Annotated in this window: 50 protein-coding genes; 12 read left to right on the forward strand and 38 right to left on the reverse strand. The window is 62.9% G+C overall.

What is annotated here, in order from left to right:
- The 23 genes from K206_RS0114370 to K206_RS0114470 all read right to left on the reverse strand — a co-directional run.
- Window positions 1-237: DUF2274 domain-containing protein (locus K206_RS0114370; RefSeq protein ID WP_020203102.1), on the reverse strand; the 237-nt coding region annotated here is incomplete at its 3' end.
- Window positions 234-1514: a TrbI/VirB10 family protein gene (locus tag K206_RS0114375; RefSeq protein ID WP_020203103.1), complete on the reverse strand. Its 1281-nt coding sequence runs from the start codon at window positions 1512-1514 to the stop codon at window positions 234-236. The genes K206_RS0114370 and K206_RS0114375, both read right to left, overlap by 4 nt.
- A 2-nt stretch (window positions 1515-1516) precedes the next feature.
- A complete protein-coding gene (gene trbG / locus K206_RS0114380; RefSeq protein ID WP_029043628.1) occupies window positions 1517-2521 on the reverse strand; it encodes a P-type conjugative transfer protein TrbG in 1005 nt (334 codons plus the stop codon).
- Entirely contained in the window at window positions 2518-3222 is a 705-nt protein-coding gene (trbF, locus tag K206_RS0114385; RefSeq protein WP_019439181.1) for a conjugal transfer protein TrbF, read from the reverse strand. The genes trbG and trbF overlap by 4 nt, the downstream gene beginning before the upstream one ends.
- 29 nt (window positions 3223-3251) lie before the next feature.
- Window positions 3252-4631, reverse strand: a complete 1380-nt coding sequence (gene trbL, locus K206_RS0114390; protein WP_020203105.1) for a P-type conjugative transfer protein TrbL — start codon at window positions 4629-4631, stop codon at window positions 3252-3254.
- On the reverse strand, window positions 4628-4942 hold the full coding sequence (locus tag K206_RS0114395) for a hypothetical protein (RefSeq protein WP_020203106.1): 315 nt from the start codon (window positions 4940-4942) through the stop codon (window positions 4628-4630). The genes trbL and K206_RS0114395 overlap by 4 nt, the downstream gene beginning before the upstream one ends.
- Window positions 4943-4954: 12 nt before the next feature.
- Complete coding sequence (gene trbJ, locus K206_RS0114400) at window positions 4955-5698, reverse strand: P-type conjugative transfer protein TrbJ (protein WP_029043629.1); 744 nt, start codon at window positions 5696-5698, stop codon at window positions 4955-4957.
- Entirely contained in the window at window positions 5695-8145 is a 2451-nt protein-coding gene (trbE, locus tag K206_RS0114405) for a conjugal transfer protein TrbE (protein WP_020203108.1), read from the reverse strand. Before trbE ends, trbJ begins: the two co-directional genes overlap by 4 nt.
- A gap of 12 nt (window positions 8146-8157) precedes the next feature.
- A complete protein-coding gene (locus tag K206_RS0114410) occupies window positions 8158-8427 on the reverse strand; it encodes a VirB3 family type IV secretion system protein (RefSeq protein ID WP_010280369.1) in 270 nt (89 codons plus the stop codon).
- Complete coding sequence (locus K206_RS0114415) at window positions 8424-8810, reverse strand: TrbC/VirB2 family protein (RefSeq protein WP_020203109.1); 387 nt, start codon at window positions 8808-8810, stop codon at window positions 8424-8426. Before K206_RS0114415 ends, K206_RS0114410 begins: the two co-directional genes overlap by 4 nt.
- Complete coding sequence (gene trbB / locus K206_RS0114420) at window positions 8807-9856, reverse strand: P-type conjugative transfer ATPase TrbB (protein WP_020203110.1); 1050 nt, start codon at window positions 9854-9856, stop codon at window positions 8807-8809. Before trbB ends, K206_RS0114415 begins: the two co-directional genes overlap by 4 nt.
- Complete coding sequence (locus K206_RS0114425) at window positions 9853-10329, reverse strand: ribbon-helix-helix protein, CopG family (RefSeq protein WP_029043630.1); 477 nt, start codon at window positions 10327-10329, stop codon at window positions 9853-9855. The genes trbB and K206_RS0114425 overlap by 4 nt, the downstream gene beginning before the upstream one ends.
- Complete coding sequence (locus K206_RS0114430) at window positions 10326-12332, reverse strand: conjugal transfer protein TraG (protein WP_020203112.1); 2007 nt, start codon at window positions 12330-12332, stop codon at window positions 10326-10328. The genes K206_RS0114425 and K206_RS0114430 overlap by 4 nt, the downstream gene beginning before the upstream one ends.
- A 235-nt stretch (window positions 12333-12567) precedes the next feature.
- Complete coding sequence (locus tag K206_RS0114435) at window positions 12568-12834, reverse strand: EexN family lipoprotein (RefSeq protein ID WP_029043631.1); 267 nt, start codon at window positions 12832-12834, stop codon at window positions 12568-12570.
- A gap of 2 nt (window positions 12835-12836) precedes the next feature.
- The gene (locus tag K206_RS41560; RefSeq protein ID WP_081651395.1) at window positions 12837-13781 is read right to left on the reverse strand and encodes a LysR family transcriptional regulator; all 945 of its coding nucleotides are present in this window, start codon (window positions 13779-13781) and stop codon (window positions 12837-12839) included.
- 62 nt (window positions 13782-13843) lie between these two features.
- Entirely contained in the window at window positions 13844-14755 is a 912-nt protein-coding gene (locus tag K206_RS41565) for a DMT family transporter (protein WP_208630369.1), read from the reverse strand.
- 24 nt (window positions 14756-14779) lie between these two features.
- A complete protein-coding gene (locus K206_RS0114440) occupies window positions 14780-16033 on the reverse strand; it encodes an MFS transporter (RefSeq protein WP_052165877.1) in 1254 nt (417 codons plus the stop codon).
- A complete protein-coding gene (locus K206_RS0114445; RefSeq protein ID WP_029043633.1) occupies window positions 16030-17073 on the reverse strand; it encodes an alcohol dehydrogenase in 1044 nt (347 codons plus the stop codon). The genes K206_RS0114440 and K206_RS0114445 overlap by 4 nt, the downstream gene beginning before the upstream one ends.
- A gap of 155 nt (window positions 17074-17228) precedes the next feature.
- Window positions 17229-17981, reverse strand: coding sequence for an SDR family oxidoreductase (locus K206_RS0114450; RefSeq protein WP_020203117.1), 753 nt, complete (start codon window positions 17979-17981; stop codon window positions 17229-17231).
- On the reverse strand, window positions 17978-19141 hold the full coding sequence (locus K206_RS0114455) for an FAD-dependent oxidoreductase (protein ID WP_020203118.1): 1164 nt from the start codon (window positions 19139-19141) through the stop codon (window positions 17978-17980). Before K206_RS0114455 ends, K206_RS0114450 begins: the two co-directional genes overlap by 4 nt.
- Window positions 19138-19806, reverse strand: coding sequence for a cupin domain-containing protein (locus K206_RS0114460; RefSeq protein ID WP_029043634.1), 669 nt, complete (start codon window positions 19804-19806; stop codon window positions 19138-19140). The genes K206_RS0114455 and K206_RS0114460 overlap by 4 nt, the downstream gene beginning before the upstream one ends.
- 71 nt (window positions 19807-19877) lie before the next feature.
- Window positions 19878-20222, reverse strand: coding sequence for a carboxymuconolactone decarboxylase family protein (locus K206_RS0114465; RefSeq protein ID WP_020203120.1), 345 nt, complete (start codon window positions 20220-20222; stop codon window positions 19878-19880).
- Window positions 20223-20320: 98 nt separating this feature from the next.
- Complete coding sequence (locus K206_RS0114470; RefSeq protein ID WP_020203121.1) at window positions 20321-21094, reverse strand: SDR family NAD(P)-dependent oxidoreductase; 774 nt, start codon at window positions 21092-21094, stop codon at window positions 20321-20323.
- A 197-nt stretch (window positions 21095-21291) separates the two neighbouring features.
- On the opposite strand from K206_RS0114470, the gene gcvA reads away from it, so the two are divergent.
- A complete protein-coding gene (gcvA, locus tag K206_RS0114475) occupies window positions 21292-22227 on the forward strand; it encodes a transcriptional regulator GcvA (protein WP_020203122.1) in 936 nt (311 codons plus the stop codon).
- On the opposite strand, the gene K206_RS0114480 is transcribed toward gcvA, so the two are convergent.
- The 9 genes from K206_RS0114480 to K206_RS0114525 all read right to left on the reverse strand — a co-directional run bounded on the left by K206_RS0114480 (window position 22224) and on the right by K206_RS0114525 (window position 29722).
- Window positions 22224-24215, reverse strand: a complete 1992-nt coding sequence (locus K206_RS0114480) for a relaxase/mobilization nuclease and DUF3363 domain-containing protein (protein WP_020203123.1) — start codon at window positions 24213-24215, stop codon at window positions 22224-22226. The two genes, gcvA and K206_RS0114480, sit on opposite strands and share 4 nt — an antisense overlap.
- 448 nt (window positions 24216-24663) lie before the next feature.
- Complete coding sequence (locus K206_RS0114485; protein ID WP_020423782.1) at window positions 24664-25263, reverse strand: S26 family signal peptidase; 600 nt, start codon at window positions 25261-25263, stop codon at window positions 24664-24666.
- Window positions 25260-25805 carry a DUF2840 domain-containing protein gene (locus K206_RS0114490; protein ID WP_029043635.1) on the reverse strand — a complete coding sequence of 182 codons (546 nt, stop codon included), beginning with the start codon at window positions 25803-25805 and terminating at the stop codon, window positions 25260-25262. The genes K206_RS0114485 and K206_RS0114490 overlap by 4 nt, the downstream gene beginning before the upstream one ends.
- The gene (locus K206_RS0114495; protein WP_029043636.1) at window positions 25802-26089 is read right to left on the reverse strand and encodes a hypothetical protein; all 288 of its coding nucleotides are present in this window, start codon (window positions 26087-26089) and stop codon (window positions 25802-25804) included. Before K206_RS0114495 ends, K206_RS0114490 begins: the two co-directional genes overlap by 4 nt.
- Window positions 26086-26724: a ParA family partition ATPase gene (gene parA, locus K206_RS0114500; RefSeq protein WP_020203127.1), complete on the reverse strand. Its 639-nt coding sequence runs from the start codon at window positions 26722-26724 to the stop codon at window positions 26086-26088. The genes K206_RS0114495 and parA overlap by 4 nt, the downstream gene beginning before the upstream one ends.
- A gap of 289 nt (window positions 26725-27013) precedes the next feature.
- Entirely contained in the window at window positions 27014-27874 is an 861-nt protein-coding gene (locus K206_RS0114510; protein WP_020423783.1) for a replication initiator protein A, read from the reverse strand.
- 14 nt (window positions 27875-27888) lie between these two features.
- A complete protein-coding gene (locus tag K206_RS0114515) occupies window positions 27889-28170 on the reverse strand; it encodes a helix-turn-helix domain-containing protein (protein WP_020203130.1) in 282 nt (93 codons plus the stop codon).
- 75 nt (window positions 28171-28245) lie between these two features.
- Window positions 28246-29052, reverse strand: coding sequence for a DUF2285 domain-containing protein (locus tag K206_RS0114520; RefSeq protein WP_020203131.1), 807 nt, complete (start codon window positions 29050-29052; stop codon window positions 28246-28248).
- 322 nt (window positions 29053-29374) lie between these two features.
- Window positions 29375-29722, reverse strand: a complete 348-nt coding sequence (locus K206_RS0114525) for a DUF2958 domain-containing protein (protein WP_020203132.1) — start codon at window positions 29720-29722, stop codon at window positions 29375-29377.
- 271 nt (window positions 29723-29993) lie between these two features.
- On the opposite strand from K206_RS0114525, the gene K206_RS41580 reads away from it, so the two are divergent.
- Together K206_RS41580 and K206_RS42825 are read left to right on the forward strand one after the other, a co-directional pair.
- Window positions 29994-30296: a helix-turn-helix domain-containing protein gene (locus tag K206_RS41580; protein WP_081651398.1), complete on the forward strand. Its 303-nt coding sequence runs from the start codon at window positions 29994-29996 to the stop codon at window positions 30294-30296.
- 30 nt (window positions 30297-30326) lie between these two features.
- A complete protein-coding gene (locus tag K206_RS42825; protein WP_155888074.1) occupies window positions 30327-31019 on the forward strand; it encodes a hypothetical protein in 693 nt (230 codons plus the stop codon).
- A 38-nt stretch (window positions 31020-31057) separates the two neighbouring features.
- Here K206_RS42825 and K206_RS0114530 read toward each other — a convergent pair whose 3' ends face one another.
- A complete protein-coding gene (locus K206_RS0114530; RefSeq protein ID WP_020203133.1) occupies window positions 31058-31366 on the reverse strand; it encodes a DUF736 domain-containing protein in 309 nt (102 codons plus the stop codon).
- Here K206_RS0114530 and K206_RS43700 point away from each other — a divergent pair.
- Entirely contained in the window at window positions 31356-32975 is a 1620-nt protein-coding gene (locus K206_RS43700; protein WP_196812880.1) for a hypothetical protein, read from the forward strand. The genes K206_RS0114530 and K206_RS43700 overlap by 11 nt on opposite strands.
- Window positions 32976-33084: 109 nt before the next feature.
- Here the strand turns inward: K206_RS43700 and K206_RS0114535 are convergent, their stop codons facing one another.
- The 4 genes from K206_RS0114535 to K206_RS0114545 form a co-directional block, all read right to left on the reverse strand.
- Window positions 33085-35142 carry a ParB/RepB/Spo0J family partition protein gene (locus K206_RS0114535; protein ID WP_020203134.1) on the reverse strand — a complete coding sequence of 686 codons (2058 nt, stop codon included), beginning with the start codon at window positions 35140-35142 and terminating at the stop codon, window positions 33085-33087.
- 81 nt (window positions 35143-35223) lie between these two features.
- Window positions 35224-36051 carry a DUF932 domain-containing protein gene (locus K206_RS0114540; protein WP_029043638.1) on the reverse strand — a complete coding sequence of 276 codons (828 nt, stop codon included), beginning with the start codon at window positions 36049-36051 and terminating at the stop codon, window positions 35224-35226.
- 700 nt (window positions 36052-36751) lie between these two features.
- Window positions 36752-37009, reverse strand: a complete 258-nt coding sequence (locus K206_RS41595; RefSeq protein ID WP_225525367.1) for a hypothetical protein — start codon at window positions 37007-37009, stop codon at window positions 36752-36754.
- An 86-nt stretch (window positions 37010-37095) separates the two neighbouring features.
- A complete protein-coding gene (locus K206_RS0114545) occupies window positions 37096-37446 on the reverse strand; it encodes a DUF2958 domain-containing protein (RefSeq protein WP_020203136.1) in 351 nt (116 codons plus the stop codon).
- A gap of 369 nt (window positions 37447-37815) precedes the next feature.
- Here K206_RS0114545 and K206_RS0114550 point away from each other — a divergent pair, with 369 nt between their 5' ends.
- From K206_RS0114550 to arsH, 8 genes are read left to right on the forward strand one after another with little or no spacing between them, the layout of a single operon-like run.
- Entirely contained in the window at window positions 37816-38145 is a 330-nt protein-coding gene (locus K206_RS0114550) for a helix-turn-helix transcriptional regulator (protein ID WP_008643211.1), read from the forward strand.
- A gap of 12 nt (window positions 38146-38157) precedes the next feature.
- Window positions 38158-38604: an ArsI/CadI family heavy metal resistance metalloenzyme gene (locus tag K206_RS0114555; protein ID WP_020203138.1), complete on the forward strand. Its 447-nt coding sequence runs from the start codon at window positions 38158-38160 to the stop codon at window positions 38602-38604.
- Window positions 38605-38615: 11 nt separating this feature from the next.
- Window positions 38616-39113 carry an arsenate reductase ArsC gene (locus K206_RS0114560; RefSeq protein ID WP_008643209.1) on the forward strand — a complete coding sequence of 166 codons (498 nt, stop codon included), beginning with the start codon at window positions 38616-38618 and terminating at the stop codon, window positions 39111-39113.
- Between the two features lie 41 nt (window positions 39114-39154).
- Window positions 39155-39514, forward strand: coding sequence for an arsenite efflux transporter metallochaperone ArsD (gene arsD / locus K206_RS41600; protein WP_008643208.1), 360 nt, complete (start codon window positions 39155-39157; stop codon window positions 39512-39514).
- A 13-nt stretch (window positions 39515-39527) separates the two neighbouring features.
- The gene (gene arsA / locus K206_RS0114565; protein ID WP_008643205.1) at window positions 39528-41294 is read left to right on the forward strand and encodes an arsenical pump-driving ATPase; all 1767 of its coding nucleotides are present in this window, start codon (window positions 39528-39530) and stop codon (window positions 41292-41294) included.
- Between the two features lie 29 nt (window positions 41295-41323).
- Window positions 41324-42403 (forward strand): ACR3 family arsenite efflux transporter, encoded by a 1080-nt coding sequence (gene arsB / locus K206_RS0114570; protein ID WP_021204056.1) that lies wholly within the window; start codon window positions 41324-41326, stop codon window positions 42401-42403.
- 14 nt (window positions 42404-42417) lie between these two features.
- Window positions 42418-42840 (forward strand): arsenate reductase (glutaredoxin), encoded by a 423-nt coding sequence (arsC, locus tag K206_RS0114575; RefSeq protein WP_020203139.1) that lies wholly within the window; start codon window positions 42418-42420, stop codon window positions 42838-42840.
- Window positions 42833-43555, forward strand: a complete 723-nt coding sequence (gene arsH, locus K206_RS0114580; RefSeq protein WP_008643201.1) for an arsenical resistance protein ArsH — start codon at window positions 42833-42835, stop codon at window positions 43553-43555. Before arsC ends, arsH begins: the two co-directional genes overlap by 8 nt.
- A 41-nt stretch (window positions 43556-43596) precedes the next feature.
- Here the strand turns inward: arsH and radC are convergent, their stop codons facing one another.
- Window positions 43597-44106 carry a DNA repair protein RadC gene (radC, locus tag K206_RS0114585; RefSeq protein ID WP_008643200.1) on the reverse strand — a complete coding sequence of 170 codons (510 nt, stop codon included), beginning with the start codon at window positions 44104-44106 and terminating at the stop codon, window positions 43597-43599.
- Between the last annotated feature and the right edge of the window lie 356 nt (window positions 44107-44462).

A 44462-nucleotide genomic window follows, 5' to 3' on the forward strand; every position in this document is an offset into this window, starting at 1 on the left:
CTTCGGCGGGGCGGCCTTGCCTGCCCCTCCTTTTCTGAATCCCCGATCCCCCGCCATGAACGCTTCCAGCATGTGCGGGATCAGCGTCGCCGCATCGACTGCCTCGCCATACGCCTGCGCGTGCAGCGCGGCGTAGCGGTCGAGGTCGGTTTTAAGACTGGCCGGGCAGGCAAAGGTGAGCTTGACGCTTTCGGTCTTGGGCAGCGGCCCCAGCCGCAGCTTCTTGGTTGTGCTCATCGTGAAGTCCCCCGATTGAAGAACAGCGGCTGGTACGGCCGCAACACCAAGTCGCGGTTGACGATGATCCGCACCGGCAGGCCGGGCCGTTGGGTCAAGGTGGGCTGGATGTTGAGGTTGCGCCGGGTCACTTCCTGGCCGATTTGATTCACCGTGTCCTGCAAACTGTCACGCCCGGCGATGATGACGCGATCGCCATCTTGTCGATTCTCCGGCGCGGCCAGTTCGGCGCCGACGCCCAGCAGGGTCGTCAGCGCCGCACCGGCAAAGATGCGGCCCCAGTGGTAGTCCACATCGTCTTCCAGGCCGGCATAGCCGGCCGGATCTGCGCCGGCCAGATTGTCGAGCGTCAACGAAGACGTGTCCGGCAGAATGATCCGATTCCAGACGACTTGAACGCGGCTCTGCCCGTAACTGACCTGGCTGTTGTATTTGCCCAGGATGCGCGAACCCTGCGGGATCAGCAGGAAACGCCCGGTGGCCGTGTCATAGACCGGCTCTGTCACAGTGGCGATCACGTCGCCGGGCAAGTCCGACTTGATGCCCGTCACCAGCGCTCCGGCAACCACCGTTCCGGCCATGACCTGATACGGCGAAGCCGGCAGGGTCAGGTTGCCGGAATTGCGGGTTTCCGTAGAGCCGCCTTTCAGGAAAGCCTCCTTCTGGTCTTGCCGGTTCTGCACGGCGGTCGGATCGGCAGGCTGGGCCGCCGTCGAGGCCGGCCCGGCGGCCATCGGGTCGAACGCCGCATTGGCGGCGAAGCCCGGCGCGGTGGCGGCCTGCGACTGCGCGACCGGCGCGGCCGCCTGCGCACCCGAGCGGAAGAACACGGACGATGCTGCGGCAGCTTCGGCTTCCTTGCGCAGCGCATCGTTCGGGTCGTGGCCGGGAGCCGCGTAGGCGGCTGTCACCGGCTGCTGCGACTTCACGATGACCGGGCCGAGGTCGCCCGGCAGCGGCGGCCCCAGCTCGGGTACATCGTGCGGCAAGGCTGGCGGCAGCTTCGAGTAGTCCGTCGGTAGCGCATCCAGCCCTTCGGACTTCGAGACGCGATCGACGTTGTAAAGCTCGGTTTGCTCGCCCGTACCGCGCCGATGCGGTTGCAGCGACCAGATCGTGGCCCCAAGCACGGCGACCGACAGGCCGCCCGCGAGGATGGCCAGCGTGCGCCGGTTCAGGCGCGTGACCGGACGCGGCTGGGCACGCAGCGCCACAGCCTCGGGCGCCACCTTGCCCGCCGGCGGAGCGGCGAGGTCGGGAGTGTCATCCTGGCTCATGGTCAGTTCCTCCGCGCCACGCCATCGGTGCGCTCGATACGCACCACGTCGCCGCCATCGCCGCCCAGGCGCAGTTCTGCTGCACCGAACAGGCGATCCACGATGTAGTACGGCGAGCGGAAGCGATAGTTCACCAGTTGCCCGTCGCCCTGTGTGCCGATGACGAACAGCGGCGGCAGCTCGCCCTGGGCGATGCCTGCCGGGAACTGGATATAGACCTTCTCGCCATCGTCGAAGGCGCGCAGCGGCTTCCACGGCGGATTGCCGCCCGACACCGCGTAGCGGAAACGGATCTTCTCCAGCGACAGGCCAGTATCGACCGGCGCGGCGGCGCTGGCCGCCTGTGCCTGGCGTTGCAAGGCCAGCATCCGGTCTTTCGGATAGTCCCAGGACACCGACGCCATCCATGCCTTGTCGGTCGAAGTCAGTTCCAGCAGGTACGTCCTGCGGCTGGTGGTAATGACCAGATTGGTCTTCAAGCTGGAACGGATGGGTTTGACCAGCACATTGACGCGCAGATCGGCCCCGCTGCCGCTGGAGGTGTCTCCGACGATCCAGCGCACGGTATCGCCCGCAGCGACCGTCACCAGTTCCTCGCCGGGCTGGAGCGCAATCACCGTCACGCGACCCACGGACGCATAGACCTGGTACAGCGCGCCATCGGTGAAGGGCCAGACCTGGATCGCATTGACGTAGCCCTCGCGGGTCGGTGCGATGCGTGCCTCGGCGTTGGCACGAGAAACGCGCACCTTCTCGTCGGCAGGCTCCGGTGCCGCCGGGGCCACATCGACGTCCGGCAGCGGCTTCAACTGCGCTGGCAGCGCCAAGGGTTCGGGCACTGCCACCACTTCGATGGGCTTGGGCGGCTCGGGCAATGGCTGAGCCTGCACCGGCTCATCGAGCGAGATCATCGGCGGCGGTTTGCCCTGCGTGGCACAGCCCGCAAACAGGACAGTCGATGCCAGCAGGATCACCGGCAATGCAGTTTTACGGAAATGTGCATTCATGGTTTGGCTCCTTCAGAAGAATCCAGTTCACGGCTCCACGACAAGCCATTGACGTAGATGCCCAGCGGGTTGCGGCGCAGGCGTTCTTCGGTGCGCGGGGTCTGCTGCACGATGGACACCACCGCCGTCCATCGCTCCAGCCCGGCCGCCGCGCCATTGACGTAGCGGCGTTCCGTCCAGCGCACGTTGAACGACGCATCACTGGCGCGAACCACGCTGGTGATCTGCACCGTCACCGACTCCTTGCCAATACGGGCGAACGGGTCATTCACCCGCGCATAGTCGTTGAGCACCGCCGCGCCCCGGTCGGTGGTGTAGTCGTAGGCATCGAGCCAGTTCTGGCGCACAACGATCGGGTCGATGGACAGCGAGCGCACCAGCGTCACGAAGCGCGCGATGTGGTGTGCCGTCTGCGCATCGGTGGGCCGATACGGCGTGGCCGCTTCGCCCACGGTGCGCACCTGGCCGGACTGATCGACCTCGATGACATAGGGCGTGACGATGGATTGGGCCGAGCGCCACACCAGGCCGCCGGCCATCAGCAATGCGAGCACCAGGCAGCCGAAGGCCATCAGCCGCCAATTCTTGGCCTGCACGCGGGCCGAGCCGATGCGCTCGTCCCAGACCTGGGCAGCAGCTTGATACGGGGTGGCAGGCTGCGGCGTATCGGCATAGCGCACCTGCGGTCGTTTGAATCGCATGGAGTTCTCCTTGAAAGTCAGCTATCGGGTTATTCATCGGGGCGCAGGCTCGGGCCTTGGCCCGAACCGCCACCGTCGCCACCGCGCAGCGTGTGCGCGGCCGTGGTGGTGGCCTGGGTGAGTCGTTGGCGGCGTTGCAGGCGCTTGGCCCAGCCCGGTTGTTCCTGCTTCTGCGCATTGGCCGTGTCGCCTGTGCTGGCCTGCCCGGAGCTGGCAGCGCCACCGCCAGAACTACTATCGGTGCCGGAGCCTTGCCAGCCTGCTTTGAATGGCGCGGCCGCCTTGGCTGCCGCCGCTTTGATGCCTGCACCGGCGCGTTGGCCTGCCGCCTGTGCGCCGCCCTTGGCGACACTGCCTAGCCCTGCCATCGCACCCTTGGCCCCGCCGCCCGCAGCGGCAGAACCGGCCTGGAAAGCCGACTTCGCGCTGCCAGCCGCCGAGGTCGCGGCCCGCGCGCCAGCCCCGGCGAGCTTGGCGGCAGCCGGTGCCATCCGCGCCCCGGCCATCACGGCACCGCCCACGCCGGTGGCCGCAGCACCCACGGCAACCGCCGCGCCTGCGGCACCCACAGCAGCACCGGCCATCGCCCCGGCACCCAACTGCGGTGCGCCGGATACGAGCCCGGTGGCAATGCCAGGGCCGAAGATCCCCAAGGCCAGCAGCGTGAGCGAGGCCAGCATGATGACCACCGCATGGTCGATGGACGGCTCGGCGGGATGTACCTGGAACTCGGCGAACAGGCCCGAGCCGATGCCGACGATGACGGCCAGCACCAATACCTTGATGCCCGACGACACCACGTTGCCCAGCACCTTTTCGGCAAGAAAGCTGGTCTTGTTCCACAGCGCGAACGGCACCAACACGAAGCCCGCGAGCGTGGTCAGCTTGAACTCGATCAGCGTGATGAAAAGCTGGATCGCCAGCACAAAGAAGCACAGGATCACCACCGCCCAAGCCAGGAACATGACCACGATGGGCGTCATGTTCACGAACACCTCGGGGAAGCCCGCCATGTCGCTGATCTGCTCAAGAATGGGGGCCGCTGCGTCGATGCCGGTCTTGGCCAGGCGTCCCGGTTGTAGGAATTCGCCCATGCTCATCGTCGAGCCGCTGGCTGTCAGGCCCAGGCCCGCGAACGAGCGGAAGACGATGCTGGCCAGCCAGTTGAAGTTGTTGATGATGTACGCGAAGGCACCGACGTAGAGCACCTTGCGCAGCAACTTGGCGATCACGTCATCGCCCTGGCCGGTGGCGTGGCTCATCGCCCAGTACAACCCGGCAATCGTCATGTCGATGACGATCAGCGTGGCGGTCAGGAATGCCACTTCGCCCTGCAGCAGCCCGAAGCCCGAGTCGATGTAGCGCGAGAAGGTAGCGAGAAAGCGGTCGATCACTGTCACGTCGTTCATGGCACGTCCCTATCGAAGGGCATGGCGTCCTGGTTACTGGAGGGCGTGTCGAAGCTCGGCGGGATCGGCGGCAGATCGGCCAGCGTGCGGAACTCGTCAGGCCCGGTTTCACCGGCGAAGAAGCGCCGCCGGAAGGCTTCAGCCGCGGCTAGGCAGGCGTCTTCGCCTGCCGTCGTCCGGTCGGCTGCACACTGCGCACGCAAAGCCTTGAGCCGCACGGGATCGGCGGCCAGGGCAGCGGCCAGGTCTTCGGTCGGCTGCTGGCTGCAAGCGACCAGCAGCACGGGCAGCAGGAGGGCAAGGCATCGCATGGCCGTCTCCCGTCAGTTGCCGTAGAAATCCACGCGCTGCGGCGTGTAGGGCGTGCCATCGCCCAGGAACCGGCGCGTCACTTCACGGCCACGTTCGACAGCCGCTGCTTGGCGTGCCAGTTCCAGCGCGGCGGCGCGTTCCTGCGTGATCTGGAGTTGCTGCGCTTGGATGGACTGCTTGGCCTGCAAGGCCAGAAGCTGGTTGGTCGCCTGCATGGCTTGCAGCGCGCCGGTGGCGGACTGACTCTGGCTGACCAGATCGGACAGTGCGCTTTCGTCTTGCGCCAGGCTCTGCGACACCTGCGCCTGCATCCGCATCGCGGTGTGCAGGCCGTTCAGCGTGTTCTTCCAGCGCTCCTGCGCGTCGCGCAGCATCTGGTCGCCGCTGACGGTCGCGGCGTACTGCTCCGGGTACAGCCGGGCGAAGGTGGCATCCATGCTCTGCACGTCGTAGGCCAGGCCGCGAGCCTCGGCGATCAGCCGCTCGGTGGTCGCCAGCGTCGAGCGCAGGCGATTGACGATGTTGAAGTCCAGCTTCGCCAGATTGCGCGCCTGGTTCATCAGCATCTGCGCTTCGTTCTGAAGCTGCTTGATCTGGTTGTTGATCTGCTCCAGCGTGCGCACGGCGGTCAGCGTGTTCTGCACGAAGTTCGACGGATCGAACACCGTCAGCGCGGACGCAGGCTGTAAGGCCAGCAGCGATACCGACAGCACAGCAGCGAGCGAGACAGACAGCAAACGGGGTTGGGTTTTCATGGTGAAACCTCCAGGGGTTGAGAAGCGAGGAAGGACGCTGCTGCCGGTGAGGACGGCAGCAGGTCAGCGGCCCAATCGAGACCGCGATGGCGCAGCCAGGCACCGGAAAAGCCCGGAGTGCCTGCGTCCAGAAGCACGCGATCCATGTCGCGCTGGTCTTGCGGCGTGGATGCCCCGGCGAAAGCCAGCGTGGCTGGCCCCAGATCAAGGTCGAACAGGCGATTGCCCAGGCGCGATTGGTAGTAATAGTCACGCTTGGGCTGCGCGGTCGCCACGATCTCGATCTGGCGGCTGTTGAGGCCGAAGCCTTCGTAGATCGTGCGGATCTGCGGCTCGGTCGCCTGCGGGTTGGGCAGGAAGATGCGGCTGGCACAGCTTTCGATCACTGCCGGGGCAATGCTCGAATCCTTGATGTCGGCCAGCGACTGCGTGGCGAAGATGACGCTGACGTTCTTCTTGCGCAGTGTCTTGAGCCATTGCCGGATGCGCGCGGCGAACACCGGGTCATCAAGGAACAGCCAGGCTTCATCGAGGATCAGCAGCGTGGGCGCGCCGTCGAAGCGTTCATCGAAGCGGGCGAACAGGTAACCCAGCACGGCCAGCACCGCCGCCTTGCTGTGCATTAGCTCTTCCATTTCGAAGCACTGCACGCTGCTGTAACCCAGCCGGTCGGCATCGGCGTCTAGCAGCTTGCCGTGGGCACCGCCCAGCACATAGGGCGCGAGAGCCTGGCGCAGTGCGTTGGATTGCAGCAGCACCGATAGGCCCGTTATCGTGCGCTGCTCCACTGGCGCACCCGAAAGGCTGCCGAGTGCCGACCAGATCGCTGCCTTCTCGTCCGGGCCGATGGCCACACCTTCATGCAGCAGGCGGCCTTCCACCCATTCGGCGGCCCAGGTGCGGTAGCCCTCCTGGTCGATGCGGGCCAATGGCTGGAACGCAATCGCCCCGTCGTTGCCTAGGTCGTAATGCTCGCCGCCCAGGCCCAGGATGGTGGCGCGCATGGAGCGGCCCATATCGAAGGCAAAGATGCGCGAGCCGGGATAGCGGCGAAACTGCATCGCCAGCGTAGCCAGGAGCACCGACTTGCCCATGCCGGTCGGCCCGGCGACCAGCGTGTGGCCCACGTCGCCAATGTGCGTCACCAGCCGGAACGGTGTCGCGCCATCGGTGCGGGTGACGATCAGCGGTGGGTCATCCAGATGCGCGTTCTTCTCCGGCCCGGCCCACACAGCAGACAACGGCATCATGTGTGCCAGGTTCAGCGTCGAGACGATGGGCTGGCGCACGTTGGCGTAGGCATTGCCGGGAATGGATGACAGCCAGGCATCCACCGCATTCAAGGTCTCGGGGATAGTGACGAAGCCCCGGCCCTGGATGACGCGCTCGACCATGCGCAGTTTCTCGTCGGCCACGGCGGCATCGGCATCCATGACGGTGACGGTGGCCGTCAGGTAGCCGAAAGACACCTGATCGCTGCCCAGCTCCTGCAGGGCGGCATCGGCATCGGCGGCCTTGTTGTTGGCGTCGGTATCGACCAGCGGGCTTTCCTGTTGGAAGATCGTTTCACGCAACAGCGCGACGACATTCTTGCGCTTGGCGAACCATTGACGGCGCAGTCGGCCCAGCTCTCTTTCCGCCTCGGCTTTGTCCAGGCACAGAAAGCGCGTGCTCCAGCGATAGCCGAAGCCCAGACGGTTGAGATCGTCCAGAATCCCCGGCCAGGTTGAGGTCGGAAAACCCCGCACCGATACCACGCGCAGGTGCTGGTCGCCCAGCATGGGTGCCAGGCCACCGACCAGCGCGGAATCGGTCAGCAGCGCGTCGATATGGAACGGCACGTCGGGCACACCGACGAGATAGCGCCGCGTGGACACCGTGGTGTGCAGGTAAGTCAGTGTCTGGCTGTCATCGAGCCAGGCAATCTCCGGCATCACGCCGTCGAGCAAGTCGAAGACGCGATCCGTTTCAGCCACGAAGGCTTCCAGCCGACCCTGCCAGTCCACGCCATCGCCCGGCGCGTTCTCATAGAGCATCTTGGCGGCGCGGGCGCGGGATTCTTCTGGTGGCAGATAAGCCAGCGTGAGGTGATAGGCGCTCTCGTAGTGATGGCCGGATTCCTCGAAGGCTGCGCGGCGTTCTTCCTCCACCAGCCAGGACAGCGGCTCGGGGAAGTCGGAACGCGGATAGCCCGCCGCAGCGCGGCGCTCGGCTTCAATGAACAAGGCCCAGCCCGATCCCAGGCGGCGCAGTGCGTTGTTCAGGCGCGCCGACGTGGCGATCAGCTCGCCTTGCGTGGCGCTGTCCAGATCCGGCCCACGAAAACGCGCCGTGCGCTGGAACGAGCCATCCTTGTTCAAGACGACGCCCGGCCCGATCAGCCCGGCCCAGGGCAGCCAGTCGGCCAGCAGCGCGGGCCGCTGGCGGTATTCGGCAAGGTTCAGCATGTCGGCTTCTCCCTATGCGTCCAGCAGCGGCTTGTGCTTGATGTGCCGGGCGAAGACCTGCATGAACTGCGGATCGACGCGCGCACCCCACACCGCCAGCGAATGGCCGACAATCCACAGCACCACGCCGGGAATCCACAGTTGCAGGCCCAGCCCGACGGCGGCGGCCAGCGTGCCGTTGGCAATCGCCACGGTGCGCGGCGCACCGCCCAGCAGGATCGGCTCGGTCAGCGAGCGATGCAGCGGCACTTCAAAGCCCGGAAGATCGGTGGCCGTGCTCATACGACGGCCCCGCCGGAGAAACTGAAGAACGACAGGAAGAAGCTCGAAGCCGCAAAGGCAATGCTCAACCCGAAGACGATCTGGATCAGCTTGCGAAAGCCGCCACTGGTATCGCCGAAGGCCAGCGCCAAGCCCGTCGCAATAATGATGATGACCGCGACGATACGGGCCACCGGCCCCTGGATGGATTCGAGGATGGATTGCAGCGGGCCTTCCCACGGCATCGAGGAACCGGCGGCCTGTGCGGTTCCGGCCAGGAACAACAACAGCGCGGCCAGCAGCAGCCCTTGCCCCGCAGGGCGGGCCAGGCTGCGCAGCCGTGCCAGGCTGGACAGGCGAGAAAGCGGATTTACAGAAAGATGGAAAGCATCAACGTGCGTCATGGCAGTTCTCCAGAGGATTGGTCGAGGGACTGGGAAGGAACAGGCGGCAGCTCGGGAAACGACGTTTCCAGCGCATCCGCCAGGCGGTAGCCCGCGCCGTCGAAACCGACGACACGGGAAATGGTTTCGACGTGGCGCTTGCGGCCACGGCCTGCGATGTGGATGACGACGTTGACCGCCTCGGCGATCAGGGCGCGGGGCGGATTCACCGCCACTTCGAGGATCAGTTGCTCCAGGCGCAGCAGCGCGCCCAACGCGGAGCCGGCATGGATGGTGGCGATGCCACCGGGGTGGCCGGTGCCCCAGACCTTCACCAGATCCAGCGCTTCGCCGCCGCGCACTTCGCCGACGATCACGCGATCCGGGCGCAGCCGCATCGTTGCGCGCACCAGTTCCTGCATCGACACCACGCCTGCGCGGGTGCGCAATGGCACATGGTCACGGGCCGCGCATTGCAGTTCGATGGTGTCTTCGAGCACCAGCACGCGGTCGCCGGTGGCGGCGATCTCGGCCAGCAAGGCATTGGCCAGCGTGGTCTTGCCGGTGCTGGTGCCTCCGGCGATCAGGATGTTGTGCCGCTCGCGCACGGCATGACGCAGAAACTCGGCCTGCCCAGCGGTCAGGATGCCATCGGCCACATAGCGATCTAGACCGATGATGCTCACGGCCCGCTTGCGCAGCGCAAAGGCCGGGCCGGGTGCGGCGGGCGGCAGGATGCCCTCGAAGCGCTCGCCGGTCTCCGGCAGTTCGGCGGTCAAGAGCGGTTGGCCGCGATGTACCTCCGCACCAACGTGAGCGGCGACCAGACGGATGATGCGTTCGCCATCGGCTTCGGGCAGTTCGATGCCCAGCGGCGCACGGCCAGACGACAGCCGATCCACCCACAGCGTCCGGTCGGGGTTAAGCATCACTTCCACCACGTCCGGGTCTTCCAGCGCTGCGGCGATCACCGGCCCCATCGCCGTGCGCAGCATCTGGATGCGGCGATCCAGCGAAGTCGCGGCCGACGAACGCGGTTCGGGCGGCATCTGCTGAACGGCGCTCATGAGGCACGCTCCGCAGCACGTTCATGGGCTTCGGTCAGCACCGCCGCGTCGTCCATCCGCATGGGGTCTGGATGCAGTTCTTCCACCACGTCCCGCACCAGGCTGCGGCCACGCAGCAGGTGGCGGCCCAACTGTTCGACGAACTGCTCGAAGCGCGCCTTGCCCTGGGCGCGAGCTGCATCCTGATGGGCTTCGGGCACCGGCGTGCTGACGGTCAGGTAGTAGCGGATAAACAGCGCCAGCGTTTCGATCTGGATGTTCTGGTCACGCTCCAGACGCTCGGCTTGCCGCGACAGGCGATCCAGACGCTTGGCAATGGCGGCCTCGCGCTGGTCGCCGGCATCGAGCGACAGCCAGGACGCCAAGGCAGCGGCGACGATGCTGGACTTGGATACGCCTTTCTTGGCGGCCAGTTCGTCCAGACGCTTGGCGTGCTCGTGCTGGATGAACAGGTTCAATCGGTATTGGCTCATAGGTCGATTCCGTCGTTAGGGTCGAGGGATGCCAGCCGCGCCGTGCGCTGCATGGCGGGGTCGAGCTGGCCGGGAAGCACCGGGGGCATGTCGTCGTCATCGAGCAGCGACAGGTCACTGGTCGGGGTATCCATCTCGGGGGCATAGGCAATGGCTTCGGACAGTTCGGGCTGGCGGCGTGGGCCGCCGTCGTCGGTCGAACCCAAGGCCTCCAGGTCATCGGCGGACGCCGTAGCCGGTGCCGCAGGAACCACAGGTATGGCCAGGCCGCTCCAGTCGTCAGGTCGTGCAGGCGGCACATCGGCATAGCGGCCAACCGTCACCGCAGGCGGCGGCAACACCCGTTGCTTGAAATTGGCGTCGGCGAAGTAGCGCAGCTTCTTCGCCTTGATCGGCGCGACGCTGGACACCATCACCACCGCTTCATCAGTCGGCAACTGCATTACTTCGCCTGGCGTCAGCAGCGGACGTGCGGTTTCTTGGCGCGACACCATCAGATGGCCGAGCCACGGTGCAAGCCGGTGGCCTGCGTAGTTGCGCTGGGCGCGCAACTCAGTGGCCGTGCCCAATGTTTCGGAAATGCGTTTGGCCGTGCGTTCGTCGTTGGTGGCGAAGGTCACGCGCACATGGCAGTTGTCCAGAATCGAATGGTTCTGCCCATACGCCTTGTCGATCTGGTTGAGCGACTGGGCGATCAGGAAGCTGCGGATGCCATAGCCCGCCATGAAGGCCAGCGCCGTCTCGAAGAAGTCCAGCCGCCCCAGCGCCGGGAACTCGTCCAGCATCAACAACAGCTTGTGGCGGCGTTGGATGCCGTCACTGCCATCCAGCGATTCGGTGAGCCGTCGCCCGATCTGGTTGAGGATCAGCCGGATCAGCGGCTTGGTGCGCGAGATGTCGGAAGGCGGCACTACCAGATACAGCGATACCGGATGCTCTGCTGCGATCAGGTCAGCGATGCGCCAGTCGCAGCGCGACGTGACTGCGGCCACCGTGGGATCTCGGTACAGGCCGAGGAACGACATGGCGGTGGAGAGCACGCCCGAGCGCTCGTTGTCCGACTTGTTGAGCACTTCGCGGGCAGCGGATGCAACGACGGGATGCTGGGCATCACCCAGGTGCTTGGTCGTCATCATCCGATGCAAGGTCAGCTCGAACGGGCTGGCCGGGTCGCTGAGGAAGTTGGCAACGCCCCGTAGCGTCTTGTCTTCGCCCGCGTAGAGCACATGCAGGATCGCGCCGACCAGCAGCGCGTGACTGGTCTTCTCCCAATGGTTGCGCTTCTCCAGCGCGCCTTCTGGATCGACCAGGATGTCGGCGATGTTCTGCACGTCGCGCACCTCATGCGCGCCGCGCCGCACTTCCAGCAGCGGGTTGTAGGCCGCTGAACTGGCATCAGTGGGGTTGAACAGCAGGCAGTGCGAGAAGCGCGAACGCCAGCCAGCGGTGATCTGCCAGTTCTCGCCCTTGATGTCGTGGATGACAGCGGACGCGGGCCAACTCAACAATGTCGGCACCACCAGGCCCACACCCTTGCCTGAGCGCGTCGGCGCAAAGGTCAGGACGTGTTCCGGCCCTTCGTGCCGCAGGTAGTGGCCGTCATGTTGGCCGAGAAAGACACCAGCAGGCTGCGTCAGCCCAGCCTTGCGAATGTCGGCGGCATCGGCCCAGCGAGCCGAGCCATAGGTCGTCACCTTGCGCGCCTGGCGCGAGCGCCACACCGACATGGCGATGGCGACCGCCACGGCCAACAGGCCACTGCTTGCCGCGATCATGCCGCCGGTGTCGAACACCTGCGGCGCGTAGGCGTCGAAGAAGAACCACCACTCGAACAGTTTCCACGGGTAATAGACCGGCGTGCCGTGGAAGTCGAACCAGGGCGAGCCCAGGCGTAGCTGGTAGCCCAATGCGGCGGCTGTCCATTGCGTGGCACCCCACACGCCGGCGATCACGATGCCGAACACGGCGGCGATCTGACCGAACAACACGCCCTGAGCTTGCATACCCTGGCCTCCGATTTCTCCTGCGCTGATTCCCCGTGGAAAACGCGGCACAAAGGCGTGCCGCAGGCGTCAGGATCGGTGCCGGTTCAGTGCCAGTCAAAGACCGTTATCGGCAGCAAGGTGATGCAAAAAGCATGGTTTCATGCAGGGACGAAACCAGTAAAAACGCCGCAGGCGTGAGCGCGCTGCGGCGTGTTGAGAAACAAAAACAGGATATGCGGAAATCCGCCAACGGTCAGAACTTCGGCGACGTTTCCGATGGCGTGTAAGGCACTTTCCCATCGCCAAAGAAGCGCTTGTTCGTCGCTTCGGCCACGCGGTTGCACAGCACGTCGCCCATCGTGGGGCGCTCGGTCTTGCACTGGCGGCGCATCTCCTTCAAACGTTCGGGATCGGCGGCCAGTTCTTCCACGGTCGGGAGATTAGATTCCTGCTTGGGCGACTCCGAAGGACCGCAGGCCGTGAGTGCAGCAACCAGCAAGAACGGGGCAAGCAGCTTCATGGTCATGGCTCGGTTTCCTCCTGTGAGTCGGGTTCAACGGGTGGTGAGGCTCTGCTGCCTTCGGGGGATTCGATGGCTTGCACTCGCTCGATAAAACGCGCCACGACATCTGACGAGTCACCTTCCCGGTGCAGCAAATAAGTCTTCAACAAAAGAGGGCGACCTGCCAATGGCCGCGCAACTACACCAGGTTCTCGACTTGCGGCAACGTGAGGAGCTCCTGCCAACCCTATTGCAAACCCTGCTGATACCAGTGCCATCATTAAATCAATGGAGGCCACGTACTCAGCGATCAGTGGCTCAATATTTGCTCGACGCAATGCTCGCTCAACTTGGCGGGCATGGCCTTCGCAGACTTGAGGGTCACACAACACCACCGGGTAACGCAGTAACTCTTCTAATGGGATGCGCTTGTACTTCAGTAACGGATGCCTCGCGGGTACCGCCACCATCAGTGCATCGCTCCACACTGCTTCAGCAGTGATTCCTTCGCCCACGTCATTCGATTGCGCAAAGCCTAAGTCGTACAAATCATCGTGAAGCCCCTTGATTTGATGCGACAGCGGCACCTCAAACAGGCGAATCTCGATTTCTGGCTCTTCTTGCCGACATAGCGCCAGCAGCGATGGAAGGCGAGATGGAGTCAAACCATCGGATAGCGAAACGCGCAATTGACCATGAAAACCGTTGGCCGCCGCCTTTACACTGTCGCGCGCTTGCTGCAATGCAGTAAAGACGCGTGGCACATGATCCATGAATAGTTTTCCTGCACGCGTCAGTCTCGTGCTTCGGCTAGTGCGAACAAATAGTTGCTCGCCCAGTTCCTCTTCCAGCTCTTTTATCGTCCGAGACAGTGGCGACTGCTCGATATGTAAGCGCTCTGCCGCTCGGGCGAAATGAAGTTCCTCCGCTACAGCAAGGAAGCAGCGCAAATGCCGAAGTTCCATATTCTCCTCTCCGCTGATCCCATTTTTAAAGCCTTTGTTAAATCAACTAAAAAAGATGTTTCTTAATCCTGTGTGACGACGTTACTCTGCTGCCCAGCCGTCGCTTTCATCGTGACCCAAGCCACGCCAATCAATGTGATGGATGCCGAAATCCCACTCATCCATGAGATGTTTTCACTCAGAATCAATACACCAAGGATGGCACTCAGAACGGGTACTGAAAGTTGTACTGCGCCAGCGCTGATGGCCGTCATACGCACACGCACCCAGTACCAGACTGCGTACCCGATGGCCGATGCAAGGGTGCCGGACAGCAAGGCGTAAACGGCTCCTTTGGTATCGAAGCTCAGGTGCTCATGTTGAAGCCACATCAACCCGAAGGCTAACGGCACTGCCCACAGAAAACTGCTCGCGGTACTAGCTACAGGCGAGTCCGCTGACCGCCCGATCAGCGAAAACCCTCCCCAAGCAAAACCTGCCACTGCCATCAACGCCGTAGCAGAGAGTGACGGCGCAGAGGCCGAGGGGGTAAGAAAAGCTGCTAGACCGACCAAAGCTAGAAGCACCCCAAAAATACTGGTTCGTTCTCCCTTGTAATATCCATACCCGATCATCAATAACTGTGCTGATGCAAACAATACCAACGCACCGGCACCGGTACTTATATCTCGATATGCAAAGGAGAATGAAGCTGCATAAGTAAACAGTAGAATGGCTGGCCACCATCCCGATCTGGCAAGCCTCAATGGCGCTCTCTGCAATATTAAGATTGCCAGCAGCGTGATCGCACCTGAAACGATCCTTATCACGGTGAAAGAGGTTGCGTCGATGGCTGTCGTTTGGAAAGCCAGCCGAGTTAGTAGAGAGTTAGCAGCGAAAGCCACCATTGCAAAGCAAGTTAGCAGGACAATGGGGATCAAAGATATCCTTCCCCCTGCCGAGTTCATTTCGCTCTTAGTTTGCCTTGTCTCCATATCTGTCCCCTTCCTGTTTTTAGGTTATTGCAGAGCGCGAATATTTCTTCTTTGCTTGTGCATTGCCACCGTTAGCGAAACGACTGCAATTACAAGCGGCACAAAAGACACCCAGAGCACCATATTCCAGCCGTAGGCGGACAGTAGGCCGCCGGACGAAAAGGAGCCGATGGCCATCACACCGAAGACGATGAAATCATTGAGCGATTGCACTCGTGTTTTTTCTTCTGGGCGGTGGCACTCCAGTACCAGTGCCGACGCGCCGAGAAATCCGAAATTCCACCCCAACCCCAACAAGATCAGAGAGCTAAGGAAATGGGCCTCTTCCATCCCGCCCAACCCGACAGCCGCCGACAGCCCTGTCAGCACGAGGCCTACCGCTGCTATACGCACCGCACCAAAGCGCGCAATGAGATGACCGGTAAAGAAGCTGGGGGCATACATGGCAATAACGTGCCATTGCAAACCCAGGTTGGCTGACGCCTGAGAATGCCCGCACAGATGCATTGCCAGCGGCGCTGCGGTCATCAGGAAGTTCATGAGCATGTAAGTGACCGCGCCGCATATGACCGCGGCGATGAAACGGGGCTGCAATGCGATCATTGTCAATGGCCGCCCACCCGAGACTTCTGCCGCATCTGGCTTCGGCAGTTTCACGCCAAGCAGGATCAACGCCGAAAGCGCCGCGACAGCGGCCTGCACAACAAACGTGGCAGCAAAAAGATGTGGTGGCCACCAATCCATCGTCCAGGTCACCAATTGCGGCCCGACGACGCCGGCAGCGACTCCTCCGGCCATGACGAGCGATAAGGCTCGCGCACGGCGAGACGGTGCAACGCCGTCGGCAGCAGCAAAGCGAAACGACAGCACCACCGCAGCGTAGCTCCCGCCCAGGAAAGTGCTGAGGCAAAACAACCAGAACGATCCCAGGATGACAGCGAATACCGCCAGCACGCCTGCAAGTACGCCAGCCGCTGTGCCAGCCAGGAATGCTGAGCGCCTCCCATGGTGACGTGCCAGTGCACCGACTGGAAAGATGCACGCCGCCATACCTACAACGAAGATGGAAATGGGTAATGTGGCGAGCGCAGGGGCCGGAGCAAGCTGGTTGCCAACCACTGCGCCTGTGGCGTAGACCACGACTCCATTCGCGCCCGCCAATGCTTGAGCAATCGACAGTCGCCAGATGTTTCCTCTCTGCACGCTTTCAGGCAGCAAGTCATGGGAGTTGCTGCTAGGTGACAGGTGCGGATCAGTATGGGGGGACGTATTCTTCATGCGATCTCGGTGCTGCGTTGGCCACCAACAGTCAGCACCATCCGGAACTTGACGTTGCCTGACTTCATGCGCTGATAGGCTTCATTGGCCTGCTCGAATGGCATCACTTCGATCTTGGGGCGTACCCCCGCCAGCACGCTGAAATCCAGCGTTTTTTCGTTCTCCCAGGGCGATCCGGTGATTGAGCCCAGTACGCTGCGCTCTCCCACAATTAGGTGGCCCGCAGACACAGGTAATGGATCTTTCCCTGCGCCAAGTAGCACTAGGCGGCCTTGTGGCGCCAGCCCGGCCATCAGCGGGGAGACCACGGCAGGAGCGCCAATCGTGGTGATGATGGCCTGCGCGCCTCCCATGGCTTTGAGCTTGGCCGCCGCATCCTCTTCGTTGGTGTCGATGTAGAGGTGTGCGCCCAGATCGAGCGCATCGTTGGCGATGTCACTGCCTCGTCCTACGGCCACTACGCGAAAACCCATGCGACGCGCATATTGCAACGCCATGTGGCCCAGCCCACCAATGCCCAGAATGGCGACGGTATCGCCGGCCTGCGCCCCGCACTTCTTCAAGGCATTGAACGTGGCGATCCCCGCACAAAGAATCGGAGCAGCTTCTTCCGCATGGAGTTCGTCGGGAATCGACACCAGGCCGGACGCCCGAGCAAGCATGACCTCGGCGTAGCCGCCGTCGCAGGTGGCGCCGACGAAGGGCTGGTTCTGGCATAGTTGAAAATGTCCCTGGCGACATTGCGCGCACTCCCCGCAAGGCCCACCCAGTCGGCCAACACCGACACGCTGGCCGATTTTCCAGATGGAAGGCACATGTGCTCCAAGCGCGGTGATCCGGCCCACTACCTCGTGACCGGGTACACGAGGCGGCTGCAACGTCGGATCGGCACCTTCGATGTCGCCCACGTCGGCGCCACAGATGCCGCAGGCATCAACTTCAATCAACACTTCACCCGCGCCTGGTGTTGGCGTGGGACGTTCCACCAGTTCCAGAAAGCCTGGCTGGGTGACTTGCATGGCACGGTATGTCGTTTGCATATCTGCCGCTCCTAAAAATGGTGAATAGAAAAATGCTTCAGCCCAATGCGGATGCGAGGCGGTTCAATGCCTCAACGACCACACTGAGCGGACACGCCAGTACCCCCATGGGATCCATCAACTGGCAGGCTCCATCCGCCTCTTGGTCTAATAGTTCAAAGCTGCGAGAAACCGCCATCCACGACGATCTCCGCACCCAGCATGTAGCGCGACTCGTCACTGGCCAGGAACAGCACGGCCTGCGCGATTTCCTCCGGATCGCCCATGCGGCGCGCAGGAATGCGCAGCGACATCAGCCGTTTGGTCTCGACAAGCTGCTCGGCACTAACACCTTCCAGCTCGAAGATCGGCGTGTCGATGGCACCGGGGCTCACGGCATTGACGCGGATCTTGCGATCCAGCAGTTCGCACGACCACGAGCGCGCAAACGAGCGAACAGCCGACTTGCTTGCGGCCAGAGCGGAGAATCCGCCCATGCCGACGGCATTCAGCCAGGCCGAGTTCAACACCACGGATGCGCCATCACGCAGCACAGGCGCGATGGCCTGCATGGAGAAGAACAGCCCCTTGACGTTGACGGCCATCAGTTCATCGAACCGGGCCTCGTCGGTGCTCAGCAGCGGTGTGGCGTACGCCACGCCGGCATTGCCAAAGAACACGTCCAGACCGCCCTCACCAAAAGCAGCGGCAACCTCGCGGGCCATGCGCTGCATGTCCTCGCGCGCACGAACGTCTGCCTGGATGGCCGTGACCGCACCGCCCAGGTTCTTGCGGGCCTGTTCCAGCCGCGCGGCATCGCGCCCGGTGATCGCGACCTGCGCACCTTCTCGCAGGAACAGTTCGGCAGTCGCCAGACCAATGCCGCTGGTGGCACCGGTGATCAGTGCCGTCTTGCCTTGCAGTCTCATGTCAACTCCTTGTTCAATGCAGCACGGGATACCCCCGGCGTCAGTGCCTGCACACCCAGACTTGCTGCTTCGATGGCGCCGGCGAGATAGCCCGGAAACTGCGGCGACCACTCGCTGGCGATGCCCGTGAGGCACCCTTGCCACGGTCCTGAGGTGGCTTTGGACGCAGGTGCCTGAGCATGCTGGCCCGTCGCATCGCGATCCATTGCCGTGGCGGTGCGCGGGTCTTGTGCCCAGTCCTTAATGATGTCGGCCTTGGGCGTCGCCGCGTCGGGTCCAAACATTCGGACGAACTGCTCACGGCAATGCGTGCGCATCACCTCGTCAGAAACGGTGCTGCGCACGCGCGCCGGCACACCCAGGAAACCAAACAGCGCTGCGCTGCCGCCGGGCATGGAGGCATCATGGATCTCACCCATCGGCCCGCGTGCACTGCGGCCCTCTCCCGATAACCCCTGTTCTCGCCAGAACGGGCTGTCATAGATTGCGATGTACTTGGCGTGCGGCGCCATCCACGTGGCCGTGTCGCGCCATTGCTTGGCGAGTGCCTCCGGCAACGCTGGCTCGAAGGCAATGGTGTTTTCGATCAGACGAGGCGGCAGCGCCAGCAGGACGTGCTCGGCGTGCCACGTCACGGGACGACCCGTGGCATCGACGCTTTCGACGACAACATGGTGATCGTTTTTGCGCAGGCTCTGCACCGTATGGCCGGTCAGGACACGGCCTGGATTCAATCTGCGGTGCAGCGCTTCGATAAGGCGGCCCATTCCACCCTTAAGGCGCATGGACGCCGGCGAGTTCACATAGCCACGCATGCGCACGGGAGCGTCCTGCGGCGAACGCTCGACCACCATGTCACCGGCCTCGAACTGCTCGAAGATTTCCAGGCTCAATTCTTCGATCAGGCGTCCGAGTTCGCGTTGGTAGCCGGGCCAGAACCAGGCGGGGCCAAGATCGAAACGGTCAACGGGGCTTACTTGCGCTGCTCCGTGGGAAACGACCTGTCCCGAGGCGTCGGCAGAGGCGATACGCCCACCAGATGCCTCCCGTGCTTCCAGCACCACGTAATCGGTCACGCCTTGGCGTGCCAGCAGATAGGCTGCGTACAGGCCGCTCAAGCCAGCGCCGACGATGACGATGCGTGCGGTATGCGGGCTCATGCTGCTACCACCACATCGGACAAATGGCCCGTCTTGAGGTACACAGTGGCACCTTGATCGCCAGCACGAGGCACAGCAGGTTCACCTGCCGGCAGTCGCAGCCAACTGCCTCCCTCGTAGCGCGTCCCCTCCAGCATCACGGTGCCTGATACGACCAGGATTTCCGCACCGTCCTGCGATGCTTCGAGAATCTTTTCGCCTGGCTCCAGGCGCTGCAAGCTGACCTGCTCGCCCTCAGTCGCGAACAACGGGCACACCTCACGCGCACCTTCGCGGCGCCAATTGGCCAAGTCTCGCGTGTCAATGCGGACGCTGCGCGTCTCGTTATCCGGCATCTGCTGGAGCTTGACGAAAATGACTGCGCCCTCGGCACTGTAGGGCTGATGGCTGGAGCCGGGCGGGTTGCGCAGATACCAGCCTGCCGGGTAATGTCGGTCTCCTTCGGAGAAGGTTCCTGACAGCACCAGGATTTCCTCGCCACCCGGATGCGGGTGCGCGGGAAAGTAGGATTCGGGTGCATACCGCACGATGCTGGTGGCACGGGCCTTCTCCGCGCCCACGCGATCCAGCATCACCCGCTCGACGCCTCCTTGGGGAGATGCGACCCATTGGTAATTGCCGGATGTCACGATGGCGCGACGGGTGAAATCAGCATTGATCAGCATGATGTTTATCCAAACGGGGGACAGCGGCATGGCTCGTCCAGGCGATGGCAGCCATCCCCGGTCAATACGGCTTATTTGGCGGGCAGTTGCTGGTAGGCCTCGACAACACGTGCCGAGTAGGTCAGCGCAGCACCCGCGTTCAACGCGATGGCAACACCCAGGGCTTCGGTGATTTCTTCGAAGGTGGCACCGTGTTCTACCGCCTTCTTGGTGTGCACGGAGATGCAGCCGTCGCAGCGGGTGGTGATGGCCACCGCCAGTGCGATCAACTCGTGCATCTTGGGTTCCAGATGGCCGGTCTTGACGGCTGCGTTGTCGATCGTCATCAGGCCGCGCATCACGTCCGGGCTTTGTTTGGCGTAGTCGCCCACGCGCTCCAGTAGGGAGTCGCGGTAGGCATTCCAGTCTTGCATCATGGTGGTTCTCTCTGTAAGGAAGTTGGCGCCGGGCGTTGACTACGCCCAGCGGAGGTTTTAGTAAGAGGCTCCTGGCATCGGAGCCTGCACGAGATACATCAGTTGCGGCCAGCCATCACGCCGCCATCGACATCCCAAACGGCGCCGGTGACCCAGCCCGCCTTGTCCGATAGCAGGAAGGCGACCACTTCCGCCACATCCTGCGGCGTGCCTACGCGGCCGATCGGGTGAAAGCTGTTGAACCCTTGCAACGCGCTGTGAACTTCGGCCTTGGGAATGAAGCCTTCGTAGATCGGGGTCTGCACCACGGCAGGCGACACCGCGTTGACACGGATGTTCTTGCCGGCCAGTTCCATGGCCAGATGCTGGGTCAGAGAATGCAGGCCGGCCTTGGCCATGGAGTACGCCGAGGACGGCGTGGCCGCGATTGCCTGCTTGCCCCACATCGAACCGATGTTCACAATCGCGCCCGGGCGGTTCTTGGCAACCAGATTGGCGGCCACCTTCTGCGTGATGAAGAAGGTGGCTTTGTTCAGTTGCATGTACTGGTCGTAGTCCGCGCCCGAATGCTCCAGGAACGGCTTGGGGAAGAACACGCCAGCGGCATTGACCAGCAAGTCGATGTCCGCGTGCTGCTCGTCCAAGGTCTTGATCAGCGAAGCCACGGCCTCGTCATTGGTCAGGTCTGAGGTCAGTGCCCAGACTTGACCCAGCGCAGCAAGCTCCTTGCGCGCTTCTTCGGTCTTCTCCGGACGGTTGCCCACGATGACGACGCTGCCGCCGTCGGCCAGCACGGTGCGTGCGATCTGCATGCCCATGCCGCTGGTGCCGCCGACGACCAGCAGCTTCTTGCCCTTGAATTGATTGCTCATCTTGAAATCCTCTCTGTTGGCCCGCCGCTCGGCGGGGGGTGAATAGAAGAAAAACTGTTGATTCCGAAGGTGGCAGCATTGCCGCACCTTCCACCTCCGTATGAAGGCTTCTCTGGAATAAGCGTTATTGTTCTCCTGTTCCCAAAGCCCGACAAACCATATAAAGTGTCAGTTATTGAAAGAAAAACTTTATCGAAATGAAGTCACCCGTCCACCTGAATGCCTTGCGCGCCTTCGAGGCCAGCGCCCGCCACCAGAGCTTTTCTGCGGCGGCGGCCGAACTCAACGTCACGCCAGCAGCGGTAGGCCAACTCGTACGCACGCTGGAAGACTGGCTGGGGACGCCCCTGTTCGTGCGGGGCAGCAGTGGCCGTGCGCGGCTCCTTCCCACGGAGGCTGCCGAGCGGGCACTGCCCGATATCCGCGCCGGGTTTGATCGGCTCACCCTGGGGATGGAGAGACTTCAGGAGGGTGCGTCAAACGGCGTGCTGACCGTGGCCGTCAGCCCAGCCTTCGCCGCAAAATGGCTATTGCCCCGTATCGACCGCTTCCAGGCCGTCTGCGCCGACACGGATGTGCGCCTGGACACCAACCTCAAGCCAGTGGATTTCGTGGCTCAGCGGGTTGATATCGGGGTGCGATATGGCGCCGGCCAATGGCCGGGGTTGACCGCCGATAAGCTGATGGATGAAGAGGTTTATCCGGTGTGCTCGCCCCAACTGCTGCGTGAGCATTGGCGCTTGCAAAAGCCTGCGGACCTGGCCCAGGAAACCCTGATCCACGATTTGTCCATGGACCGACACACAGCGTTCCCAAGTTGGGAAGCCTGGATGAAGAAAGCCGGTGTGAAGGATGCCATTACCCAACGGGGCATGCAGATCAACAACTCTGCTGCGGTCCTGCAGGCGGCGATCGAGGGGCATGGCGTAGCGCTGGCGCGCAGCGTCATGGCTCGTGACGACTTGGCAAGCGGACGTCTGGTAAGACTATTTCCAGACATCAACTTTGCTTCTGCACTGGCGTACTACGTTGTGTATCGACCGGAATGTGCGAGCTTGCGCAAACTGACTACCTTTCGGGATTGGTTGCTAGCAGAAGCCGCCCATTCCCAAGCGGAGAATGGTGGGCTTTAAATCCCAGGCCCTAATCTCCGGCCAACCTCCCATGACACACCACTACCGCGCATCGTCGCGGAAAGCTGCTGCCCCAATCGCTGTTCGATCACCGGACGCCACGGCACAAGCGAGAAGCCTATGCCGTCATCAAGCATCGCGTAATGCCCACTGGCGAGCATGACGCTGCGCCGGTAGATGCCGGCGACGCGCTGGCCGTCTGCCACAGGTCGATTTTCCAGGCCGGTGTCGGCGGCAATGTCCTTGGCGGCTTGCGCCAGTTCCCGATTGCGCAGCGTGCCCAGCAGGTTCCGGGCGAGGATCACACGCTGCCCGCGCCGCTCGGCCAACCCCTGTTCGGCCAGAAAGTCGGCGCGCTGTTGCAGGGTGTTCTTGACCTCGCCACCAAACCCCAGGTCACCCAGGCCCTTGCCGCCGCTGATCAACTGCTGATCCAGCCAGGTCGCGCCAATCACCCGCGCCTGCCGCTCGATCGGAAGGTGCGATTTCAACTCCACCGCCACACCGCCCAGCCGTTGCGCGTCGTACTGGCGGCCACGCTCGGCCAGGTCGTCCGGAACCTTCCATAAGCCTTCGGCCACGCGCTCCACGATGCCGGCCCGACCCAGGGCTTCCAGTCGTCGGACATGGGCCGCGACGACTTCCTGCGGGTCTCGGTCGGGCTTGCCCCGGCCCTGCTCGATCGCCAGGTGATGATCGGCGCGATACAGGCCATCGCTCGCCAGCGCGGCGATGTTCTTGTCGGCCGCCCGCACCTCGGCGGAACCGCGTACCTCCACCACCGCGCCAGCGGGATAGTTCGCCAACTCGTCGCGGGCGTTCAGCGCGACGTAGTGAGCCTTGCCGTCCACCCCGTCGATGACCAGATAGCCGCGGTCGCGCAGTTCGTCGGCCAGCCCCTTGGCAGCGATGCGGCCAACGATGGTACGGCCTTCGTCACCCGCCTCGAACACCGCCAGTTCGCGCGGCTGGCCGCTCATGGCCCGCTGCATCGTTCGGATAATGTCGCCACGCTCGCCCAGGGCGCGCAAGGTCTTCTCGGCATCGGCATGGACGGCCCAGGTGCCGGGCTGCGTCTCGTCGGCCAGGCCCAGGCGCTGCAAGCGTTGCAGGCGGCCGATCAGCAGCAGGCGTTGGCGTTGCAACCGGGGTTCATTGAAGCGTTCGATCTGCACCCGGCCAGCCTCGCCGGCTTCGCGTTGCAATGTGCGATCGAGGCTCGTCCACCGCTCCTGTTCCACCTCGCGCTGCAAGGTCTGCTGGATCTCCAATTCGGTGCGCGGCCCGAGCCATTCCGTCGCCAGTTCGGCGGCGCGATGGCGGAAGCCGTGGGCGATGTAGTCGCCCGCGATGATGAGGTCTTTGCCGGTGTCGTCGCGCCCGCGCACGATCAGGTGGGTGTGCGGGTTGTCGGTATTCCAGTGATCGACCGCCACCCAATCCAGCCGCGTGCCGAGGTCGGCTTCCATCCGGTTCACCAGATGCCGGGTGTAGGTGCGCAGCTCTTGAAGCTCGGCACCGTCCTCCGGGGAGACGATGAAGCGGAAATGGTGCCGGTCATCGGCGCTGCGCTCATTGAAGGCGTCGAGGTCGGCATCGTCGGTCTGCGGCCCATAGGCGCAGCCCGGCGCGCCATCGCGGCCAGCGCCGTCGCGCTCGATGTAACGCAGGTGTTTCGTCAGCGACTGCGGGCTGGCGTTGCGTTGATTGACTAGCAGAGTCTTGATGGTCACGCGCCGCGACATGTGCGTGAGCTTCGCCCCGGCGAAGCGTGCCGCCGTGTGGCCGCGCCCAAGCCGTGAGCCGGGCCGCTGGCCTGCCCGTGCGCCGCTGCCATTGCTTGCGGAGTGGCGCATCGAGGATTTGCCGCCGCTAGCCTTGCCGACCTGCTTGAGCACCTTGGAAACGAAACTCTGGCCCTGGCCCTTGCCCCGGTTCTTCGGGGCGCTGGGACGCACGCGGAAATCGTCGTCGCGGCGGTCGGTCATGGCTGAGCTCCCTGCAAGCTCTGGTGTGTCCTATCGTGCGAAGCACGCGGACATGCCTGCATTGGCGCGACCTTCGCGCCCCAAGCGGCACGGTGGCGAAGCCGCTCCGTGCCGCGCGCCCCCCATGTGCAGACTGGCTTTCGACGCGGCCCGGTGCCGCGTCCTTTTGTCTTGCCTTCCGCCTTTGCCCTTCGCTGTCGCTCCGGGCGTCGGCGGCCCGGCGGCGCTGCGTTGCTTGCAGCCAGCCCGCCGGCGAACGCAACGACGACCGCAGGCCGGGCGCGTTCGAGGCAAAACGCCTGCACGTTGGACGGCTGCGCCGAAGGCAGCGCGAAGTGCGGTGCGAATGCACCCGCACTGCACGCGCGACGACACCGCGACGGCCAGCAGAACGACATGCCCGATGGCACGATGAGATGCACGGCAACGTGCAGCGAATCGGCGGCCGTCATGGGCGTGTCTCCAGCCAGACCGGATGCGCGACGCCGATCACGGCGGATGCGCTGATCGGGCCGAAATAACGGCTGTCGAACGATGCCGGATTGGTCACGCTCAACAGGAACAGCTCGCCCGGTTCAAGGCGACGGCAAAGCTGCAAGGATGGCAGCGGCCGGCCCAGCCGGTCGGCGGGCAGCACGGCGGCCACCGGCACGCCGTCGATGCGTGCCTGACCGGCGACGATGCAAACGTGTTGTGGCGCGACTGCGCCCACACGTTTGAGCAGCGGAACGTGTGCCGGCAGGTAGCCGCGCTGCGTAGCGAGCGTGGCAACATCCGGCGGCAATGTGGTCAGGACGACGCTGCCCACGGACAAGGGGCGTGGCAGCAAGCCGGTGTCGTGGCGCTGCGGATCGACGCGATACCAGCCGACCGGAACGCTGTTGGACGGGTTGTAGATCAGGCGCGGCAGCGGCTGCACGAAAGCCGCCCAGGCCAGCGCAGCGAGGCCGACGGCGGCGAAGCCGGTCAGCACGATGCGAGCGCGCAGGCGCGAGCGAGGAAGCGGCGCGGCTTTGGGTGTGCGTGCGGCGGTGGGATGGGCCGTCATGGCAGCGCCCTCCCGGCCAGCCAGGCGGCGTGCCGCTCGGCGGTGTATTCGGGCAGCGACAAATGCGCGGCGAGCCGGTTGGCGAGTGTGCGCCAGTACGCGGGCGACACGTCGATGGCAGCGATCCCCAGCGCCTCGATGCCGTCGATGCGTTCCAGCACGGCGCGCACACTGGCGTCACCTTCGGCATGCAGCAGAAGGCACGCGCCTGGCTGCACGCCGGGGATATGCTGCATGTCGTCCAGTGGCGTGGCGGCCTGCATCAGCATGAGCTGCCAGCGGATCGTGCCGTAGTCGTTGGCCTGCCAACGAACGCGGCAGAGGATTGCACCCGGCATGAACATGGCGCAACGCCGCCAGCGGTCGAGCTGGAGCGTCCGCACTGGTTCGCCGAAGCGCAGGTAGAGCTTGAAACGTGGTTCGATGTAGGCGAGCGATACGCGCGTCAACGGCGCGTTGCTAGCCTGTCTGGAAGGTGCTGTGCGCGCAGCCGTGGCCGCTATGGCGGCAGGTGCGGCAGCAGGCAATGAGGATGTGGTCATGGAGTGTTCTCCCTGCAGTGTTCTGGAAACTCGCGCTCCAGCAAACCGCGCAGCAGGTCGGCCACGGTCACGCCTTGCGTGAAGGCCGACACCTTGATGCGCGCCCGCATGGCGGGCGTGATGTCCAGGGTCAGGCGCGCGGTGTAGAGGTCGCCCTTGTTGAGCGCATCCGCGTCGCCCTGGCGAATCCAAGCCTCGGCGTGTGGATTGGCGGGCGGACGCGCGCCGATGCCGACCCGCTTGGCCGGGCGTTTGCTGTTGGGTGGGTTGCTGTTGTCGCTCATGACGGCCACCGCAGCAGCTCATCGACCAGCGCGGTGATTTCCTGCGCCGCCGCGCTATCGGGGGCTGTCTCCCGCGCCAATCGACCCGCAGCCACGCTGTCGGCAAAGACGATGCGCTGACACACCTCGCTGCGCAGCGCTGGCAACGGCTGTTCGGCCAAGGCTTGTCGTGCTTCGCGCCCGATTACCGTGGTGCTGACGCGCCGGTTGATGACGAAGGCCGCGCGTAGCGCAGGCCGGAACACCTGGGCCTCACGGATCAGCGCCACCATCTCGGCGCTGGCCCACAGGTCGTAGGGGCTGGGCTGTACCGGGATCAGCACCCGTTCGGCCGCCAGCAGCGCAGAACGCGCCAAGGCGGCAATCCTGGGTGGCCCGTCGATGATGACGTGATCGGCCCGTCTGGCGAGTTCTGGGGCCTCCTGGTGCAGTGTTTCGCGCGCCAGGCCCACAGCGCTGAATAGCCGGGGCAACCCCTGCTGGCTTCTGCGCTGCGTCCAGTCCAGTGAGGAACCCTGCGGGTCGGCATCCAGCAGGACGACGTGCTGGCCGCGCAAGGCCAGTTCCCCGGCGATGTGGGTGGCGAGCGTGGTCTTGCCGACACCGCCTTTCTGGTTGAGCAAGGCGACGATCATGGTGCGGCCCTCCAGCTTGGAAGGGCGGACTGTTTTTGCCGTGCCGAACGGGGTGATTTTTTCGGCTTTTCCTGGCGGGTTTTTCGGCCTGCGGCAGTTGTCCACCGCAATGCTGCTTCTCTACCAATAGTTAGAGAATTTAAGTTAGTAATGTTAGAGGGATCGCAAACCCGCGCCGTTACTGGCTTTTCGGCTTTTTCGTACTCCTGATAGCACGATAGGCGTACTCCTGATAGCACGACACCTCTTACTCCTGATAGCACGACCCCATTCACAGCTTGTCCCGCTGTTATCCCCGTGCCGTCTGCGGCACGGGCCGGAAGGTCAGCAATTCCATGTCGTCCTCGGGAATCCGCACGATGCCCAGCTCGTACCCCGGCAGCGATTGCCGGGCGACTAGCGCCCGCAGGTCGTAAGCGAAATCCGAAAACCGCGTGCTGCTGCCCGACTTGCGGTGCAGATGCCGGAAGTCGAACTGCCAGCCGCATTCCTGCCTTCCGCCATGCTTGCGCACCAGGCGGTACAGCCAGCGCTCGATGCCGCCCGTGAGACGGAAGTACGTCGGGTCGATGGTCAGCACCAGGGCGGTGTCCAGCACGCCCGTATAGAACCAGTCCGGCAGGATCAGCTCGATGCCCAGCGGTGTGCCGTTGGCATCGGCCAGCTCTTTCCACTCGTTTATCCACGAAAAGCGGTGCAAGCGCCTTCCCGTGGTTTCGCGGATGGACGTGGCCACCGTGGTCGATTGCAGCCTGTCGAGCGCGGCCTTGAGGCGCTGGTAGTCGCGCAGCGACTTGCCGCGCCCGATGAAGCGCAGGATCTCGTAGGGCGTGGCCTGCATCCGCCGAGAGGGCTGGATGCCCGCGTCTTTGGCTTCGACGATCTGGCTGGCCGCCCAGATCAGGATGTCGGCATCCCAGATGGTGGCGATGCCATGCTCCTGCGTGCCTTCCACGCGGATGGTGATGTTGCCGCTGCGGAAGTCGATCGGTGCGGTGCGCCGCGACTTCGCCAGCGAGAAGAACGGATAGGCCATCAAGTCCTGGGCATCGCGCGGTGCCATGTCCTCGCCCGGCAGAGCACGGAACAGGTCGAGCTGTTCGCGCTGCGGCAAGGCGTGCCCTGGTGGGCTGGACATGGCGATGGCCATCGACGATGCGCCGATCAGCGCGCACGGCTGTCAGCCGAGTGGTGCTCGGCATATTCGGGGTCGGAAGTGGTCTCGAAGCTGCGCGTTTCCGCCCAGGCATCGAGGTCGGCCACGGCGTACATGACGCGGCGACCGAACTTGCGAAACTTCGGGCCACCACCGATGACGCGCTGTTTCTCCAGCGTGCGCGGTGACAGGCGCAGGTAGTCGGCAGCCTCATCGTTGGTGAGATAGCGCTGGGGTTGTGCGGGTGTGGCAACGTGAGCGGCGGCAGCCCGCAAGGGAGTGGGTCGCATGGGATGTACCTCCATCAAGCCCGGCCACACAGCGCAGCCGGATGGAGGCAGTCTCAAGAAACTTGGGACTCTTGCTCAGGGACGTTCTGCAGGCGATGCGAAACGTCCCCCCTCATGCGAAGTGACAGCGGGAAGCTGTGCCAGACGGCGATAACCGCCGCGCATCAGCCCATCGCCCCGTCGCACCAGCCGCCGCACGCGGGCGCGCAGAGCGCTGTCGGCGTGCCAGTCGGCAGCAACGGCATCCACACCAAACAGCCCTTCGGCCACCTCCCGCAAGGACGCACCCGCCAAGGTCGCGTCCAGCGCCTGAAGCGTGTGCAGTTCCAGCAATGCGGACAGCGGCGGACGTGGCCGGACGGTCGCAGCAGGTACGGCACCGGCTGCCACGGCGATCTTGTTCAATTCGCTCGCCAGGGCCGCATAGCGTTCGCAAGGCGCGGCGCAGGCCCGGATGGCATAGGCATAAGCCATGCCATCGGCCAAGCCTGGCGCGAGCACGAAATGTAGGCAGCAGCCGGGCCAGCGCACCACCAACACCAGGCGCTTGCCGTCATGGATCAGGTGTTTGTGGCCCGGTAGCTTCCAGAACTCAAAGCACAGGGCGTCGGGCGGCGGATCGGCATCCGGGTAGAGCTGCACCACGGCATCGTGGTCGGGGAACCAGGCCGGGTGCGCGTCTCGCGCATCCAGCGTGGGATCTTCCAGCAGGCGCAGCCCCCAATGCCCGGCAGCATCCGGTTGGCGACGACGGCGCAGCCAGTCGTGACGATAGTCTGGATGACGGCGCAGGTACTCCCAGGCCAGCGCCGGGCCATCCAGGTGCAGAACGTAGAGATAGGCCGCCGTGGCATACCACGGCTCGGCACTGCGATCAGCCATGAGGCAACCTCCCTGTGCTGGGGGTGCGTCGCCACAGCGAAACGGCGTGCTACGAAGCCATCGTCAAAACGTCATGGGTGAAGCGTAAACTGGCAGTGTCAAGACCGATGAACTCCGATGCGTTGCTGAAATCGTCCGAGTGCGACGGCGGCAACGCTCTCCAATGGCATGCCGCGTCGGTCAGCTTGCCGCAGCCCGCGCCAGGCATCATGACCGTTTCGATCTGGCACGCACCGCTTCGGTGCAACACTGCCGATTCAGACCGAACGGGTCACAGACCAGACCGAAATAGACACAGTGCGCCACCGCTTCGCGGTGGCCCTCAATCGGTAATTGAACCGTTGTCTTCGGCCAGTTGCAGGTATTCCGACAACCGTCGCGCAGGCTGGAAATAGCGATCCCGCATCACCGGCTGCTGGCGCGGCCCGACGATGGCGGCCAGGTCGGATAGCTTCACCGTTCCCAATGCAGGCATGCCAATCCCCAAGTCGATCAGGCCGTGGGCGGTATCGCCATCGGCTGGGTCGAGCGAAGCCAGCAGCCAGGTGGCATGCGCATCTGGCGTGAACAGGCGTGCCACGGGCAGCGGGTCGGTGTCCTGCCCGGCAGCGCGGGCCTGGCCGTTGGCCAGCAGGCGCGTGCGCTCGTCGGCGGTGATGAGCGGAGTCATGGCTGTACGTCCAAGGACTTGCGGAGCAGCAGAGGCGCTTTCACGCCTTCCAACGAAAGCACCAATGCGCAATCCCACGTATCCGCAGAGACGTAGAGGCACGAAGGCACATGCACGAAAGTCAGGAAAGACACGGATCAGGCTCTCCGCTTTTGAAGAAAGCCGCCGATGCGGGTTTCAGTAAAAGCACAAGCAGACAAAATGAACACTATAGATTGTAGCCCTATAGGGCGCAACAGGTTGTCATTCTGGATTTTGGGGGAAGTTCAGAATGACAGCGTTCAAGCCATCGTTGCCCGATGCACTGCGGCGGATCAGAAAGGCGCGTGGTCTGAGCCAAGAGGCGTTCTCGGATGTATCTAGCCGCACCTACATGAGTGCGCTGGAGCGCGACCTCAAAAGCCCGACGCTGAACAAGCTGGCCGAACTGTGCGAAGTCATGGAGATTCATCCGCTCACATTGCTGACGCTGGCATATGCAGGACGCGACCAGCTCAACGCCGATAAGCTCCTTGCTCAAGTCCAGCGGGAACTGAACGAAATCGTTGCAGCATCGAAAATAGAGAACCCATGATCGCGGCCTAGCTGGCCGTTAAAACACCAGATGACCATACCAACACATTGCGGCATGCCGCCTCTTCATCTGAACATTGAAGGTCTTCGCTCGCATGCCATGCTTGTAAGCATATTTATTTCCGAGCCAGATGTTTCAGTCGAAAAAAGAAAGTGGCGCTCTTGGTTGGTTCATTGTCTTGTCAAGACGGCCCGTCACTACAACGATGCGCGGTTGTTAATACTTGCGCAGATAAGCGAAGGTCAACGATCTTCTGCCGAGATGGCAAAAGGCCGACTTTTGCCTGTGTTCGACTTCGCATTTGCTATGGAAGACTGCATCACATCGCTTGAAAAAGCGATAGCGTGCATCCGGGCTTTGTCAAAAAAGGGGGAAATGCCATCGGCATTTGTTCTCGCGCTAGATAACGAACGGCAATCCCTAAATGATTTTCGCAGGCAACAGGAACACATGCACTCTCAGATCGCCGCAGGCCAAACCGGCGATGGCCCGATCCTCGTGACGCTATCGGACGATGGTGATAGCATGAAACTCCGCAGTCTTACTATGTCGTTCGTTGCTCTGTTTACATTGATCGACGCTATCTACCGTGATGTAGCGAGCCTCTTTCCTGCGCACGATATTCAGTCTCCCCCATCGCCGGGAGGTGTGCCTCAAATCTCAATGTCCATGACAATTGAGGTTGTCCAGGGTGAATCCAAACTGCCGGACATTCCATCATAGGAAAGCCCCGCCGCAGTGGACGGGGCTTCATGGCTCCGTCAGGCCACCTTTGGCTTGCTGCGCGACCAGATCAGGTCGTGCGTGCCGTCCTCGCCTTCGATCAGGCGGGCATAGACCGTCGCCGGGAACGAAGGATCGTCGAGGGTCACGGAGATGTAGGCCCGCCCGGCCTCGCTGGTTTTCTTCCATGCCGCGCCGATGTCGTGGCCTGCCGCCTGCACGCGAAAGTCGGGGGCCTTCTCATTGTCGCCCTTGTCGTTGGGAACCAGCTTGACGTTGAGGGTCAGGGTGCGGAGCTGGCCGGTGAAGCCGTCTTTCTCTGCGGTGAAGGTGTCGATGTTAGCCATGATGATTTCTCCTTTCGGGTTGAACAAGGTCGCGCCAGTGCGTCCTTGTTGTGATCCGTCCGGCGGGGGATGGACTGGTCGCACCGCGCAGCGGTCGCAACAACGTGGAGAACCTGGAAGCGAAAAGAATTTGTCCCGCGAGGAATGCGTGCAGCGCAGGAGAAATTGTTTTCGCTGCAAGGTTGCGGCCATGAAGCCCAAGGCGCAGCCGCGCCACCGCCAGGATTCACGACAAGCCAAGGACGCAGGGGCCGCCCGCTCCCGAATGGAGACATGGCCGACACGGCATCCCCGCATGACAGCTTCACCGGCTTGCGCCCTGACGCGGCTAGGTCAATGCCCCAGCAGCAAGGTAAGAGCGCTCCTGCCACAACTCGCGGCCACATGCTTGATGCGTGACGTGGAATCTCCACATCGAGGTCAGGTGGTGTATCGGAACCATCCTCCGTGGCATATAGGCAACGAACCGCCAGCGCCTAGGGCGGCACCCTTTCGCGCAACTTGCCACGGTCAACCGAGACTACACAAACACATCGCACCTATTTTTCTCAGTAAACTGGATGGAATCCAATATTTTTGCAAAGCACCCTTCAAAAAACCAATAACCCGACAAATTCGAATGAAAAGAAAATACATTACAGAGTTCGCAATTGGCTATATGAATAGCTATACATCAATGGTCACAGCGCACCAATTATTAAAGGGCGGAACATTAAAGGATGATGACAGGGAGAATCTTTCGAAGTGCCACATATACATAATTGCAGCCAGGCCATCACCATATTTCGACCCAGATTCTATAGTCCACAAAGATAACAAGCTGTCTGGGGTGATTTGCTACAAGATTGATGGAGAAGAGAAGCGGGTTGAATTTGATGAATATCCTTGGGAGCTGGAGGATGATGCGGTTTCTCTTGAATGCAAATACCCGTTCAAAGAAATTAATAGCATTAATCCAGAAGGAAAAGAGGTCACCTATCTTCCCGCAAGCTTTCTTGCGACCGCCCATTCCAATTGCTATCCAAACAATCCGAGCGATCTGAATAAATATGAAGTTCTATATGTGGGGCAGGCACTGGGAGACCAGGGAAACAGATCTGCGCTAGATAGACTAAGAAGCCATTCAACACTTCAAAAGATATTGGCAATGACGAATTACGATTATCCTGACAAAGAAATCATGATATTCATGTACCAATTTGATCATGCCCAAATGCTGACATCAATGGATGGCATGGCAAAGGATGCAGATAAATCAGATAGAAATGAATCCAGGCTTATGCACGCAATGCAAAACCCTCCCGAAAAGAAACAGAAAATCGGCATGATCGAGGCAGGACTGATTCGCTACTTCAAGCCTCATTACAATGAGATTTTTAAAATCAAATTCCCATCTGTAAAACATAAAGTCCTCAAGTCATGCTACTCCCTAGATATCAGTGGCCTTGCAATTGAGTTAAACTCAAGTGATCTTAATTATTTCTTCTATTCCGAGTCAACTCCACTAAAGAGCCACCATATTGCTCAGATTGATTTGGTTTCATCGCAAAATAGAATGTCATTTTTTTCGGCAACGGCGTTCCCAAACAATCCTGAAGTCATTAAATAGGTTCGTGCTGGGCCATGCAGAAAAGAACTCAAATGCATCCAATCTTCTGCAATAAAGAGTAAATTTTTGGCTCACCATTTAAAAATGAGGAGCCTTTCTTCGCAGAGACTTAATCTGTAGAGATTATTATTTGCTTTTTCTGCAGAAGCGCTCTCTTTTGAGAGTCTTGCGCTGTTGTTCGCACTAAATAGACCGCACCTTTGAAGATAGCAGGCATCCAGCCAGTGCCATCGGCCAGCCGTTCGGCCTCGCTGGCAATGTCGCCTTTTTTCAACTTCGCCAGCCGGGTGACGTGCTCCGGTGCGAACTCGCCCACGGCTTCCAGAATCGCGGCCTTCGGCACATGCTGGAAATAGCCGTCTGCGGTGGGTTGCCACCATGCCGCCATATCCAGCGCCACGGCCTGCGCTAGTTCGGCACCCGGCTGGTGCTGCGTGGCGCGGGGCGTCACCACATCGACCGTGGATGCCACGCATACGGCCAGCAGGCGCACCAGTTCATCCTGCGGCTTCGCCAGCAGTGCGGCAAACAGTTCGGCGCTGTCCTCCGGCAAGGCTTCACCTGCCACCTGTTGCAGTTCACGCAGTGCCACAGCGGCGGGCGATTCCGGCCAATCCGGGGTCATGCCTGCCAGCCGATCTTGCTGGGTCAGCTTCACGCCCAGCGACAGATCGTGGCCGTAGTGGCTGCCTTGCAAGACAGTCTGCACCATGCCATGCACCAGTGCGGCCAGCGCCACCTGCGGATGCCGGGCCACTTCGATTTGCAGCGCGGCGGTACGGTGGGCACTCAAGCGTTGCGCCAGCCGGTCGGACATGGCAGCGGGCTTGGGTGCTTCGTCGGTTTCCTCGCCAGCATCATCGTTCCCGGCATCGCCCTCGCTACCGAAACCTTGCCGCAGCCGTTCAAGCGTGCGCAGTGCCTTGGCCTCGGCTTCGCGCAGCAGGCCACGATGAATCACGACCTCGCCGTTGCGGTCAATGGTGACGATGGCACCGGCGGCAGCTTTGACGGCTTCCCCGTAGTCCTGCAAGCCATCTTCCAGCGTCTGCAACTGTTCGCCCAGGTGTTCGCCTTCCTCCTGCAAGGCGTCGGCCTTTTCTTCATCGTCGGCGTTCAAGGCGGCATCCACGGCCTCGGCCAGCGCCTGCATCTTGGTTTGCAGTTTCTCGATGCGTTGGGCTTCGCGCTTGTTCGGGTTACGGCGCTGCCTCGGGGCGCGCTGGAAGGCTTGCAGGTCGGCATGGGTCGCGCCGGGGGTGGCATCCACCCATGCCCAGCCTTCGGCCTTCACCTCGGCGGCAAGGCTGACCAGCTTGTCCTGCGCCAGCCGTTCCAACAGCGTGGCATCGGTCAGATACACGCCGCTATCGGCTTCCGCGAACAGATCGCGGCGGGTGCCACCGCCTGCGGCCTCGTAAGCATCCAGCCCAACGAAACGCACCAGCGGATGCCGGTGGGCATCAATCTCGCGCTCGGTCAGGCGGTCGCGCAGGTTATGCGGGCTGCGCTGCCATGTCGGCGCATCGTAGAACGCGGCTTCCTGTGCGGCGTGATCGTCGGTGATGGCAAGGGCCATCAACTGGTCAAGGCTCACGGCCTCGGCGCGGTAGTCTTCCAGCAGGCGCGGCGACACGTTGGCGAGTTTCAGGCGGCGCTGCACCACCAGCGGCGTGACGCTGAAATCTGCGGCAATGTCCTCGATGGGGCGGCCTTCGGCCACCAACGCGGCAAATGCCTCGAACTGGTCGGCGGGGTGCATGGCTTCGCGCTGCACGTTCTCGGTCAGGCTGGCGGTGCGGGCGGTGCCATCGGCCACCAGCAGGCAAGGCACCTCCCATTCCTTGCTGATGCGGTGCTTTTTCGCCAGCAGCTTCAAGGCTGCGAGGCGACGACCTCCGGCCACGACTTCATAACGCTCGCCGTCAGCGGTGGCGGTGACGATCAGGTTTTGCAGCAGGCCGACACGCTGGATGCTGGCGGCGAGTTCAGGAATCGACATGCGCGGGGTCTTGCGCACGTTGCGGCCCGTGGGGCGCGATACCAGCCGCGACAGCGGCACCAGAATCAGATTCTTGCTCGGGTCGGCGGCTTCCAGCAGCACGGCAGGCGCGGCACTGGCCGTGGCGTGGATGGCTTGGGCTTCGGTGTGGTTGATGGCGTTCATGGTGAAAACTCCTTGCGATGATGGAATACAGCAGCGAATGACGCGGCAAGGGTTGCTGCCTGCCCCTGCCGCGCAGGGAAATCAGGCTTTCAACTGGCGCAGGCCATCGGCCAGCAGCCACAGAGCGCGATTGAGGCGAATATCGGAATCAATGCCCTGCACCGGGCGGGTCTGCTGACGGCGTCCGTTGGCGCTGCGCCCGTGCAAACCGCCTTTGGTCAGGTTCTCTTGGGTGCGGTTGAACACGCTCCACAAGTCCGGGCGGTGGTCGTCGAACCGGCGCGGCATCAGGATTTGCGACTCGGTGATGGGTGCGGGCTTGTCCGGGTCGTCGTACTTGAGCGACAGCGCGGCGCGGGCGAACACTTCGGCCTCGCCTTCGTCCAGCGTGATGGCCTGCATGGATTCGCGGGATTCCAGCGCACGGTCGAAGCCATGCAGCACCTGATAGGCACCTTCGATCACTTGCCCGGCCACGTCGCCCTTATGCGGCACGCGCACATCGGCCACGGTATCGCCGCACACCAGCCCATTGCTGCATACGAAACGGAACATGCCGGCCAGCATCTGGTAGCTGCTGGTGCCATCGTGCGAGTTCAACAGGATGATTTCGTTGGCTTCGCCTCGGGCGTTGATCTGGCTGGCATGGCGCAGCCGGATCATGTGCTTGGTGTAGTCGCGCCGGTCTTCGTGGCGGGTGCGGGTCTGCGTCACCATGAAGGGCTGAAACCCTTCCTTGCGCAGTTCGGTCAGCACCGTGGCGGTGGGGATATAGGCGTAACGCTGGGAGCGACTTTCGTGGGGCGCTTCCGCAAAAATGGATGGGGCCACGCGGTGAATCTGGTCATCGGACAGCGGGGAATCGCTGCGCAGTACCGGGGAACGGGAAGCGAAACGGGATGCAAGCATGGTCTTTCTCCTGACGAAAAGGGTTTGCTGTTCAAACCGCACACCGGATTCCTAGATTCGGAGCCCAGCCTTTCGGCTGTTCGGTGCGGTTGGCACGAGGAACCCGGTTGGCCCTGTTGCCACCGTCTTTCCTGAGTTCATCGCCCGCGACGGTCAGGAGCCCACGGACGTGGGCCGTCAAGGAGAAAAGCGTCAGGGTGGTGCGGCCCGCAGGCGCAGCCGAGGACACGGCCTGGCGCGCCTTGATGGCACGCGGCCACGGGCTACAGTCGCGAGCAAGGTGATGGAGTCAGGAGAGACGGCTGGACATGGCAACGGCCGCCGTGATGTGCAGACCGCACGCAAGCGAAGCGCGCAGGCCCGAAGCTGGAAGCCGGGCCGTAGGCGTCAGCCGAGCGAAGCGAGGGAACGATGGAAGCCCGAAGGGGCGAGACGCCGCAGGCGGCTCGATGCGCAGCACGACAGCGCGACCGGCCATGTTTCTTGGCCGGGGACGCCCGGATTTCAAAGCTCGATGCACAAGCTCATTCGCCAAGCATCGGGAAGCAGAGCCAGTTGTGCCGGTGATTGCTTCGGTCTGGCCGATCCCGCGTAGCCGGTTCGGCGGTCTTTGAGGGGCGCTAAGCATCGCGCGGCGGGGGTGGCCCGCAGGGCTTTCCCCTGGAGGCAAGCGCAGCGCCCCGTCAGGGGCGCGAAGGCATCACGCCGAGTCGTCAGGACACAGGCTGGATTCCGCAACCGGCATCCACGGCGAAGTCGAGTTCAGGTAGTAGCGCCTACCACGCGCATACAACCCCGAAGGCTCGGTGGGCTGGTAGAACCCGGTGACGCGGCGCCAGAACTGCACACCAAACTCGTTGGTGTAGATCACCGCGTCGCCGATCTTGAAGCACAGCGGCTGCCCGTTCTCCGGCGCGAACGGTTTGAGCGCATCGTGCTGCGCCGTGATTTCGATGATCTAGTCGTGATGGCTACTCATGGCATGGATCTCCTGCAAAGGTTGAGAAAGCACAAGGAGCGCCTTGCGGCGCTCCCAGGGCCGAGTCAGACAGCGATCCGCCCGGCCAGCCGCGCATCGCGTGCGTAGGCGCTCAACCGCTTCTCGGCGCGGAAAGACAGGTCGCGCTCGATCGGCAAGCCCAGCCCGCCGCGCACCGTCGCCAGCTCGCCCAGGCTGACCCAGCCGATTTCCGGCATCCCCAGGCCCAGGTCGCAAAGACCAAAGGCGTGGTCGTGGTCGTCGGGATCAATCTCGGTTAGCAGCCAGGTCGCGCCGCTATCCGGCGTGAACAGCTTGACCACGGGCGCCGGATCGAAGTCCGGGTTCTCCAGCGATTCGCGGCCGTTGGCCAGCAGCACGATGCGCTGCTCGTCAGTGATGAGTGCGTTGTTCATGGTGAACTCCTGAAGGGTTGCCGGGCGGAATTGCCCGACCCTTCCGTGGCACGGCGCAGCGCAAGCAGTCAGGGGTCAACGACGGCCGCCAGGACGCAAGCGCCATCGGCGCGCAGCCCTTGACGGCGAGCACGCCGTGGCACGATGAAGGGAACAGCAAGACCGCCTCCCTTGCACCTCCATATGCGTCGGTTTTAGGCGAGCAGAGCACCCAGGTCGGAGGCGCCAGGGGGCATAGCCGGATGGCCGTGATTCGACACGAAGCGCGGGACACAGCCCGCGAACCCGACGGCGGCACGCCGGGGCGCTACGAGGTTCTGTTTGCTGGTTTCTTGCGCAATGATTCAATAAATGTTGTATTATCGAACTATGAACGAAGATCAAGCTGTTTCCGCCCTCGGCGCCCTGGCCCACACCCAACGCCTGCGCGTGTTCCGCGCCCTGGTCGTCGCAGGCCCCGAGGGGCTGACGCCCAGCGTCTTGGCCGACCAGCTCGACGTGGCCCGCAACTCTCTGTCCTTCCATCTGAAGGAGCTGGCTCACGCTGGCCTCGTCACCATCGAACAGCAAGGGCGCAACCTGATCTATCGCGCTGACTTCGCGCAGATGAACAGTCTGCTTGGCTACATGACCGAGCACTGCTGCCAGGGCGGCGTATGCGAAGTCACTGAATCTCCCTCCACCTGTGCCTCCTGCTGAAAGGAACTCTCCATGAAGCGCTTCCACGTCCACCTGCACGTCGATGACTTGAACCGCAGCATCGGCTTCTATTCCCAACTATTCGCGGCGCAGCCTGCGCGCGTCGAAGGCGACTACGCGAAGTGGATGCTCGAAGACCCGCCGGTCAACTTCGCCATCTCCACGCGCGGCAGCGAGCCGGGCATCGACCACCTGGGTATCCAGACCGACGACGCCGAGGAACTGGCCGCCCTGAAACTCCGCGCACAAGCCGCCGACATGGCGTTGCTCGACGAAGGCACGACCACCTGCTGCTACGCACGCAGCGAGAAGCATTGGGTCACCGACCCGCAGGGTATTGCCTGGGAGCACTTCCACACGTTAGGCAGCATCCCGGTCTTCCATGAAGCGGCTTCAGTCACGACACCGATCACCGCACCGGCTTGCTGCACAGCAAGCCCCCGTTCTTCCTGCTGTTGAGAAAGCACACCATGACCACAGAGGCCGCATACAACGCACTGTTCATCTGCACGGGCAATTCCGCACGTTCCATCCTCGCCGAAGGCATCCTCAACAAACTGGGCCAAGGGCGCTTTCGGGCGTACTCGGCAGGTAGCCAGCCCAAGGGCGAAGTGCATCCGCTGGCGCTCGCCACGCTGGAGCGGCTGCACATGCCAACGACTGGCTACCGCAGCAAAAGCTGGGATGAGTTCGTAGCGCCGGGGGCGCCGGTGTTCGACTTCATTTTTACCGTCTGCGACAACGCCGCCGGCGAGGCTTGCCCGTTTTGGCCGGGCAAGCCGGTATCGGCTCACTGGGGCGTGCCCGATCCGGCAGCCGTCGAAGGTAGCGAAGAACAACGACTCAAAGCGTTCAAGGATGCCGCGCTGATTTTGCGCCGCCGCATCGAGCTGTTTCTCTCGCTGCCACTGCAACGCCTGGACGCCATGTCGCTGCAACGCGAGTTGCGAAACATCGGCCAAGAGTGAAGAGCGTCACTTCATCAACAACCAATTTGAAAGGACACCCCATGCCAAGCATCCAGATTTTCGACCCGGCGCTATGTTGTAGCACCGGCGTATGTGGCGTTGAAGTGGATCAAAACTTGGTGAACTTCGCCGCCGATGTGGATTGGGCCAAGCAACACGGTGCTCAGGTCGAACGCTTCAACCTGGCACAGCAACCCCTCGCTTTCGCCGAAAACCCGACAGTGAAAGGCTTTTTACAACGCTCGGGCCAAGAGGCGCTGCCCCTGGTTCTGGTCGATGGTGAGGTGGCCTTGGCCGGTCGCTACCCCAGCCGAAGCGAATTGACCCGCTGGGCTGGCATCGAGGCGCCCGAAGCCTCGCCAGCCCAAAACGCCTGCTGCTCTGGCGGCCGCTGCTGCTGAACAAGGAGATCCCATGCACTTCCTGACCCAGCCGCCTCGCTTCCTGTTTTTCACCGGCAAAGGGGGCGTCGGCAAGACCTCCATCGCCTGCGCAACGGCCGTGCAACTGGCGACCCAGGGCAAGCGTGTGCTGCTCGTCAGTACCGACCCGGCTTCCAACGTGGGGCAGGTTTTCGGCGAACGCATCGGAAACCACATCACGATGATTGCCGCCGTGCCGAATCTATGGGCACTGGAAATCGACCCGCAGGCAGCCGCGCAAGCGTACCGTGACCGCATAGTCGGCCCAGTGCGAGGCGTGTTGCCCGATGCGGTAGTGGATGGCATCGAAGAATCCCTGTCGGGTGCCTGCACCACGGAAATCGCCGCCTTCGATGAGTTCACGGCCCTGCTGACCGATGCGGCGCTGACGCAGGATTACGCGCACATCATTTTCGACACAGCCCCTACCGGCCACACCATCCGCCTGCTGCAACTGCCGGGCGCATGGAGTGGCTTTCTGGAAGCAGGCAAAGGCGATGCGTCGTGCCTGGGGCCGCTGGCGGGCCTGGAAAAACAGCGCAGTCAGTACAAGGCTGCGGTAGAGGCGTTGGCCGATCCCTTGCGCACTCGTCTAGTGCTGGTTGCCCGTGCGCAGCGCCCCACGCTGCGCGAGGCGGCCCGCACCCATGAAGAACTGGCCGCTATCGGCCTGTCACAGCAACACCTGGTCATCAACGGCGTATTTCCTGCCAGCGAGGCCGAAACCGATACGCTTGCCGCTGCCATCTACGAAAAAGAGCAGGCTACGCTGGCCGCCATTCCGTCTGTCCTCCAGGCGTTGCCTCGGGATCAGATCGCGCTCAAGCCGTTCAACCTCGTGGGCCTCGACGCTCTGCGCCATCTGCTGGTCGATACCGACGCCACATATGGCGCCGATGCCATCGAGCTGCCCGACCAGATCAATGCGCCGGACTTATCCGCCCTGGTCGATGAAGTCGCTGCCGATGGGCACGGTCTGGTCATGGTGATGGGCAAAGGCGGCGTGGGCAAGACCACGCTGGCCGCTGCCATTGCCGTGGAGCTGGCGGGCCGGGGCCTGCCCGTGCATCTGACCACCTCCGACCCGGCTGCGCATCTGGCCGACACGCTGGAAGGTTCGCTTCCCAATCTGGCTCTCAGCCGCATCGACCCCCAGGAAGCCACGGCACGCTATCGCCAGCATGTGATGGACACCAAGGGCGCGCAGCTCGATGCCGAAGGCCGCGCCTTGCTGGAAGAAGACCTGCGCTCGCCCTGCACCGAGGAAATCGCGGTGTTCCAGGCATTCTCCCGTGCCATCCGCGAAGGGGGCAGAAAGTTCGTGGTGATGGACACCGCGCCCACAGGCCACACCTTGCTGCTGCTCGACGCCACCGGCGCATACCACCGCGACATCGCCCGGCAGATGGGTGAGACGGGCGTTCATTTCACGACGCCGATGATGCAGTTGCAAGATCCGAAGCAGACCAAGGTGCTCATTGTCACCCTGGCCGAAACCACGCCCGTGCTGGAAGCGGCCAACCTGCAAGACGACCTGCGCCGCGCGGGCATCGAGCCGTGGGCCTGGATCGTTAACAACAGCGTGGCGGCCGCACATCCGCATTCCCCGCTGCTGCGCCAGCGTGCACGCAACGAGTTGCGGGAAATCGACGCCGTGGCCACACAACATGCCCGACGCCATGCTGTCGTGCCGCTTCTGACCGAAGAGCCGGTGGGAGTGGAGCGTCTGCGGGCTTTGGCAAACAGGAAAACCTCATGAATCACGACAGCCCCCAAAGCGGGCATTCGATGCTGAACACGCCATCGCGCCTGTCCTTCCTAGATCGCTATCTCACCGTCTGGATTTTCGCCGCGATGGCGCTGGGTGTTGCATTGGGTACGTTCTTCGACGGTTTGCCCGATGCGCTCAATGCGCTCTCGATCGGCACGACCAACGTCCCGATCGCCATCGGCCTGATCCTGATGATGTACCCGCCGCTGGCCAAGGTGCGCTACGAGACGCTACACGAGGTCTTCGCCGACCGGCGCGTGCTGTTGCTGTCACTGGTGCAAAACTGGATCATCGGGCCGGTGCTGATGTTCGTGCTGGCGGTGATTTTCCTACGCGACCAGCCGGAATACATGACCGGCCTGATCCTGATTGGACTGGCACGCTGCATCGCTATGGTGCTTGTGTGGAACCAGTTGGCGCGTGGTGATAACCAGTATGTCGCGGGCCTGGTCGCCTTCAATTCGATCTTCCAGATCCTGTTCTTCTCGACCTATGCCTGGTTCTTCCTGTCGGTGCTGCCGCCTGTGTTCGGCCTGCAAGGCAGCGTCATTGACGTGGGCTTTTGGACGATCACCGAGGCGGTACTGATTTACCTGGGCATCCCGTTCCTGGCCGGCTACCTGACCCGGCGCTCGCTGATTCGACGCAAGGGCCAGGACTGGTACGAGCGTGCATTCCTGCCGCGGATCAGTCCCATCACGCTGGCGGCGCTACTGTTCACCATCGTGGCCATGTTTAGCCTCAAAGGTGCCGACGTGGTGCGCCTGCCGATGGACGCGCTAAAGATTGCCGTGCCGCTGACACTCTACTTCGTGATCCAGTTCCTCATCAGTTTCTTTATGGGCCGGCTGATCCAGGCCGACTACCCACGCACCACCGCCATCGCCTTCACTGCCGCAGGCAACAACTTCGAGCTGGCCATCGCCGTGGCTATTGCGTCGTTCGGCCTGGCTTCGCCTGTCGCCTTCACCACGGTGATCGGGCCGCTGGTGGAAGTGCCGGTGCTCATCCTGCTGGTGCATGTCGCCTTGCGGTTGGGCCGCCGGTGGCGGCTCAAGGGCGCCAGCATGTATTCCGCCAACCCCACGAATCCCTGAACCGAGGCAATGGCATGAGCCAGATCACCATCTATCACAACCCCGACTGCGGTACGTCGCGCAACGTGCTGGGCTTGATTCGCAACAGCGGCGAAGAGCCGACCATCATCGAATACTTGAAAACACCGCCCGACCGCGAGACGCTGAAAACGCTGATCGCTGCGATGGGTGTGCCAGTGCGTGCGGTGCTGCGCGAGAAAGGCACACCTTATGCGGAATTGGGCCTGGATGATTCCAAATGGAGCGACGAACATTTAATCGACTTCATGCTCCAGCACCCCATCCTCATCAACCGCCCCATCGTGGTCTCGCCGCTGGGCGCACTGCTGTGCAGACCTTCGGAAGCGGTGCTGGACATCCTGCCCCAGCCGCAGCGCGGTGCATTCAGCAAGGAAGACGGCGAAGCCGTCGTGAATGCGGAAGGCCGCCGTGTCTGAATCCAGAATCGACCTACCCAATATCGACACCGCGCTGTTCCAGCAACCCGATGCCCAGCGGTTAATGGCACCCGAGCGTGCCACCCACGCGCCGCGCTTCCTGCTGCTCTATGGCTCGCTGCGCGAACGCTCGTTCAGCCGCCTGGCTGCTGAAGAAGCGGCACACATCCTGAGCGCGCTCGGCGGCGAGACACGGATGTTCAACCCCTCGGGCCTGCCGTTGGTGGATGACGCGCCTCACGATCACCCAAAGGTCAGGGAACTGCACGAACTGGTGCAATGGGCCGAAAGCATGGTGTGGAGTTCGCCCGAGCGCCACGGTGCCATGACCGGCTTGATGAAGACCCAAATAGACTGGATTCCTCTGTCGGTCGGCGCGGTGCGCCCGACACAGGGCAAGACGTTGGCGGTGATGCAGGTGTCGGGTGGATCGCAGTCCTTCAACGCCGTTAACCAAATGCGCGTGTTGGGCCGCTGGATGCGGATGCTGACCGTCCCAAACCAGTCTTCGGTCGCCAAGGCATACCAGGAGTTCGATGAAGCGGGACGCATGAAGCCCTCGGCCTATTACGACCGCATCGTGGATGTGATGGAAGAGCTGATGAAGTTCACGCTGCTCACGCGCGACGTGGCGCCATATCTGGTAGATCGCTACAGCGAACGCAAGGAAAGCGCCGAAGCCCTGAGCCGGCGCGTCAATCAAGCAGCGATCTGAGAGCCGCCATCGCAGCAAAATGGGGGCCGAAGCCCCCTCGGTCAAATCAGACCGCGTTCGGCGAAGGATATGGTGCTGCCACCCGCCACGATGATGTGATCCAGCGTGCGGACATCCACCAGCGCCAGCGCCTCCCTGAGCCGCTGGGTCAGTACCTTGTCGGCGCCGCTCGGTTCGGGGTTGCCGCTCGGATGGTTGTGCGAAACGATGACCGCTGCCGCATTGAGCCGCAGCGCCTCCTTGACCAGCTCGCGTGGATACACCGATGCACTGTCGATGGTGCCTCGGAAAAGCTCGCTGTATTCGATCAGGCGATGCTGCGTATCCAAGAACAGCACAGCGAAGACTTCATGCTCGAAACCAGCCAACTTGGCGCTCAGGTACTCCTTGACCGCCACCGGCGAACTGAACGACGCACCGCGCTGCATCTTGTACTCGATGGCCTGGCGCGCGGCCTCCAGAATTTGGTCGGCCGTCGCCAGCAGGTAGCGGCCCTGTGCATCGCGCACCATCAGCGAGGCATCGAACGAGGAAAAGGACAGTTGCGACATGATCGTGCTCCGGTTGCTCGGGCGGAATTGCCCGGAACCGTGGCCAGCACGGCGCAGCGCAAGCAGTCAGGGGTCGCAGACGGCCGCCAGGACGCAAGCGTGCATGGCACGCGCCGCCCTTGACGGCGAGAACGCCGTGATACGGTGAAGGGAACAGCAAGACCGCCCACACCCCGCCCACTGCACACTGTCGTCTTTTGGGCAAGCGAAGCACGCAGGCCCGGCAGGGCCGGAGGCGGCAGGGGCCAAAGCCGGATGGCCGCGATTCGGCACGAAGCGCGGGGCGCAGCCCGCGAACCCGACGGCGGCACGCCGGGACGCCCGACTGCTTGGGGCAGGGCTACTCGTTGTCGGTC

The organism is Cupriavidus sp. WS (genome assembly GCF_000395345.1).
Taxonomy (GTDB): Bacteria; Pseudomonadota; Gammaproteobacteria; order Burkholderiales; family Burkholderiaceae; genus Cupriavidus; species Cupriavidus basilensis_B.

Excerpts from the sequence above, each read along its gene's own strand:
- K206_RS0114510 (WP_020423783.1), bottom strand. The coding sequence starts at position 27,874 with ATGGCCATCGCCATGTCCAGCCCACCAGGGCACGCCTTGCCGCAGCGC.
- K206_RS0114460 (WP_029043634.1), bottom strand. The coding sequence starts at position 19,806 with ATGCTGATCAATGCTGATTTCACCCGTCGCGCCATCGTGACATCCGGC.
- radC (WP_008643200.1), bottom strand. The coding sequence starts at position 44,106 with ATGTCGCAACTGTCCTTTTCCTCGTTCGATGCCTCGCTGATGGTGCGC.
- K206_RS0114485 (WP_020423782.1), bottom strand. The coding sequence starts at position 25,263 with ATGACGGCCCATCCCACCGCCGCACGCACACCCAAAGCCGCGCCGCTT.
- K206_RS0114425 (WP_029043630.1), bottom strand. The coding sequence starts at position 10,329 with ATGAGCCAATACCGATTGAACCTGTTCATCCAGCACGAGCACGCCAAG.
- K206_RS41565 (WP_208630369.1), bottom strand. The coding sequence starts at position 14,755 with ATGGAGACAAGGCAAACTAAGAGCGAAATGAACTCGGCAGGGGGAAGG.
- K206_RS0114415 (WP_020203109.1), bottom strand. The coding sequence starts at position 8,810 with ATGACGCACGTTGATGCTTTCCATCTTTCTGTAAATCCGCTTTCTCGC.
- trbE (WP_020203108.1), bottom strand. The coding sequence starts at position 8,145 with ATGCTGAACCTTGCCGAATACCGCCAGCGGCCCGCGCTGCTGGCCGAC.
- K206_RS0114550 (WP_008643211.1), top strand. The coding sequence starts at position 37,816 with ATGAACGAAGATCAAGCTGTTTCCGCCCTCGGCGCCCTGGCCCACACC.
- K206_RS0114530 (WP_020203133.1), bottom strand. The coding sequence starts at position 31,366 with ATGGCTAACATCGACACCTTCACCGCAGAGAAAGACGGCTTCACCGGC.
- K206_RS0114480 (WP_020203123.1), bottom strand. The coding sequence starts at position 24,215 with ATGACCGACCGCCGCGACGACGATTTCCGCGTGCGTCCCAGCGCCCCG.
- gcvA (WP_020203122.1), top strand. The coding sequence starts at position 21,292 with ATGAAGTCACCCGTCCACCTGAATGCCTTGCGCGCCTTCGAGGCCAGC.
- trbF (WP_019439181.1), bottom strand. The coding sequence starts at position 3,222 with ATGCGATTCAAACGACCGCAGGTGCGCTATGCCGATACGCCGCAGCCT.
- K206_RS43700 (WP_196812880.1), top strand. The coding sequence starts at position 31,356 with ATGTTAGCCATGATGATTTCTCCTTTCGGGTTGAACAAGGTCGCGCCA.
- K206_RS42825 (WP_155888074.1), top strand. The coding sequence starts at position 30,327 with ATGACCATACCAACACATTGCGGCATGCCGCCTCTTCATCTGAACATT.
- K206_RS41560 (WP_081651395.1), bottom strand. The coding sequence starts at position 13,781 with ATGGAACTTCGGCATTTGCGCTGCTTCCTTGCTGTAGCGGAGGAACTT.
- arsD (WP_008643208.1), top strand. The coding sequence starts at position 39,155 with ATGCCAAGCATCCAGATTTTCGACCCGGCGCTATGTTGTAGCACCGGC.
- K206_RS0114435 (WP_029043631.1), bottom strand. The coding sequence starts at position 12,834 with ATGAAGCTGCTTGCCCCGTTCTTGCTGGTTGCTGCACTCACGGCCTGC.
- trbG (WP_029043628.1), bottom strand. The coding sequence starts at position 2,521 with ATGAATGCACATTTCCGTAAAACTGCATTGCCGGTGATCCTGCTGGCA.
- K206_RS0114535 (WP_020203134.1), bottom strand. The coding sequence starts at position 35,142 with ATGAACGCCATCAACCACACCGAAGCCCAAGCCATCCACGCCACGGCC.
- trbL (WP_020203105.1), bottom strand. The coding sequence starts at position 4,631 with ATGAACGACGTGACAGTGATCGACCGCTTTCTCGCTACCTTCTCGCGC.
- K206_RS0114525 (WP_020203132.1), bottom strand. The coding sequence starts at position 29,722 with ATGACTCCGCTCATCACCGCCGACGAGCGCACGCGCCTGCTGGCCAAC.
- trbJ (WP_029043629.1), bottom strand. The coding sequence starts at position 5,698 with ATGAAAACCCAACCCCGTTTGCTGTCTGTCTCGCTCGCTGCTGTGCTG.
- arsC (WP_020203139.1), top strand. The coding sequence starts at position 42,418 with ATGAGCCAGATCACCATCTATCACAACCCCGACTGCGGTACGTCGCGC.
- arsB (WP_021204056.1), top strand. The coding sequence starts at position 41,324 with ATGCTGAACACGCCATCGCGCCTGTCCTTCCTAGATCGCTATCTCACC.
- K206_RS0114440 (WP_052165877.1), bottom strand. The coding sequence starts at position 16,033 with ATGAAGAATACGTCCCCCCATACTGATCCGCACCTGTCACCTAGCAGC.
- K206_RS0114495 (WP_029043636.1), bottom strand. The coding sequence starts at position 26,089 with ATGAGCGACAACAGCAACCCACCCAACAGCAAACGCCCGGCCAAGCGG.
- K206_RS0114375 (WP_020203103.1), bottom strand. The coding sequence starts at position 1,514 with ATGAGCCAGGATGACACTCCCGACCTCGCCGCTCCGCCGGCGGGCAAG.
- trbB (WP_020203110.1), bottom strand. The coding sequence starts at position 9,856 with ATGAGCGCCGTTCAGCAGATGCCGCCCGAACCGCGTTCGTCGGCCGCG.
- K206_RS0114545 (WP_020203136.1), bottom strand. The coding sequence starts at position 37,446 with ATGAACAACGCACTCATCACTGACGAGCAGCGCATCGTGCTGCTGGCC.
- K206_RS0114455 (WP_020203118.1), bottom strand. The coding sequence starts at position 19,141 with ATGAGCCCGCATACCGCACGCATCGTCATCGTCGGCGCTGGCTTGAGC.
- arsA (WP_008643205.1), top strand. The coding sequence starts at position 39,528 with ATGCACTTCCTGACCCAGCCGCCTCGCTTCCTGTTTTTCACCGGCAAA.
- K206_RS0114470 (WP_020203121.1), bottom strand. The coding sequence starts at position 21,094 with ATGAGCAATCAATTCAAGGGCAAGAAGCTGCTGGTCGTCGGCGGCACC.
- K206_RS0114540 (WP_029043638.1), bottom strand. The coding sequence starts at position 36,051 with ATGCTTGCATCCCGTTTCGCTTCCCGTTCCCCGGTACTGCGCAGCGAT.
- parA (WP_020203127.1), bottom strand. The coding sequence starts at position 26,724 with ATGATCGTCGCCTTGCTCAACCAGAAAGGCGGTGTCGGCAAGACCACG.
- K206_RS0114410 (WP_010280369.1), bottom strand. The coding sequence starts at position 8,427 with ATGAGCACGGCCACCGATCTTCCGGGCTTTGAAGTGCCGCTGCATCGC.
- K206_RS41580 (WP_081651398.1), top strand. The coding sequence starts at position 29,994 with ATGACAGCGTTCAAGCCATCGTTGCCCGATGCACTGCGGCGGATCAGA.
- K206_RS0114515 (WP_020203130.1), bottom strand. The coding sequence starts at position 28,170 with ATGCGACCCACTCCCTTGCGGGCTGCCGCCGCTCACGTTGCCACACCC.
- K206_RS0114490 (WP_029043635.1), bottom strand. The coding sequence starts at position 25,805 with ATGACCACATCCTCATTGCCTGCTGCCGCACCTGCCGCCATAGCGGCC.
- K206_RS0114520 (WP_020203131.1), bottom strand. The coding sequence starts at position 29,052 with ATGGCTGATCGCAGTGCCGAGCCGTGGTATGCCACGGCGGCCTATCTC.
- K206_RS0114395 (WP_020203106.1), bottom strand. The coding sequence starts at position 4,942 with ATGCGATGCCTTGCCCTCCTGCTGCCCGTGCTGCTGGTCGCTTGCAGC.
- K206_RS0114465 (WP_020203120.1), bottom strand. The coding sequence starts at position 20,222 with ATGATGCAAGACTGGAATGCCTACCGCGACTCCCTACTGGAGCGCGTG.
- K206_RS0114445 (WP_029043633.1), bottom strand. The coding sequence starts at position 17,073 with ATGCAAACGACATACCGTGCCATGCAAGTCACCCAGCCAGGCTTTCTG.
- K206_RS0114450 (WP_020203117.1), bottom strand. The coding sequence starts at position 17,981 with ATGAGACTGCAAGGCAAGACGGCACTGATCACCGGTGCCACCAGCGGC.
- K206_RS0114555 (WP_020203138.1), top strand. The coding sequence starts at position 38,158 with ATGAAGCGCTTCCACGTCCACCTGCACGTCGATGACTTGAACCGCAGC.
- K206_RS0114430 (WP_020203112.1), bottom strand. The coding sequence starts at position 12,332 with ATGCAAGCTCAGGGCGTGTTGTTCGGTCAGATCGCCGCCGTGTTCGGC.
- K206_RS0114560 (WP_008643209.1), top strand. The coding sequence starts at position 38,616 with ATGACCACAGAGGCCGCATACAACGCACTGTTCATCTGCACGGGCAAT.